Source organism: Pseudomonas sp. 18058, from assembly GCF_902706155.1.
In the GTDB taxonomy this organism is placed as follows: Bacteria; Pseudomonadota; Gammaproteobacteria; order Pseudomonadales; family Pseudomonadaceae; genus Aquipseudomonas; species Aquipseudomonas rustica.
In genome coordinates this window covers 1-49,002 of sequence record NZ_CACSJY010000043.1, presented here as the reverse complement: position 1 = coordinate 49,002, position 49,002 = coordinate 1, and the positions used below count along the sequence as shown (strand labels likewise).

Genomic DNA, 49,002 nt, shown 5'->3' with positions numbered 1-49,002 from the left:
GAGTATCTGGGCGTAACCGAGTGGGCAGATGAGGCGAGTGTGCGGCGTACTGGCAGCAAGCGCTGCAGCAATGCCCGGGCAAAGGCCCTCGGCTGGACGCCAACATACCCAAGCTACCGCGAAGGCTACGCCGCGATCCTCGAAGGTCGCTAAAAGCAAAAGATCGCAGCCTTCGGCAGCTCCTACATTGGAATACGTTTCCTGTAGGAGCTGCCGAAGGCTGCGATCTTTTCAGCGGTTTACTGTTTCTCGAGCAACCACTTGCGAGCACCCGGTGTGAACTGCGGCTGTTCATCCGCCAGCGCGGAGTTCACCGCTTGCAGGATTTCCAGCTCTTTGCCCTTGCGCACAAAGATCCAGTTATTGCCCTGACCGTTCTGCTGCAGCCACATGCTGTCGTTGCCGTTGCTCATCGACGCGCAATCGCCCGCCAGGCACAGCGCATATCGATCGGCACCCGGCAATCCGGACACCTGGCCATCGGCCTGGAATTGCACGGTGGCGCCTTCGCCCTCACCGCTGGTGATTTTCCAGCTGCCGCCCATGTAGGCGGAATACAGCGCACGCTCGAAACTCGCACCGATCGGCGCGCCTTCTGGTACCGGAATCGGTGCGCGATCGAACAGTTGCTCGGGTTCGTTATCGCCGGCGGCCTGTTGCAGTTGGCTGCCGTCGCGTTTCAACGCGCTGGCGGAGCTGCCGTAGAAGTCGACTTTCCAGGTGCCGGACTCTTCGCCCAGCAGCCGTCCTTCGACGTTCTCAAAACCATTGGTGTAGCGGGCCTGACTGGCCTTGGTGTTGACGTCCCACTCAAGGTTCGGGCCGTAAGCCTGAAGTGCTTCGCGCAGGGGGCCGCCCTTGGCTGCAGCATTGATCGCCACCTGATTGATCCAGGTGCCGCTGATGTCACGGTCGGCAGGGTTGCTGGCGCAGCCGCCGAGGAGGAGGGCGAGCAGCGGAAGAGCTAGCGCTTTGCGCATGGTGGAATCCTTTCAAAACCTTTTCTTGCAGAGCAGTCGGCGCGGCGTTTGAAGGCCGCGCCGTGCGCATCACTCGATGACCAGAATGGCATCCATTTCAACCTGCGAACCCTTTGGCAGGGCAGCAACGCCGATGGCGGCGCGGGCCGGGTACGGCTGGTCGAAGTATTTGCCCATGATCTCGTTGACCTTGGCGAAGTGGCTCAGGTCGGTGAGGAAGATGTTCAGTTTGACGATGTCCTTGAACGAACCACCAGCGGCTTCGGCCACGGCTTTGAGGTTCTCGAACACCTGGACGGTCTGGGCTTCGAAGCCTTCAACCAGTTCCATGGTTTTTGGATCCAGAGGAATCTGACCCGACATGTAAACAGTGTTGCCTGCCTTGATCGCCTGGGAGTAAGTACCGATGGCGGCCGGGGCCTTGTCGCTGGTGATAACAGTCTTGGTCATGTAGGACTCCTTGTTAGGGTTGCGTTATGCACGCATGCGGGTGATGCGGATCACCCCGGTCAAGGCGCGCAGTTTCTTGATCACGCGGGCCAGGTGCACTCGGTCGTGGACGCTGACCACCAACTGGACAACGCTGATGCGACCATCGCGTTCGTCCATGCTGATTTTCTCGATATTGCCGTCGGCTGCGTTGACGCTGCTGGCCAGCAGAGCGATCAGGCCGCGCTGGTGTTCCAGCTCGACGCGCAGTTCGACGTTGAATTCGCCGGTGACATCCTTGGCCCACGAGAGCTGGATGCATTTTTCCGGGTTGTGCCGGATTTCGCTGATGTTGCGGCAGTTGTCCAGGTGCACGACCATGCCTTTGCCCGCCGACAGGTGCCCGACAATCGGGTCGCCCGGGATCGGCGTGCAGCACTTGGCGTAGCTGAGTACCAGACCTTCGGTACCGCGAATCGCCAGCGGGCCTTCCGGGCTTGGCAATTGTTCGCCTTCGCCGAGCAGGCGGCGGGCGACGACGTAGGCCATGCGGTTGCCCAGGCCAATGTCTTCAAGCAAATCTTCGATCAGTTCGAGGCGGTACTCGGTGAGCATCGCTTTGACGCGTTCGGCCTGGACTTTCTCCAGCGAACTGTCGAAACCGTTGAGCACCTTGTTCAGCAGGCGTTCGCCGAGGCTGATGGACTCGGAACGACGCTGCAATTTAAGCGCATGGCGGATGTGCGTGCGCGCCTTGCCGGTCACCACAAAATTCAGCCATGCCGGATTTGGACGAGCGCCGGGTGCGCTGACGATCTCGACCGTGGAGCCGCTTTGCAGCGGTTCGGACAGCGGTGCGAGACGACGGTTGATCCGGCAGGCGATGCAGCTGTTGCCGACGTCGGTGTGTACCGCGTAAGCAAAGTCGACCGCCGTGGAGCCTTTCGGCAGCTCCATGATCCGGCCTTTCGGCGTGAACACGTAGACCTCGTCCGGGAACAGGTCGATCTTCACGCTCTCGATGAATTCCAGCGAGTTGCCGGCCCGTTGCTGCATTTCCAGCACGCCTTTGACCCACTGACGGGCGCGGGCGTGAGTGCCTTTCGGCTGCTCGTCACCACTGGATTTGTACAGCCAATGGGCGGCGATGCCGTTGTTGGCCATTTCTTCCATTTCGCGGGTACGGATCTGAATCTCGATCGGTACACCGTGCATGCCGAACAGCGTGGTATGCAGCGACTGATAGCCGTTGGCCTTGGGGATCGCGATGTAATCCTTGAAGCGCCCCGGCAACGGTTTGTACAAATTATGTACAGCGCCTAGCACGCGGTAGCAGGTATCGACCTTGTCGACGATGATCCGGAACGCGTAGACGTCCATGATCTCGTTGAAGGCCCGACGCTTGCCGCGCATTTTCTTGTAGATGCCGTAGAGGTGTTTCTGACGACCGCTGACTTCGCCCTGGATGCCGTCGATGGCGAGGCAATGGCCAAGGGATTCTTCGATCTTGTTGACGATTTCCTTGCGGTTGCCCCGGGCGCGTTTGACCGCCTGGTAGATCCGCGCGGAACGCATCGGGTGCATGGCCTTGAAGCCGAGGTCTTCGAATTCGATGCGGATCGCATGCATGCCCAGCCGGTTGGCGATGGGCGCGTAGATTTCGAGGGTTTCCTTGGCTATCCGCCGGCGTTTTTCGCCGGACAGCACTTCCAGCGTGCGCATGTTGTGCAGGCGGTCGGCGAGTTTGACCAGGATCACGCGAATGTCGCGCGCCATGGCCATGGCCATTTTCTGGAAGTTTTCGGCTTGGGCTTCGGCCTTGGTCTCGAAATTCATCTGGGTCAGTTTGCTGACCCCGTCGACCAGTTCGGCGACGGTTTCACCGAACTGCGCTTGCAGCGCTTCTTTGGCGATACCGGTGTCTTCGATCACGTCATGCAGCATCGCGGCCATCAGGCTCTGATGATCCATGTGCATGTCGGCAAGAATATTGGCCACGGCAAGAGGATGCGTGACGTACGCCTCGCCGCTGCGACGGCGTTGACCGTCATGGGCTTGTTCGGCGTAGAAATACGCTCGGCGGACCAGGTTGACCTGGTCGTTGCCGAGGTAGGTCGATAAGCGATCGGCGAGGGCGTCTATGCTCGGCATGATGATTCCTGCCGTAAGCTGTGATCCCGCGCCGTGCTACGTCGACCAGGCATAGGCTTAGACGGCCTCGTTGGACTCGTCCTCGAACGCTGCGAACAGCGGCTCATCCTGGACGATTTCTTGCTCGGCGATGAACTCGTAGCTCATCAGGCCTTCAGCGATTTCACGCAGCGCTACAACGGTAGGCTTGTCGTTTTCCCACTGAACCAGTGGCTCTTTGCCGCCGGTGGCCAGTTGACGGGCACGTTTGGTAGAGAGCATGACCAGCTCAAAACGGTTTTCCACGTGGTTCAGGCAGTCTTCAACGGTTACGCGGGCCATGGTATTCCTCGGAGCGAATGCAATATGCGCGCTGCCCGGTTGGGCGAGCGGACTCAACAGTTTAAAAAATCACCAGCGATTAGGGAAGCGCTGATTTTTTAACCAAGCCCTTCAACGCGCTGCAAGTGCCAATGTAAAGCGCTTGCAGGCCTTTTGGGAAGTGCTGATTAACCGAGCAATTCGGCCAGCAATTTGCCGTGAAGCTGTTGCTGACGCTTCTGAATGAGCTGATTGGCGCGGAAAATCGCTTTCAGATCGTCCAGCGCGTGGGCGAAATCGTCGTTGATGATCAGGTAGTCGTAGTCGACGTAGTGGCTCATTTCGCTGACCGCTTCACGCATGCGGCCGTCGATGATTTCGTCGCTGTCCTGACCACGGTTGGTCAAACGCGAATGCAATGCTTGCAGCGACGGCGGCAGAATGAAGATCGAGCGTGCCTGCGGCATCAGCTTGCGCACTTGCTCGGCGCCTTGCCAGTCGATCTCCAGAATCAGGTCGTGACCTGCGTCGAGGGTTTGCTGCAGATGGCTTTGCGAGGTGCCGTAGAGGTTGCCGAAAACTTCGGCGCGCTCAAGGAAATCGCCGTGTTCGCCCATCTTCACAAACGCTTCGCGCGTCACGAAGTGATAGTTCACGCCGTCGACTTCGCCCGGACGCATGGCGCGGGTGGTGTGCGAAACCGAAACGCGGATCTCCGCGTTGGCGTCGGTCAAAGCCTTGACCAGACTGCTCTTGCCCGCGCCCGAAGGGGCGGAAATGATGTACAGGGTGCCGGTGCTGTGGGTCATGTCGGGGTTGCCTTACTCAATATTCTGCACTTGTTCGCGCATCTGCTCGATCAACACCTTGAGGTTGACGGCGGCTTGGGTGCTGCGCGGATCAAAGGCCTTGGAGCCCAATGTGTTGGCTTCGCGGTTGAGCTCCTGCATCAGGAAGTCCAGGCGACGCCCGGCTGCACCGCCGGACTTGAGCACCCGGCGCACTTCGATGATGTGGGTGCTCAGGCGATCCAGTTCTTCGGCCACGTCGCTCTTTTGCGCGAGGATGACCATTTCCTGTTCCAGACGCTGCGGATCCAGCTCGGCCTTCATGTCGGCGAAGCGGTCGAGGACTTTCTGGCGTTGGGTCGCGAGCATCTGCGGCACCAGTTCACGCAGGGTCACGACGTCTGCTTCGATCGATGTCAGGCGCTCGTTGATCAACCGGGCCAGCTCCGCGCCTTCGCGCTCGCGGCCAGCCTTCAACTCTTTCAGACCTTGATTGAACAGGGCCAGCGCTTCGGCGTTCAGCGCCTGCGGATCGGTTGCATCGCCGACCAGCACGCCAGGCCAGGCCAGGACTTCCAGCGGGTTCAGCGCTGCAGGGTTTTTGATCAGGCCCGCGATGGTTTCAGCGGCAGCGACCAGTTGCGCGGCGCGCTCGCGGTCGATTTGCAGCGCTTTGCCGGTGCTTTCTTCGGTGAAACGCAGGGTGCATTCCAGTTTGCCCCGCGACAGGCCCTGACGCAGCGCTTCACGCACCGCGCCTTCGAGGTCGCGAAAGGTTTCCGGCAAGCGCAGGTGCGGTTCCAGATAGCGACTGTTGACCGAGCGCAGTTCCCAGCTCAGGGTGCCCTGTACGCCGGCTTTCTCGACGCGGGCGAAGGCGGTCATGCTGTGCACCATGGCGGTAACCTCGCAATGCAGATCGGCGCGAAACCTGGGTTCCGCAAGCGCGATATCAATGAATTTATGCCGACTGGCAGCAAAGGCGCAGGATTGTAGCGCAGTGCGGCGAATGCGCCCAAACACACGGTGTGACAAAGGGCTGCAGCCCGTCGGTAATGCGTGTTTCAGGGCCTTCGGTCGTCGGCTCGAATTTTTAACCCGTGCCCAGTCGCGGTGCACCGCTCTATAATGCTCGGCAGTTTTCCGTCCTCAGTACAGGTATCTCCTATGAAACGTCCAAGTGGTCGCGCTGCCGATCAGCTCCGCTCGATCCGCATTACCCGCAACTACACCAAACACGCCGAAGGATCGGTGCTGGTCGAATTCGGTGATACCAAAGTCATCTGCACCGTCAGCGTCGAAAACGGCGTGCCGCGTTTCCTCAAAGGTCAGGGCCAGGGTTGGTTGACCGCCGAGTACGGCATGCTGCCGCGCGCCACTGGCGAGCGTAACCAGCGTGAAGCGAGCCGTGGCAAGCAAGGCGGTCGCACCCTGGAAATCCAGCGCCTGATCGGCCGTTCCCTGCGCGCTGCGCTGGACATGTCCAAGCTGGGCGACGTCACCTTGTACGTCGACTGCGACGTGATCCAGGCTGACGGCGGCACCCGCACTGCATCCATCACCGGCGCCATGGTTGCTCTGGTTGATGCACTGAAAGTGATCAAGAAGCGCGGCGGCCTGAAAGGCGGCGACCCGCTCAAGCAAATGATCGGCGCGGTGTCGGTCGGCATGTATCAGGGCGAAGCGGTACTGGATCTGGACTATCTTGAAGATTCCGCTGCCGAGACCGACCTCAACGTCGTGATGACTAGCACCGGTGGTTTCATCGAAGTGCAGGGCACCGCTGAAGGCGCGCCGTTCCAGCCGGAAGACCTCAACGCCATGCTGGAACTGGCCAAGCAAGGCATGAACGAGATTTTCGAACTGCAGAAGGCCGCACTGGCTGACTGAGCAGGTTCATAACCGCAAGGAGAGTGCGATGAGTGACGAGCAAGCGCTGCTGCCCAAACCGAGCCAAGAGGTTCGTCAATGGGCGATGTTTTGTCACTTGTCCGCTTTGCTGGGAATCTGGATTCCGTTCGGCAACCTGATCGGGCCGTTGATTCTCTGGCAGATGAAGCGTGAAAAGGATCCGTTTATCGATGCCCAGGGCAAAGAGGCGCTGAATTTTCAGATCACTGTCGCGATTGCGTCGTTGATCTGCTTCCTGCTGATGCTGTTGCTCATTGGCTTCGTCCTGATCGTGATACTGGGCATCGGCGCACTGGTGCTGACGATCATTGCCGGGGTGAAGGCCAACGAAGGCTATCCGTACCGGTATCCGTTTACCTGGCGGTTGATCAAGTAGGCTCGCGGGCCTGACGGGCGGAGTGCGCAATGGCTCAGCCGGTCTTTCCTTCTATCGAGCAGCAGACCGAGGAATGGCGGATGAAACCCGCCGCCGTGCTGACGGATCTGCAATCGACCGGCGCTGCGGTGTTCCGCTGGCAGCGTTCATCCACAGACAGCTATCACTTTGAACGTACTGAACCGCGCGAGCATGTTTTGCTCAGCGTGATGCTTGCGCCCATGCAGTCGCGCGCCGCTGTTGGCGGCCGGCAGGTGTGGGATGGGCAGATTCACAGCGGTCAGGTGCGATTGCTGCAGCCCAGCCAATCCGCGAGCTGGGACACTCGTAGCGCCTTCAACATCCTCCATGTGCATTTGCCAATGCCGGCGTTGACCGCTGCGGCGCAGGAGCAAGGATTGAGCTTCGCCGGATTTCGCGGAACGCATCAGCCGCTGTATCAAAACGACAGAGTGGCTCATTTGCTGGCCCGGCAATTGGCGCTGTCCATCGGTGACAACAGTCGGGGCGCCCGTGAGCAGGCGGATCTAAGCGTTCAGGTATTAATTGCTCATTTATTGAACAGTTATGAACTTTCGAGCACCCAGCCAAGAGTTGCCAGCCAAGGCCTGATGGATGCCTTGCGCTACATCGAGCGTCACCCTTGCGAAAAACTCTGCATTGCCCGGTTGGCGGCGATTGCGGCGATGAGTGAATTCCACTTCGCCCGTGAATTCAAACGCGCCTTTGGCACTTCACCGCATGCCCACGTACTTGCCGTACGCCTGCAACGGGCGCGCAACGCTTTGGAAAACTCCGCCAAGACTGTTTTAGAGGTTGCCCTGGAAAGCGGATTTGCCGATTCCAGCCATTTCGCCCGAGTCTTTCGTAAAGCCTATGGCATCAGCTCGACGGATTTTCGCCAGTCCCGATAAAACTCGTGAGCAAGAAAGTACCGGCAATTGAGCAAGGATCGGCGCGACGTCAGCTCTGCCCTCGTTGAACACTGTCCGCACTTCAACGACACGGAGCCAGCCAATGGCACACCTCGGACACGCTGTGCGCGACTATCGCCTGCAACTCATGTACTCGCTGATGGATCGCGAAGGCTTTGATGCTTTGCTGTTCACCCAGGCCGACTTCTTCCAGTTCGCGACCAACTTCAATACCGACGTCGAGACGTGGGAGCGGCCGATTCTGTGCGTTGTACCGAGGAATGGCGCGCCGTTTGTGATCGCTCATGAGCTATCGACGCATCATTGGCGATTTACTAAAGAAGCCGGGCATCTATGGATCGAAGATGCGCGTTTGTATGCCGAGCATCCGCGTGTGCAAAATCGCCTGCCCTTGGTCAGTCAGTGGAGTGAGCTGGTCGCACAGTCGTTGCGCGATGCCGGGCTGCATCGGTCGCGCATTGGCGTCGACGCGATCACGGCGCCGTTGGCTCGCGTCGGTACTTTGCTGCCATCGTTGGTGCTGCAAAACGCGACCGAAGAGTGCCGCACGTTGCGGCTAGTCAAGCATGCCGAAGAGATCCAACTGATGCGCGAAGCCTGTGCGTTGACGGATTGGTTGCAGGATCGCTACCGGGAAAACATCCGCCCCGGACGGCTGGTTCAGGAGCTGGACATGAGCATGGCCGCACTGTTTGTCGAAGAAGCGGCTAATCGTTTCCCCGGTGAGGATGTGCAGTGCATCGAGTTTTTCACCCTGTCCGGCCCGGCGAGCTGTGCACCCCACGGCGATGGTCGGCAGTGCGGCGCGCGGATCGAGAAGGGTCATGGTCTGGTGAACATCATCATTCCGCGCATCAACGGTCTGATCATCGAGAACGAGCGCACCTGGTTTTGCGGCAAGCCTTCGCCGCGGCAAATTCAGTTGTATGAGGCGGCGCGGGAAGCCAATGAAGCGGCGTGCGAAGCGGCGGTGACGGGCAATCCGGTTTGCGCGATAGATGCGGCGGCTCAAGGGGTTTTCGAACGGCATGGAGTGGCGGACTTGATCATCCATCGCACGGGCCATGGTCTTGGGCTGGTCGGCCATGAGTTTCCCCACGACATGGCGTTCAATACGCGACCGCTGATGAGTGGCGAAGTGTATTCGGCTGAGCCGGGGATTTTTCAATGGGGGCTGGGTGGCTTTCGGATCGACGACACGGTGGTGATTGGCGACACGCCAGACATCCTGACGCGCGCGCCCCGAGACATCTCCAGTCAGACAATTCTCTGATTGATAAAAATGCCCGTGTTTCACCTACGGGCATTTACATGAATGCAACGGGATTAGTTTCTTTGGGATGTAGGATTAATCTATTGCCGATGAATGGTAGTCATCTAGTTATATAATTTTCGCTCTTACATGTTTAGTCACAACTGCGCTGCCTTGGTGCTGGCTCCGTCCTTGGCATCGGCAATCGACGATTGTTAAAGTTGCCCGGCGTTATGTTTCTCTTGAAATATTTCGATATATTCAAGCCATCGAAGGTTCTTGAATTCCACAGCAATCAGTGTTGAGACAATCAGCCGATTCGCGGCGCGCGCTCAGGAAAAGAGCTCGTCCCTGAATATAGCCAAGAATAATCAAAATGATTCAGCTCGATTTTTACGGAACACTCGTGGCCGCTTCCTTAGTACTTTTGCTGGGGCGTGGTTTAGTTACTCGCGTTGGATTTCTGCGCAATTACAATATTCCCGAACCGGTTGCCGGGGGTCTGGTAGTCGCATTGGTTCTGTTGTTAATGCGAACGCTGGATATTGAAGTGCGCTTCGATACTTCGCTGCAAACGCCTTTGATGTTGGCGTTCTTTGCCACCATTGGTTTGAGTGCAGACTTCGCCAGCCTGAGAAAGGGCGGGCGCGTTGTTGGGATCTTTTTGGTGGCAGTCGCCGGGCTGCTGGTGGTGCAGAACGCGATGGGCGTTGGCCTCGCCACTCTGCTCGGACTTGACCCGCTGATGGGCCTGTTGACCGGTTCGATCACTCTGGCGGGCGGTCACGGTACCGGCGCGGCGTGGGGCACGGTGTTCAGTGAGAAATACGGTTTGGCTTCTGCCTCTGAACTGGCGATCGCCTCGGCGACTTTTGGTCTGGTGCTGGGCGGTTTGATTGGTGGGCCGGTGGCTCGCCTGTTGATCAAACGGGTTGAGGTGCCCGGTTGCCAGAATCAGCAAGCGCCACGGCTCCCCAAGGGTTTTGAACAGCCGAACAAAGAGCGCTCGATAACGCCGTTTTCATTTATCGAAACACTCGCCCTGATCGCGGTTAGCCTGCTGGTCGGCAATCTGCTGAACGGTTGGCTGCAAGGCAGTGCGCTCGAGTTGCCGACCTTTGTTTGTGTGCTGTTTGTCGGTGTGTTGCTGCGCAACGGCCTCTCGGCGCTGGGCCTGTATCAGGTGTTCGAGCGGGAAGTGTCGGTGCTGGGCAATGTCAGCCTGTCGCTGTTCTTGGCGATTGCCTTGATGTCGCTGAAGCTGTGGGATCTGGCGGCGCTGGCGTTACCGATCTTCATCATTCTGGCGGTGCAGACATTGGTCATGGCGCTGTTTGCGATTTTCGTGACGTTCCGCATGATGGGCCGCAACTACGATGCGGCGGTGCTGGCCGCAGGGCATTGCGGTTTTGGTCTCGGTGCCACGCCGACGGCGATCGCCAACATGCAGGCGGTGACGCAGCGTTACGGGCCTTCGCAGATTGCGTTTCTGGTGGTGCCGATGGTTGGTGCGTTCTTCATCGACATCATTAACGTCATCGTGATCAAGCTGTATCTGGCCCTGCCGATGTTTGTCGCGCTCTGAGGTTCAGCCCGCTTTAGGCTAGCGCACAAAAAATGCCCGTATCTCGCGATACGGGCATTTTTTTGACTGCGATTCGACGCTTAGATGGTCAGCGTCCAGTCGTAGTCGACGATCAGCGGCGCGTGCTGCGAGAACCGTGGCTGACGCGGCAGACGTGCGCTGCGTACAAAGCGGCGCAAGCCCGGTGTCAGGATCTGGTAGTCGAAGCGCCAGCCCAGATTGAGCATCTCGGCCTGTTCGTTATCCGGCCACCAGCTGTACTGGTCGCCTTCACGGCTGACTTCGCGCAGGGCATCGACATAACCCATGTTGCCGACAATCTCGTCCATCCAGGCGCGTTCCGGCGCCAGGAAGCCCGGGGATTGCTGGCTGTCGCGCCAGTTCTTGATGTCGAGCTTCTGCTGCGCCACGTACAGCGAGCCACAATAAATGTACTCGCGGCGTTTGCGTCGCTGTTTGTCCAGGTACTTGCCGAAGTCGTCCATGAGCTTGAACTTCTGGTTCAAGTCCTCATCGCCGTTCATCCCCGAAGGGAGCAGCAAGGTGGCAATACTGACTTTGTCGAAATCTGCTTGCAGGTAGCGCCCGTAGCGGTCGGCCGTCTCGAAACCGAGACCGCTGATGACAGCCTTCGGTTGCAACCGCGAATACAAAGCCACGCCGCCTTGGGCAGGGACTTCAGCATCGCAGGCATAAAGGAAGTAGCCATCCAGTTGGAAGGCTGGGTCATCCAGTTCAAAGGCGGAGGCACGGGTGTCCTGCAGGCAGATGACGTCGGCATTCTGAGCTTGCAGCCAACTGAGCAAACCGCGCTCGACTGCCGCCTGAATACCATTGACGTTCACACTGATGATCCGCATAAATGGCCCCAAAAATCGCGTGCGTGTATGATACACGGCGTCAAGCTAATTAGCTAAATCCGTGGTATTTGGGGTTTTTTTCATGCAAGCGTATCAGCGCGATTTCATTCGTTTTGCCATCGATCGCGGCGTTTTGCGCTTCGGTGAGTTCACCCTGAAGTCCGGGCGCACCAGTCCTTACTTCTTCAACGCCGGCCTGTTCAACTCGGGCTCGGCCCTGGCGCAGCTGGGGCGTTTCTACGCTGCAGCCATCGCCGAAAGCGGCATTCCCTTCGACGTTTTGTTCGGCCCGGCCTACAAAGGCATCCCGCTGGCGGCAACCACCGCCGTCGCGCTGGCCGAGCATCACGACCGTGATCTGCCTTGGTGCTTCAATCGCAAGGAAGCCAAGGCCCACGGCGAAGGCGGCAGCCTCGTTGGCGCGCCGCTGACCGGCGACGTGCTGATCATCGACGACGTGATCACTGCGGGCACCGCGATCCGTGAAGTGATGCAAATCATTGCTTCGCAGGACGGCGCCAAGGCTGCCGGCGTGCTGATCGCGCTGAACCGTCAGGAACGTGGCAACGGCGAGTTGTCGGCGATTCAGGAGGTCGAGCGTGATTTTGGTATTCCGGTGATCAGCATTGTTTCGCTGAATCAGGTGCTGGAGTTCCTCGCGGATGATCCACAGCTCAAGCAACATCTGCCAGCCGTGGAAGCGTACCGCGCCCAGTTTGGCGTCTGATACGACATCATTCTGTAGGAGCTGCCGGAGGCTGCGATCTTTTGATCTTAAAAACAGAATCAAAAGATCGCAGCCTTCGGCAGCTCCTACAGGGGTTTCGATTCAGCGCAGGTTTCTCCATTTTTTCAGCAGTTTCAGGGTCAATCCTGCGTTGATCAGTGCAAACGCCAGCAACGCCGCAACCACCATCACGTACAACGTGCGATCCACATCAAAATCCCACAGATCCAGCGTGCTGCTGCGAATAATCCCCACCGCAGCCGGCAAGTTGACGTAGAACAGCGCCGCAAATGCGCACGTCAACGGCAGCGCCCGCCCGAAAAAAGCTTCGCGAACCTTGTCCCTGCTGCGTTTTCGGTTCAGCGGCCCCGACTGGTATTCATCCAGTGCCAACGCTTCACTGAGCGCCGGCCATGCCAGGTTGAACAGGAAGGTGGTCAGGGTCAGCAGCAAGCCACTGACCGCGACGATGTCACTGAACGGCATTCAGGCCCAGCGTTGCGCAGAGCAAGGCGTGGCTGTCCTCGCTGATCTCGAACTGCTCGGCGCTGCCCTTGCGCTTGGTGATGGGTTTGAAAGTCGGCTCGTTCTGGGTGATCAGCATGTTCAGCTCATCGCGGATCACGTCCGAACTGATGACCACCAGAAACACGGTTTGCGCGTATTCAGCCGTCTCGATCACCGCACGCATGCTGTGCTGGAGGATGTCGTCGAGCTGATTGCGAAAGCGCGACACCGTGTTTTTCAGCAGGGTTTTGCTTTGGCTTTGAGTCAGCTGAAAGATCGTCGAGATCTGCGATTCAGTCGGCAAGGTCTGCCCGAAATAGCTCTGAATGAGGTAGAGCAGACGATCCTGCTTGGCCTCGTCAGCGCGGCTGGGCATGCCGCCCTCGACCAGCATTTTCAGGTATTCGGTCAGGCTGGCCTTGGCGATGCGCTGCAAAGCGTGGGTGATTTCCGCGTCACCAATGCGCAAGGTTTTCTTGACCGGTTCCTTTTGTTCCAGCTCAAAAGCGTCGGCGTCGATCGTGAACGAGATCTGCATGGCTCAGGCGCTCCGAGTTATTTCCCGCTGGTTTCCGGGTATGGATCCTGAGGCGCATCGCCTTGGCCACTGAGGACTTTCCAGCCCTTGAGCGGGTGCGAGGCTTCCGTGAAGTCAGGGCAGGGCGGCATCGATGATTGCGACGGGCCCGAATACTCTCGGCCGCAGTCCACGCAGGCGTAGGTGCCAGCCGAAATGTCACTGCCGTAAGGAACGCTGTCTTTTTGCATGGGTAAATCTCCGGTGGATGAAGGGAAGATCCTAGGGAGATTTGTTCGGTTGGAATGTCGGACGTTTCGCTGAGTTGTGTCAGACATTTCTTGCGCGCATAAAAAAGATCGCAGACTTCGTCAGCTCCTACAGGGATTTCGCACAAACGAAATCCGCTTTTGTAGGAGCTGCCGCAGGCTGCGATCTTTAGCCTTTCAGCAATCAGTGACGCTTGCGATTACTGATCAGCGTACCCACACCGGTATCAGTGAAGATTTCCAGCAGGATCGCGTTCGGTACACGACCGTCGATGATCAACGAGCTACCGACGCCGCCCTGAACCGCTTCCAGCGCGCAACGGATCTTCGGCAGCATGCCGCCGTAGATGGTGCCGTCAGCAATCAGATCGTCGACCTGCTGCGTGCTCAGGCCGGTCAGCACGGTGCCCGACTTGTCCATCAGGCCGGCGATGTTGGTCAGCAGCATCAGCTTTTCAGCTTTCAGCGCTTCGGCGACTTTGCCAGCCACCAAGTCAGCATTGATGTTGTACGACTCACCGTTGGCGCCGACGCCGATTGGCGCGATCACCGGGATGAAATCACCTTTGACCAACAGGTTGAGCAAGTCGGTGTTGATCCCGATGACTTCGCCCACGTGGCCGATGTCGATGATTTCCGGCTGGGTCATCTCCGGGGTCTGGCGGGTAACGGTGAGCTTTTTCGCACGAATCAGCTCGGCGTCTTTACCGGTCAGGCCGATGGCGCTGCCGCCGTGGCGGTTGATCAGGTTGACGATGCTTTTGTTGACCTGACCGCCCAAGACCATTTCCACAACGTCCATGGTCGCCGCGTCGGTGACGCGCATGCCATCGACGAAGTGGCTTTCGATCGACAGGCGCTTGAGCAGATCACCGATCTGCGGGCCGCCACCGTGCACGACCACCGGGTTGATGCCCACGGCTTTCATCAGCACGATGTCGCGGGCGAAGCCGGTTTTCAGCTCCTCGCTTTCCATCGCGTTGCCGCCGTATTTGATCACCAGGGTCTTGCCGACATAACGTCGGATATAAGGCAGCGCTTCGGACAGGACCTTGGCAGTGTTGGCGGCGGCATCGCGTTCGAGGGTCATTCAGGGCTCCGGGTGGATCAGAACGGTAGTTGGAGATCAGGTGCAACACGTTTCAATTGGGCGTGGAACACGTCCTTGATGCGCTGCAATTCAGCCTCGTCATCGGCCTCGAAGCGCAGCACCAGCACCGGTGTGGTGTTGGACGCGCGCACCAGGCCCCAGCCTTTGGCGTAATCGACTCGCACGCCGTCGATGGTGGTCAGGTCAGCGCCTGCGCCCCACTGTGCGTCGTGCAGTGCATCAATGATGCTGAATTTGCTCTCTTCGGTCACATGGATATTGATTTCCGGCGTAGAAATATCGTTCGGGAAGGTCGCAAACAGCTCTTCCGCAGTGGATTTTTCCTTGCTGAGGATCTCCAGCAGCCGCGCGGCGCTGTAGATGCCATCGTCGAAACCGAACCAGCGCTCCTTGAAGAAGATGTGCCCGCTCATTTCACCGGCCAGTAGCGCACCGGATTGTTTCATTTTCTTTTTGATCAACGAATGACCGGTCTTCCACATTAGCGGACGGCCGCCGTATTCCTTGATCAGCGGTACCAGTCGACGGGTGCATTTGACGTCGAAAATGATCTCGGCGTCCGGGTTGCGCGCAACCACGTCACGGGCGAACAGCATCAGCAGACGATCCGGGTAGACGATGCTGCCGGTGTTGGTCACCACGCCGACACGGTCGCCATCGCCGTCGAACGCCAGGCCGATGTCGGCGTTGGTTTCCTTGACCTTGGCGATCAGGTCGACGAGGTTTTCAGGCTTGCCCGGATCCGGGTGATGGTTCGGGAAGTTGCCGTCGACTTCGCAGAACAGCGGGATGACTTCGCAGTTCAGCGCTTCGATCAGTTGCGGGGCGATCACGCCGGCCGCGCCGTTGCCGCAGTCGACCACTACTTTCATGCGCCGCGCCAGTTTGATGTCCTGGACGATTTCGGTGTTGTAGCGGTCGAGGATTTCGACTTGGGTAACGCTGCCGGTGCCGCTGCTCAGATTGTTGGTCTTGATGCGCTCATGCAGCACCTGAATCTGTTCGTTGGCGAGGGTGTCGCCGGCGATGACGATCTTGAAACCGTTGTAGTTCGACGGGTTGTGGCTGCCGGTGAGCATCACACCCGACTTGCCGGCCAGCACGTTGGCGGCGTAGTACAGCGCTGGCGTCGGCACCAGGCCGACATCGCTGACATGGCAGCCGCTTTCGGCGATGCCGCGAATCAGCTCGGCAACCAGCTCCGGGCCGGACAGGCGACCGTCGCGACCGACGGATACATTCGGCTCACCTTGAGCGAGGCTCTGCGAACCGATGGCGCGGCCGATCCAATAAGCGGTTTCGGCATTGAGGAATTCCGGCACGGTGCCGCGAATGTCATAGGCGCGGAAAATGCTGTCGGGCAGCTTCGGGGCGATCTTGGCTGGGGTGCTCATCTACGGAAATGCTCCATCTCGAAAGTGGCGGGACAGACCGACGAATCGTTCGACGGCAGGCACAAACTGAAGGGTATGACGGCGTTTTCCACAGAGAGTTCGTGGTATGAAAGGGCCATGACGCCTCGGCTGGCGTGGCTTTCGGCCGGCAAAACCTTGATTTACGGTGTTAAAACCTGTCGCACAAATTGCACAAATTTCTCTTCTGTAGGAGCTGCCGAAGGCTGCGATCTTTTGACTTTGTTTTTTAAGATCAAGATCAAAAGATCGCAGCCTGCGGCAGCTCCTACAGGAGATGTGTTCGGTTATTTTGTGCCGGTATGGCCAAAACCGCCGGTGCCGCGCTCGGTTTCGACGAACTCTTCAACCATTTCGAAGTGCGCCTGTACCACCGGTACCAGCACCAGTTGCGCCAGACGTTCGCCGACGGTCATGGTGAAATCGCTCTGGCCACGGTTCCAGCAGGACACCATCAGCGGGCCCTGGTAGTCGGAGTCGATCAGGCCGACGAGGTTGCCCAGCACGATGCCGTGCTTATGGCCCATGCCCGAGCGCGGCAGGATCAGCGCGGCGAGGTTCGGGTCGCCGATGTAAACCGACAGACCGGTGGGGATCAGCACGGTTTCACCCGGCTTGATCACGATGTCCTGATCCAGCATGGCGCGCAGGTCGAGGCCGGCGGAGCCCGGGGTGGCGTATTGCGGCAGCGGGAAATCGGTGCCGATGCGTGGGTCGAGGATCTTGGCTTGCAAAGCGTGCATGTAAATTAAACCTGGTTCAGACGTTCGGCGATAAAAGTGACCAGTTGGCGAGCGATCTTGCTCTTGCTGGTCTGGGCGAAAACCGTGGCGTGCAGCTCACGGTCAATCACGCTGCAGGCGTTTTCTTCGCTGTTGAAACCGATGCTCGGGTTGGCGACGTCGTTGGCGACGATCAAATCGAGATTCTTGTCCTTCAGCTTGCGTGCAGCGTAGTCGAGCAGGTGTTCGGTCTCGGCGGCAAAGCCGACACTGAACGGACGGTCGGGACGGGTCGCGATGGTGGCCAGAATGTCTGGATTGCGCACCATTTGCAGGACGAAGCCATCACCGCTCGTGGGATCTTTCTTGAGTTTTTGCGGGGCGATGACTTCCGGGCGGTAGTCCGCAACCGCTGCCGAGGAAATAAACACGTCGCACGGGATCGCCGATTCACACGCCGCGAGCATGTCGCGGGCGCTGACCACGTCGATACGCGTGACGCGATCTGGGGTCGGCAAGTGCACCGGGCCGCTGATCAGCGTGACGCGGGCGCCGGCTTCAACCGCTGCTTCGGCGAGGGCAAAGCCCATTTTGCCGGAGCTGTGGTTAGTGATGTAGCGCACCGGATCGATGTTTTCCTGAGTCGGGCCGGCAGTGATCACCACATGTTTGCCGGTCAGTGCCTGGCGCTGGAAGCAGTCTGCCGCGCACTGTGCGAGGTCGGTGGCTTCCATCATCCGGCCCATGCCGACGTCGCCGCAGGCTTGACTGCCCGAGGCCGGGCCGAAGGTCTTCAGGCCACGGCTTTCCAGGAGTTGCAGGTTGGCCTGGGTCGCCGGATCGCGCCACATCGCCTGATTCATGGCCGGCGCGACAGCGACGACAGCGTCAGTGGCGAGTACCAGCGTGGTCAGCAAATCGTTGGCAATGCCTTGCGCCAGACGCGCGAGCAGGTCGGCGGTGGCCGGGGCGATCAGCACCAGATCGGCCCACTTGGCCAGCTCGATGTGGCCCATCGCGGCTTCGGCGGCCGGGTCGAGCAAGTCGAGGTGCACCGGGTGGCCGGACAGCGCCTGCATGGTCAGCGGGGTGATGAATTCGGCGCCGCCGTGGGTCATGACCACGCGCACTTCGGCGCCCTGATCGATCAGGCGACGAACCAGATCGGCGCTCTTGTAGGCCGCGATGCCGCCGCCGACGCCCAGAACGATGCGTTTCCGATACAGCCGCTGCATAGGTCTGCCTTTCATTTCGTGGGTGACATACGTGACGAAACCCCCTCCCCAGGGTGAATCCGCCCGCAAAAAAGATGGGCTAAGATATCACAGCGACCGCTACGGAACAGCGGCGCCCACAGACAGGGAAGTGCTATGAGTATTCGTGATTGGCCCGCGGCTGAACGCCCGCGGGAAAGGTTGTTGGAACAAGGTGCGGCGAGTCTTTCGGATGCGGAACTGCTGGCGATTTTCCTTCGTACCGGCGTGCCGGGGAAAAGTGCGGTGGATCTGGCGCGGCATTTGTTGAGTCAGTTCGGCAGCCTGCGTTTGTTGCTTGAGGCCGATCAGGACGCATTCAGCAAACAATTGGGTTTGGGCCCCGCAAAGTACGCGCAGCTGCAAGCGGCGCAAGAAATGGGCAAGCGGCATCTGGCCGAACGCTCGCGCGAGAAACCTGCGCTGGAAAATCCACAGGTCGTTCGTGATTATCTCAAAGCCATGCTGAGGCATGAGCCGCATGAGGTGTTCGGCTGTCTGTTTCTCGATTCAAAACATCAGGTGCTGAATTTCGAGGCCTTGTTTCGCGGCTCGATCGACAACACCAGTGTGCATCCCCGGGAAGTGGTGAAGCGTGCGTTGGCTAACAACGCGGCGGCGGTGATCCTCTGCCATAACCATCCGTCGGGGAACACGGATCCGAGTCAGTCAGATCGGTTGCTGACCAAGCGACTGCAGAAAGCTTTGGATTTGATTGATGTGCGGGTGCTCGATCACTTCATCATCGGTGACGGCGAGCCACTGTCGATGGCGGAGTGTGGCTGGATGTAACTTCCACTCCCTGTAGGAGCTGCCGCAGACTGCGATCTTTTGATCTTAAAAAACAAAATCAAAAGATCGCAGCCTGCGGTAGCTCCTACAGGGGGATCGGTTATTTGAGGTTGACCTTGGAGTAGTCCTGGCGGCCGAACGGGCTCACCGAATACCCCTGCACGTCTTTGCGCGTCAGCGCGTAAGCGGTCGGGTGCGCCAGCGGCAACCACAACGCCTGCTGCTGAATCTGCGCCTGCGCCTGCTCGTACAGCTTGGTGCGTACACCTTGTTCGCTGGTGGTCTTGCCGGCGCTGATCAGCTTGTCCAGATCGGCGTTGCAGTAGCGCGCGAAGTTAGTCCCCGACTTGACCGCAGCGCAGGAAAATTGCGGCGTCAGGAAGTTATCCGGGTCGCCGTTATCGCCCGCCCAGCCCATGAACAACAGATCATGCTCGCCAGCCTTGGCGCGACGAATCAGCTCGCCCCACTCGATCACGCGGATTTCCGCCTGAATACCGATCTCTGCCAGATCCGACTGCAGCATCTGTGCGCCGAGGCTTGGATTCGGATTGAGCAGGCTGCCCGACGGACGTGTCCAGATAGTGGTCTGGAAACCATCCTTCAAACCAGCCTTGGCCATCAGCGCCTTGGCTTTGGCGATGTCGTGCGGATAGCCCGGCAGGTTCTTGGCGTAGCTCCAGGTGTTCGGCGGGTAAGGGCCGTTGGCTGCTTCGGCGGTGTCTTCAAACACAGCCTTGATGTAGTTGGCCTTGTCGAACGCGAGGTTGATCGCCTGACGCACTTCCGGCTTGTCCAGCGGCGGATGCTGGCTGTTGATGCCAACGAAAGCGGTCATGAACGCGTCAGTCTTTTCGACTTTTAATGTCGGTTCTTTCAGCGCGGCTTGTACGTCGAGTGGCTTCGGCGACAGGGCGATCTGGCATTCATTGCGTCGCAGCTTTTGCAGGCGCACGTTGGCGTCCGGGGTGATGGCGAAGATCAGCGGATCGACCGCAGGCTTGCCACCGAAGTAGTCCGGGTTGGCCTTGTAGCGGATCGCCGCGTCTTTCTGGAAACGGTTGAATACGAACGGGCCGGTGCCGATTGGCTGGCTGTTGAGCTTGTCCGTCGCGCCGGCCTTCATCAGTTTGTCGGCGTATTCGGCGGAGTAGATAGAGGCGAAGCCCATGCTCAGGGTCGCCAGGAACGTCGAGTCCGGGTGATCAAGGGTGAAGCGCACGGTTAGCGGATCGAGGGCGTCGATCTTCTTGATCAGTGCTGGCAGTTGCATCGACTGCGCGTGCGGGAAACCGCTCTGGGCGACTTTGTGCCACGGGTTCGCCGGGTCGAGCATGCGGTCGAAGCTGAATTTAACGTCTTCAGCGGTCAGCTCGCGGCTCGGCTTGAAGTAATCCGTCGTGTGAAATTTCACCTGCGGATGCAGTTTGAACACGTACGTCAGGCCATCGGTGCTGACTTCCCAACTGTCGGCCAGGCTCGGCACGACTTTGCCGCTGGCGGTGTCGAAGTCCACCAGACGGTTCATCAGCACGTCGGCCGAGGCGTTGGTGGTGGTCAGCGAGTTGTATTGCACCACGTCGAACCCTTCCGGGCTGGCCTCGGTGCAGACGCTCAGCGCGGCGGCCTGGGCCAGAGGGCTCAGCAGGAGCGGGGCGAGCAACAGGGGTAGGGCAGCGAGGCGCATGGTCGGTTTCCTTTTACAGATCGAAGGCCCATCTGCAAGTGCAGTCTGGAAAAGGCCTACCCTAGAGGGCTGGATTACAAATGACTATCCCCTTTTTGCATTTTAAGGGCACAGTGATGGCGGTTTTTCAGACCACGGCGCTGCGCAAAAAGTCTGAAAGCCGTGTGCAGACGATTTTCTTCGACGAGTGGTAAAAACCGGTGCCGGCCTTTATCCAAAGCGTTCTCAGGTCGAAAAAGCGCCTTTTTGTGGATTGATTGCACACGGAAAGTTGTTGCACCCCGGTCTTTCTGGTATAAAGCAGCGCTCTTTTCTAGGGGCCCGGTTCCTTCACTGTAGGTGTAGCCGGTAAGACCTCTAAAGAAACGCGGCGCCTGGCGCCAAATGACTGAGAGATTAAGCGGCCAACCCATGCCGGGTTGGGCATGTGGTTTTAGAGGGCTGAGGCATGTCGAGAGTATGTCAAGTTACCGGTAAGGGTCCGGTGACTGGGAATAACATTTCCCACGCAAACAACAAAACCCGTCGTCGTTTCCTGCCGAACCTGCAGCATCACCGCTTCTGGGTTGAAGAAGAGAAACGTTTTGTGCGTCTGCGCGTATCTGCCAAAGGCATGCGTATCATCGACAAGCGTGGCATCACTGTCGTGCTCGCCGAACTTCGCCGCGATGGCAAGATTTAAGGGAGCTAATCATGCGTGAATTGATTCGTTTGATCTCGAGCGCCGGTACTGGTCACTTCTACACTACCGACAAGAACAAGCGTACTACCCCGGACAAAATCGAGATCAAGAAATATGATCCGGTTGTTCGCAAGCACGTGATCTACAAGGAAGGCAAAATCAAGTAATTGATTTTTCCCGACTTACAAAAAAGGCCCGTATCTCACGATGCGGGCCTTTTTTGTTGCCTCGAATATTTGCAGGCTGTCTGTGTAGGAGCTGCCGAAGGCTGCGATCTTTTGACCTTGATCCTTAAAAACAAGATCAAAAGATCGCAGCCTTCGGCAGCTCCTACAGGGGAGGGGTATGGATCAAGCCTTCTGTTCGAAAATCACATAAATCTTGCGGCAAGCCTCCAGCACTTCCCAGGTGCCTCGAAACCCCGCCGGAATCACAAATCGGTCACCCACACGCAACGTCTTGGCATTGCCCTCGCTGTCACGCAGCACCGACACGCCCTGCAAAATCTCGCAGTATTCGTGCTCGGTGTAGTTCACCGTCCACTGCCCAACCGCGCCTTCCCACACGCCAACGCCCATCTGCGCACAAGGGCTGTCGTATTGATGGAACACAGCTTGTTCAGGATCACCCTTGAGCACTTTCGCCGGATCCGGGCGATAGCGTTCGGCTTCGCTGCTGGTCAGGCTGATGTCGACGACGTTCTGGATGTTCATTGTTGTTATCCCCTGTGAATACGGCGCGATTGGCTGGAAAGGGCCAAAGTCTATGTTGATTAAAATCAACACCGCAAGGCCGTATGGCCACCTTATGTCAAATATATTGAAACAACCCCGGCCGCTGGTTTAGGGTGGCGGGTGCCTCTGGCCGAAAAACCGGCTGGCCGGGCAGAATTCTTGAGGACGCTGGCGAAGATCGCGCGGCGCTCGTATTCAACAAGCGGAGGACACTCGAAATGACCACCCTGACTCGTGCCGACTGGGAACAACGCGCCCGCGACCTGAAAATCGAAGGCCGCGCCTATCTCAACGGCGAATACACCGACGCCGTCTCCGGCGAGACCTTCGAGTGCATCAGCCCGGTCGATGGCCGTCTGCTCGGCAAGATTGCCAGCTGTGACACCGCCGACGCGCAGCGCGCCGTGGAAAACGCCCGCGCCACCTTCAATTCCGGCGTGTGGTCGCGTCTGGCACCGACCAAACGCAAAGCCACCATGATCCGTTTCGCCGGCCTGCTCAAGCAGCATGCCGAAGAACTGGCCCTGCTCGAAACCCTCGACATGGGCAAGCCGATCAGCGATTCGCTGTACATCGACGTTCCGGGCGCGGCGCAAGCGCTGAGCTGGAGCGGTGAAGCGATCGACAAGATTTACGACGAAGTGGCAGCGACGCCGCACGATCAGCTCGGTCTGGTAACCCGCGAGCCCGTCGGTGTGGTCGGCGCCATCGTGCCGTGGAACTTCCCGCTGATGATGGCCTGCTGGAAGCTCGGCCCGGCGCTGTCGACCGGTAACTCGGTGATCCTCAAGCCGTCGGAAAAATCCCCGCTGACCGCCATCCGCATCGCCGCGCTGGCCGTTGAAGCCGGCATTCCGAAAGGCGTGCTCAACGTGCTGCCGGGCTACGGTCACACCGTTGGCAAGGCGCTGGCCCTGCACAACGATGTCGACACGCTGGTGTTCACCGGTTCGACCAAGATCGCCAAGCAACTGATGATCTACTCCGGCGAATCGAACATGAAACGCGTCTGGCTCGAAGCCGGCGGCAAGAGCCCGAACATCGTCTTTGCCGATGCGCCGGATCTGCAAGCTGCAGCTGAATCCGCTGCCAGTGCCATCGCCTTCAACCAGGGCGAAGTCTGCACTGCCGGTTCGCGTCTGCTGGTCGAGCGTTCGATCAAGGACACATTCCTGCCGATGGTGATCGAGGCGCTGAAAGCCTGGAAGCCGGGCAACCCGCTGGATCCGGCCACCAACGTTGGTGCGCTGGTCGACACGCAGCAGATGAACACCGTGCTGTCGTACATCGAATCCGGTCATACCGATGGCGCCAAACTGGTCGCCGGCGGCAAGCGCATTCTTCAGGAAACCGGCGGTACTTACGTTGAGCCGACGATTTTCGACGGCGTGAGCAACGCGATGAAGATCGCTCAGGAAGAGATCTTCGGGCCAGTGCTGTCGGTTATCGCTTTCGATACCGCTGAAGAAGCCATCCAGATCGCCAACGACACGCCGTATGGCCTGGCCGCTGCGGTGTGGACGCAAGACATCTCCAAGGCGCACCTGACCGCCAAAGCGCTGCGCGCCGGTAGCGTGTGGGTCAATCAGTACGACGGCGGCGACATGACCGCACCGTTTGGTGGCTTCAAGCAATCGGGCAATGGCCGTGATAAATCGCTGCACGCGTTCGATAAATACACCGAGCTGAAAGCGACGTGGATCAAGCTGTAAGCCGCTAAAGGGAGCCTGATTCAATCAGGCTCCCGAACCATACAGAGATCCCTGTGGGAGCAAGTCTCTGTGGTGAGGGGATTTATCCCCGATGGGCAGCGCAGCGGCCCCAGAACCGGACAATGCGGATTTGCAGATACACCGCATACACAGGTTTTGCGACTGCTGCGCAGCCGATCGGGGATAAATCCCCTCACCACAAAGGCTCGCTCCCACAGTGGTTTTGTGGTGCACATAAAAATAATCCACAGGAGCGTGGAACATGCGTTGGGCGACGTATTTCGCCGTGTTGGCGTCTGTCTTGAGTGTCGGCCTGGCCCTGGGGGTCAGCATGCCGTTGGTGTCGTTGCGTCTGGAGGGTTGGGGCTACGGTTCCTTCGCCATCGGTGTGATGGCGGCGATGCCGGCGATTGGCGTGTTGCTCGGCGCGAAGATTTCCAGTCATCTGGCGGCGCGCTTCGGCACGGCGAACCTGATGCGCCTGTGCCTGTGGGCGGGCGCGTTGTCGATCGGCTTGCTGGCGTTATTGCCGAGCTATCCGATCTGGTTGGTGCTGCGCCTGATGATTGGCGTGATCCTGACCATCGTGTTCATCCTCGGCGAAAGCTGGATCAACCAACTGGTGGTCGAGAACTGGCGTGGTCGTCTGGTGGCGCTGTATGGCAGCAGCTATGCGTTGAGCCAGTTGTCTGGCCCGTTACTGCTGGGCGCGCTCGGCACCGAAGATGATTACGGTTTCTGGGTCGGCGTCGGCCTGCTGCTGGTTTCGCCGCTGCTGTTGTTGGGTCGCAGCGGTGCGCCAAGCAGTGAAGCGAGCAGCGTGACGTTCCGCGACCTATGGAGATTTGCGCGCGATCTGCCGGCGATTGCCTGGGCGGTGTCATTGTTTGCCGCGTTTGAGGCGATGATCCTGACGCTGCTGCCGGTGTATTGCCTGCAACAAGGCTTCACCGCCGAGATCGCTTTGGCGATGGTCAGCACCGTGGTGGTCGGTGATGCGTTGCTGCAACTGCCGATTGGCGCGTTGGCCGATTACCTGTCGCGGCGCACGCTGTTCGCGGGTTGCGCGGTGGTGTTGATGTTGTCGAGTCTGGCGATTCCGCTGTTGCTCGATACGCTGCTGATCTGGCCGTTGTGGGTGCTGTTTGGTGCCAGTGCTGGCGGGTTGTTTACGCTGTCGCTGATCTTGATTGGCGAGCGTTATCGCGACGATGCGCTGGTGCGGGCGAATGCGCATATCGCGCAGCTGTGGGGCGTGGGTTGTTTGATCGGGCCTTTGGCGGCGGGGGCGGGGAGCCAGTGGATCAGCGGGCATGCGTTGCCGCTGTTGATGGCGATCGGGGCGTTTGGGTTGGTGATTTTGCTATTGCGCCAAGGTGCATTCGGCCCGGTGACCGAGCCTGCGTAGAGCAAAAGATCGCAGCCTTCGGCAGCTCCTACAGGGGAATGCATTTCAAACTGTAGGAGCTGCCGAAGGCTGCGATCTTTTGCTTTTTAAAGCATGCGTTCCAGGCCGACGCTGGTGCTGAACCACGCATTAAACCGTCGCCACCAACTCCCCGGCTCCTTGGTCAGCGTATGCATCTGGCCATTGTCTTCAGTGACCCAGACAATCTGACCATCCTGCAATTTCGCCTGATAACTCAACGCCGGCGCCATACCCTGCAACGCCAACTCACGCACATGCTCAGCCAGCTCTGGACTGTCCACCAACACCCCGACCTCGGTATTCCACAACACCGAGCGCGGATCAAAGTTGAACGAGCCGATAAACGATTTCTGTCGATCAAAAATCATCGCCTTGCTGTGCAAACTCGAATCCGAGCCGCGAAACGACTTGCTGTAAAACACATGCGGGCCGCTGCCATCGTTATCCCCAGGCTGGCGCCGCAACTCATATAGCTTCACACCGTGTTCCAGCAGCGCCTTGCGATACGGCGCGTACCCACCATGCACCGCCGGCACGTCGGTGGCTTCCAGTGAGTTGGTCAGCAGGCTCACGGAAACACCCGCATCAGCACGCCCGGTCAGATAGACCAGCCCCGGTTGCCCCGGCACAAAGTACGCCGAAATCATGATCAGCTCTTTGCTGACGTTCTTCAGTTCCGGCGCCAGTTGCGTAGTCAGCAGCAAGTGCGGATCCGGCTCATCCTTGGCCAGTACCTTGCTCGGCGCGTCCCACAGCGCCTGATTCCACGCCCAGATCAGTTCGTTGCGCCAGATGTCCATACGCGGCTCGGTGGTGAAGGTCATCAACTGCTGATACAGCGCGTGATTCTGTTGGCGGGTTTCTTCCAGCGATTCTTCCAGGCGCGTGCGGGTGTTCTGCAAGTCCTTGGCCGACGGTTTGCTGGAGAGAAATTCATCGATCGGCTTGCTCAGCGCGCTGTTCCAGTACTGGTCGAAACTGTGCCCGAGCTGCTCGGCCACCGGCCCCATGCTGAGCATGTCGATGTCGGTGAAATTCAGGTTCGGCTCGGCATCGAAATACTCATCGCCCAGATTGCGCCCGCCGACGATGGCCGCGCTGTTGTCCGCCAGCCACAATTTGTTGTGCATGCGCCGGTGCTGCAACGACAGGTTGAACAGTCGCCCGGCCGCACGGGTGACGCCGGTGCTGCGGCCCAGATGCAGCGGGTTGAACAGACGTATCTGAATCTGCGGATGCGCCGCCAGCGTGGCGATGATCTGGTCGAGACCATCGCTGGTGGTGTCGTCGAGCAGGATGCGTACGCGCACGCCACGGTCGGCAGCCTTGAGCAGTTCCTCGACGAGCATTCGTGTGCTGACGCCGTCGTGGACGATGTAGTACTGCAAATCGAGGCTGACCTGCGCGTGGCGGATCAGCTCGGCGCGGGCAGTGAAAGATTCGGTGCTGTTGGACAGCAGGCGGAAGCCGGAGCGGCCTTCATACGGCGCGGCCTGAGCCTGAATCGAACGGCCAAACGCCGAGCTGCTGGCCGGCAAGGCCTGGCTGGGCTCGCGTTGCACATCGACACTGGCGCAGCCGGCGAGCGACAACACGAAGATCAGAAGCAGGAGAGGGCTGGATCGCAAGTCGGATCATTCCGCGTGTGAGTAGGGATCGGAGTATGGCACGGGTTATGACCGTCATCGGCGGCGTTTGATTCAGGAAAAATCTGCCGTGAGGAACCGCCCGGTTTGAGCGCTGTGTAGGCAATGGCCGACGGGCAGGAAAAGAGAATTTTTGAAGTAGGGCATTTCTCCTACTCCTGTCAGCTACGGCCTCAGGCGAATTTTCTCTGCGTGCTTTGTAACTTCGTCTTACATCGGAAACGGGGGCAAATCGCAATAATGGCCGGGCGTTGTCAGGCAGGAAATTTCGCTATTTTCCGCCAGACAAAGCGCTACTTGCTGTCGTCCTTTTAATTCTTACGGAACGAGAATTTCTCATGAAAAAGCTTTTCATCAGCGCCACGGTGGTGGCTTCGTTGTTGCCTGCTCTTGCCCTCGCAGAAAGTGCCAGCCTCACGGTTAGCGGCACGATTATTCCGACGGCGTGTACGCCGAGTTTTGCTGGCGGCAGCATTGTCGATCTGGGCAAGATTTCGGCGGCGGATCTGAACGCCGATGTACAAACAGAGCTGGGACTGAAAAACATCACCCTGAGCATGACCTGCAATGGGCAGGTGCCGGTCGCCGTGAAAGTGCACGACAACCAGGCAGCGACGCAGTTACAGGGCATTACCATCGATGGTCGTGCAGAAGATATGTACATCTACGGCATGGGCGCCGCCAGCGGGGTCAAGATTGGTGGTTACGGCTTGCGTCATGGCACACCCACGGTGGACAGCGCAGCCATGGCGCTGATGTATCAGCAAGGTGGTGGAATCGGCGGGCCGACCTGGAATCAACCGACCACGACGCTGGTGGCTAAAGACGCATCCAGCGGTGGTTATTTGCATTATTCCTGGGGACGTAGCATTGCTGAAGGCCCAAGCAACGGCCGCATCCACACCCTTCCAATGACACTGGTTCCAGTCGTCGGCCCGGCGAATGCGCTGCCTACAGGCTCGGACATCACTCTGGACGGCTCCGCGACGTTCGAGCTGGTTTACCTCTGAGTCCAGGGATGTCGTGAGCACACTCTCGACCTGATCAAACACGCGCCGCAGTCCTTGCGGTGCGTCGTTTTTCTGCGCCACAGGCGCACCTTTTTACGTTTGTGTTTCAACGATGGGCCCTTGCGCCGACGGTGCGAAAAATGGGGCGCCAGGGAATCGTCATGCCTCAAATTCAACGTTTTTCAACCACCGCCCTGATGGCGGTGCTGCTTCTATCGAGCGCAACATCCGTGGCCGACGCCGCCGGCATGGTGCCGCAAACGCCGATCCTGATTCTCGAAGAGTCCACTGGTGAAGCCAGTATCAACATCACCAACACTGAACCGCTCCCGGCTCTCTTGCACACGAGCATTGAAAATGTCCCGGAAGACACCGAGCTGCTGTTGCTGCTGACCCCGCCAGTAGCTCGGGTAGAAAGCGGTGGCACGCAACTGGTGCGATTCATTCTGCGCAGCGCTGAGCCGCTGCAAACCGAGCGCCTGAAACGGGTGATTTTCGAAGGCATTCAGCCGCTGGAAAAGGGCAGCAATGCGCGGGTCAGTCTGACCGTAAAACAGAACATTCCCGCGATTCTGCGCCCGAAGAATCTGCCCATCGAACGCCAGCCGTGGGCGCTGCTTAAGTGGTCAGTGCAGGACGCTCAACTGCAGGTCAGCAATCCCAGCCCCTACGTGGTGCGGCTGGCCAATACCGTCAATCTGCTCCCCGGCGAGGCCCCGGTGGATCTGGGCCGCAGCTACATTTTGCCCGGCGAAAAACTGCGTCTGACGTCCGCATCGCCGCTGCCCGCGACGGCGACTCAAGTGCGTCTGTACCCGGCGACGATGTACGGTTTCGCTGCCGGCAATTTCGATGCGCCGCTGGTGACCGGTGAATGAGTTACCGTCACAGCCTTGCGCTGCTCAGCCTGTTGTCGTCGGCGAACAGCTTGGCCGATTCGGTCACCTTCGACCCGAACGTGTTGCGCGCCCGTGGGCTTGATCTGCAACTGGCGGAATACTTTCAGGACGCGCCGCGCTTTCAGCAGGGAACGCATTCGGTGCTGCTCAGCGTCAACGGTGTGCCGAAAGGACGAGTGCTGGCGACGTTCGACGAGCAGGGCGAATTGTGCACCACCGAAACGTTGCTCGAACAGGCAAACATGCGCGTCGAGGCGTTGCCGAACCTTGATTGCACGCGCTTCGTCGACAGCTTCGACGGCGTGATCGCGCGGCTTGATCCGGGCAAGGAACAGATCGAACTGCTGCTGCCCACCGGGCTCGTGGCGCCGACGGCTGTGGCGCGTCGCAACTACGCGCACGGTGGTAGCGCTGCGCTGTTCAACTACGACGCGCTGGTGCTGGGTAACGAATACGTCGGCCAGACCACACACTACCGCAGCCTCAACACCGAGCTGGGTTTGAACATCAACGACTGGGCGCTGCGCAGCCGTCAGTCTTACGCGGCGTTCGATGGCAGCAGCCAGACCGAGCATCTGTATGCCTACGCTTCGCGCACCTTCGAGTCGCTGCAAACCAACCTGCAACTCGGTCAGCTCAACATGGCCTCGCCATTGTTTGCCGGCGAGGCTTTCACCGGTGTGCAATTGCAGCCTGAAGCCGCGTTGGGGGAGCTGGAAGCGGACAGTGAAGGCGCCCACGTCGAGGGCATGGCTTATTCCGCTGCCCGGGTCGAGGTGCGGCAGAACGGCGCGTTGATCTACACCACGCTGGTGCCGCCAGGGCCGTTTTCGCTGGTGGGGTTGCCGCTGCTCAGCCAGAGCCTGGATCTGGAAGTCACCGTGTACGAAGAGGATGGCCAGCAACGCAGTTTTATCGTTCCCGGCGACAGCCTTGGTGGTTTGGCGCCGGGCCGCCAGCCGGGTTTCGCGGTGACGGCGGGACGTGTTCGTCGCTATGCCCGCGATGATCGCGACGCGCCTGATTTCGTCGCGGCGAGCAAGGATTGGCGTTTGGCCGCCGGCAAGCAACTGACGGCGGGCGCGATGCTCGGCAGTGACTATCAATCGGCCGGGATGGCGCTGCAAATTCCGTTGTTGCCGCGCACAGCGCTGGGGTTGCGACAGGTGGTGTCCCGCGCCCGTCGTGAAGATAAGTTGGGCGCGCAGTTTCAGCTCAGCCTGAGCACGGCGCTGACCGAGCGCGTTTCGGCGAACCTGTCGGTCACTCAGCAAGTGCAGGGTTTTCGCACGTTGTCCGATACCACGTGGAATCGCGACACCGATCAACCGGATCAACGCATTCGCAACCAGATGACGCTCGGGCTCAGCGGTGCGAGCCTGTTGTTGGGCTCGTTTTCCGGTGGATTTTCACGCTTCACCGATTTTGAAGACGACACCAGTTCGCGCCTCAGCGCCTCGTGGTCACGGATGTTTCAGCGCACCAGCGTGTCGTTGAGTCTTGAGCGTGACATGGGCGGTTCGGCGCATGACAGCCGTGGTTTTGCGACCTATCTGACGGTCAGCGTGCCGATGGGTCGCAGCGGCGCGCTGCGCAGTTTTGTCCGCAAGGACGACCTCAGCGGCACCCGCAGCGGCTTGCGTCTGAATCAGCAGATCAACGACGCCGTGGCCTACAGCGCCACGGTCGAGCGCCCGGAAAACGGCGAGGCGGATGTCAGTGGCCGGCTCAACTTGCTGCCGCGTTACACCCAGGTCGATCTGGGTTATTCGCAGCGCGGCTCCGGTTCGACCGGTTACGACTTCGGCGCGCGCGGCGGCGTCGCGTTGCACAGCGAAGGCCTGACCTTATCGCCCTACACCGTGCGCGAGACCTTTGCCCTGCTCAAGGCCGGGGATGCCGCCGGGGTCAAGTTGCGCACGCCTTACGGGCCGGTGTGGACGGACGCCGCCGGGCGCGCGGTGGTGGCCAGCGTGCCGGCCTATCGCAACACGCGGGTGGAGATCGACACCGCGAGCCTGGCGCGCAATGTCGACGTGCTCAACGGCTACCGCGAGATCGCAGCGGCGCGCGGTTCTGTGCAGCGGCTGGAGTTTCAGATGGCCACGTCCCGGCGCGTTTTACTGCACGCACACACGGCCGATGATCAAGTCGTCGGCAAGGGTTTCGGGGTGTTTGATGAGCAGGGCCGCTACGTCACCAGCGTGCTCGATGACGGACGGATTTTTCTTTCCGACATTCAGGCGGACGCTGCGCTACATGTGCAAAAGGCCGATGGCTCGCGCTGTCATCTGACCTTCGAACTGGCTGAAGAAGCCGATCCCGATGAGCTTTACGAATCTGCGTCCGCGCGTTGCAGTGACGCGTGATGAGGAATTATCCGATGACTGTTTTCAACGTTTCGAGCGTGGCAATGCTGTGGCTGTGCTGCACGGCGGCGTGGGCGCAGGGCCAAGTATGCGAGGTGCGAGTCAGTCCGCCTGCGTTTGATTTTGGCCTGACCGACCGGGGCGCGTTGTTGCAGCAAAGTGCCGGTGCCAATGAACTGAGTTTTGGCAGTCGCCGGGTGCAAGTGCAGGTTGTCTGCGATCAGGCGTCACCGCTGACATTGCGCTTCGATGCGCCGGGGGCTGACGCCGAGCGTTATCGCTTCGGCATTGGCACGTTGCGGCTGAAGGTGATGGCGGTGCGCGTCGACGGTGTTGTAACGCAAAGGGCAGGGGAGCACGACGTGTTGCGGCCCAGCGAGCGTCTTCTGCCGCTGCTGGCGAGCGGCAGACGCCTGGATGTCGAGTTCGAGGTTGAGGGGCAAATCAGCAACGAGGCCAGCCGGGTCGCGGATCTGACCCGACTCGACGGCGAAGGCGTGTTCAGACTGGACTGAGCTCGGACTCGGCAAGCAGTTTGATCGCCGCCGCACCGACCTTGCGCACCGCCTCTTCAATCAGCGCTGTCGGTTTGGCCGCGTAGTTCATGCGCAGGCAATTACGGTACTTGCCCGAGGCGGAAAAGATGCTGCCGACGGCAATCTGTACGCCTTGGTCGAGTAGCGCACGATTCAGTTTCAGTGTGTCGAAACCTTCCGGCAATTCGACCCACAACATGAAGCTGCCCTGTGGACGGCTGGCGCGAGTGCCGGCGGGGAAATAGCGCGTCACCCAATCGATCATCACGTCGCGATTGCGCTGGTATTGCGAGCGCATCCGCCGCAAATGCGGTTCGAAATGGCCGGATTTGAGAAATTCGGCGATGGCGATCTGCGGCTGCGGCGCGGTCGATCCGGTGCTGATGTATTTCATGTGCAGCACGCGCTCGAGGTATCGCCCCGGCGCGACCCAACCGATGCGCAGCCCCGGCGCCAGGGTTTTGGAAAATGAACTGCAGAGCAGCACGCGGCCATCTTCGTCGAAGGATTTGATCGTGCGCGGACGTGGGTAGGTGTAGGCCAGTTCGCCATAGACATCGTCTTCGATGATCGCCACGTCAAAGCGTTGGGCGAGGGTGAGCAGCGCGCGTTTGCGCGACTCCGGCATGATGTAGCCGAGCGGGTTGTTGCAGTTCGGGGTGAGCTGAATGGCTTTGATCGGCCATTGTTCGAGCGCCAGTTCCAGAGCTTCGAGGCTGATGCCGGTGAGCGGGTCGGTGGGGATTTCCAGGGCTTTCATGCCCAGACCTTTGAGGGTCTGCATGGCGCCGTGGAAGCTCGGCGAATCCACCGCGACGATGTCGCCCGGCTCGCAGATCGCGTGAATGCTGGTGGACAAAGCTTCGTGGCAACCGGTGGTTACGACCAGATCGCTGGCGCTCAACTGGCAGCCGGAATCGAGCATCAACCGGGCAATCTGTTCGCGCAGTTCGAGGGTGCCGTGGATGTTGTCGTAATACAGACCGGGCATGTCCTGGCGACGGCTGATGCGGGCGAGGCCGCGCAACAACGGTTTCATGGTCGGCGTGCTGATGTCGGGCATGCCGCGACCGAGTTGCACGACGTCCTTGCGCGGTACCGCGCGAATCAATTCCAGCACCTGATCCCACTGCGAAATTTCCACTGGCCGCTGCGCCGGACGGCCGACGGCGGGCAACTCCGGCAGCTCGCGACCGACCGGCACAAAGTAGCCGGACTTGGGCTTCGGCGTGGCCAGTCCGCTGTCTTCGAGCATGCGATAGGCCTGCTGCACCGTGCTCAGACTGACCCCGTGTTCGACGCTCAAGGCGCGCACCGACGGCAAGCGGTCGCCGGGGCGATAGAAGCCTTGTTCGATGCGCGTGCCGAGCAATTCGGCGAGGTTTACGTAGAGGGTCATGGCGCTGCCTCGGTGCAGAAGATTCGGAAGACCAGTACAGATGCGAGAAAAATCGTCAATTCAGTCTGCAAAGCGGTAAATCTGTATGGAGTTAATACAGCTGCTTTGAATCTGTAGTGGTTTTGCTCGCCCGCGCATCATGGAATCTCTGGCTACCCAAGTAAACAGGAGCGACAAAAATGAACGGCTTGAGCGATGTGCGGCTGACGTTACACAGTCAGGAACTGGCGGCAGGGCAGAAGGATCGTGCGCGCAATGAGATCATGCGTAACGCACCGTCCGGCCTGAGCCGCTGGGGTTTGATGTGGCATCGTCTGCACACGCGCAGGGCGTTGCTTAACCTGACGGCGGATCAGCTCAAGGACATCGGGCTGACGCGTGAGCAGGCGCAGGAGGAGGGGTTGAAGCCGTTCTGGCAGAACTGAACGACACCGATCGTTCCCACGCTCTGCGTGGGAACGCCGCCCCGGACGCTCTGCGTCCGCTGTGACGCAGAGCGTCACTGGATGCATTCCCACGCAGAGCGTGGGAACGATCAACACGATCAACAGAGGGGGGGCTCAGACCAACTCTTTGAGGCGATGCCACAACATCCCCAACGCCAACAACGGCGAGCGCAAATGCTTACCACCCGGGAATGTGATGTGCGGCACCTTGGCAAACAGATCAAAGCCACCACCGTGCTGCCCGCTGATCGCCTCAGCCAGCAACTTGCCCGCCAAGTGCGTGGCATTCACCCCGTGCCCGGAATAGGCCTGGGCGTAATACACGTTCGGCTGGTCATTGAGCCGGCCAATCTGCGGCAGACGATTCGCGCCGATGCCGATCATCCCGCCCCACTGATAATCAATCTTCACGCCCGCCAGTTGCGGGAACACTTCCAGCATCTTCGGCTGCATATACGCCGCGATGTCTTTCGGATCACGCCCCGAATAATGGCAGGCACCGCCGAACAGCAAGCGACGATCCGCCGAGAGTCGGTAGTAATCCAGCGCCACCCGCTGATCACAGACCGCCATGTTTTGCGGCAGCAGGTTGTGTGCCTGCTCTTCGCTCAACGGTTCGGTGGCAATGATGTAGCTGCCGGCGGGCAGAACCTTGCCGCTGAGTTGCGGATTCAGATCATTCAGATAAGCGTTGCAACCAAGCACCAGCGTCTTCGCCCGCACCGAACCTTGGGCGGTGTGGACTTTGACTTCCGGGCCGTAATCGATACGGGTCACTGCCGAGTGTTCAAACAGTTTCACACCCAATTGCTGCGCCGCCGCCGCTTCGCCCAACGCCAGGTTGAGTGGATGCAGATGCCCTGAACCCATGTCGATCAAACCACCGACATAGCGCTTGGAGCCGACCACCGTGTGCATCTCGTTGGCTTGCAGCAAACGGGTTTCGTAGCGATAGCCGAGGCTGCGCAACTCTTCGGCGTCTTCGGCAAAACCTTCGAGGTCGGATGGTTTGTTGGCGAGGTCGCAGTAGCCCCAGGTCAGGTCGCAGGCGATCTGAAAACGCTCGACGCGCTGGCGGACGATTTCCACCGCTTCCAGGCCCATCAGTTTCATTTCGCGTACGCCGTCGCTGCCGACGACGTTGGCGAACTGATCGAGACCGTGGCCGACGCCGCGAATCAACTGCCCGCCGTTACGACCGCTGGCGCCCCAGCCGATCTTGTGCGCTTCCAGCAACACCACGCTGAGTCCGCGTTCAGCCAGTTCCAGCGCCGTGTTCAACCCGGAAAAACCGCCGCCGACCACGCAGACGTCGGCCACCACGTCGCCTTGCAGCAGCGGATGATCCGGCTGCGGCAAGCTGCTGGCGGCGTAGTAAGAGGCAACGTGAGGTTGGCTCGCGGAGGTGTGGGCGCGGGCGGTCATGGGCGTCATCCTGAGGCGGGGGTGTCGAGAAAATTTGACGGAGCATAAGCCGCACGCCCGAACGGGGGCAACACTGGTCGGCCTGCGGTGTCTGGATCACGGCTTTTGCGGCACAATTGCCGCCTATTTCACCTTGGTTACCGTTCGATGAGCTGCAACAGCCAGACAGTCCGCACCTTGCGCCAGCAGATCCCCTCGTTCGAGTGCGTGCCCGGCTGCCACGATTGCTGTGGGCCGGTGACCACCTCGCCGGAAGAAATGGCCCGTCTGCCGCGCAAGACCCGCGCCGAGCAGGATGCCGCGATGGAAGAGTTGAACTGCGTGCACCTGGGGCCGAATGGCTGCACGGTGTATGAAGAGCGGCCGTTGATCTGCCGGTTATTCGGCACGACCAAGACTTTGCCTTGCCCGAATGAGCGGCGGCCGGTGGAGCTGATTCATCCACGGGTGGAGAAGCAGATTTTCGAGTACATGGCGGCGAATCGGCAGGTGCTGGTTTAAAAGATCGCAGCCTTCGGCAGCTCCTACAGAGAAATGCATCATGATCGTTCCCACGCTCTGCGTGGGAATGCAGCCCGGGACGCTCTGCGTCCCAAATGCCGAACGCGGAGCGTCCGAAGAGGCATTCCCACGCAGAGCGTGGGAACGATCGTCGCGGTGCTCAATCAGGAATCGGCAGGCTCAAGCTCTCCTTAACCTCTTCCATCACGATATAACTCTTCGACTCCCGCACATGCGGCAGCTTCAACAGAATGTCGCCCAGCAACTTGCGGTACGAGGCCATCTCGGAAATCCGCGCCTTCACCAGATAGTCGAAATCCCCTGACACCAAATGGCATTCCAGCACGTGTGGCAACTTCAGCACCGCGCGGCGGAACTCCTCGAACGTGTCGCCGGATTTGTAGTCGAGGCTGATCTCGACGAACACCAGCAAGCTACCCTTCAAGTGCTGCGGATTGAGCCGGGCGTTGTAGCCCATGATGATCCCTTCGCGCTCCAGACGCCGCACGCGCTCGGTGCACGGCGTGGTCGAGAGCCCGACCTTTTCGCCCAGTTCGGTAAAGGAAATCCGCCCGTCCGCCTGCAGGATCCGCAAGATGTTGCGGTCGATCTTGTCCAGCTCACGTTTGGTCTGAGTGTTGGTACGCATAGGGGATGCGCCTCCGTGAAAAGGGTTTTTGCCGAGAATTGTCGCCAAATATAGGCGCTTATATAGTGAAAAGCACTGGCATTTCTTTTTTACACTGCGCGCATCATTGCTCTAACAACAGACGTACGCGGCCCCGCCGCGATGAGGGATACAAAAATGCGCGTAATGGTCTTGGGTAGCGGCGTCATCGGTACCGCCAGTGCTTACTATCTGGCCCGTGCCGGGTTCGAAGTAGTGGTGGTCGACCGGCAGCCGGCTGCGGCCATGGAGACCAGCTTCGCCAACGCCGGCCAGGTCTCGCCGGGCTACGCCTCGCCGTGGGCCGCGCCGGGCGTACCGCTCAAAGCGATCAAGTGGCTGCTGCAACGCCACGCCCCTCTCGCGATCAAAGCCACCGCCGACATCGACCAGTACCTGTGGATGGCGCAGATGCTGCGCAACTGCACCGCCAACCGTTACGCGGTGAACAAGGAGCGCATGGTGCGTCTGTCCGAGTACAGCCGCGACTGCCTCGACGAATTGCGCGCCGAAACCGGCATCGCCTACGAAGGCCGCAGCCTCGGTACGACTCAGTTGTTCCGCACTCAGGCGCAGCTTGATGGCGCCGCGAAAGACATCGCCGTGCTGAAAGAATCCGGCGTGCCGTTTGAAGTCCTCGACCGCGCCGGCATTGCCCGCGTCGAGCCGGCGCTGGCGGGTGTCACTGACATCCTCGCCGGTGCTCTGCGCCTGCCGAACGATCAGACTGGCGACTGCCAGATGTTCACCACGCGCCTCGCCGAAATGGCGGTGAAACTGGGTGTGGAATTCCGCTTCGGCCAAGACATTCAGAAACTCGACTACGCCGGTGATCGCATCAACGGCGTGTGGATCGACGGCAAGCTGGAAACCGCCGACCGCTACGTGCTGGCGCTCGGCAGCTACTCGCCGCAACTGCTCAAGCCGCTGGGCATCAAAGCCCCGGTGTATCCGCTCAAGGGTTACTCGCTGACCGTGCCGATCACCAACCCGGCAATGGCGCCGACGTCGACTATTCTCGACGAGACCTACAAGGTCGCGATCACCCGTTTCGACAACCGCATCCGCGTCGGCGGCATGGCCGAGATCGCCGGTTTTGACCTGTCGCTGAACCCGCGTCGCCGCGAAACCCTGGAGATGATCGTCAACGACCTTTATCCTCAGGGCGGTAATCTGGCCGAAGCGAGTTTCTGGACCGGTCTGCGTCCGACCACGCCGGATGGCACGCCGATCGTTGGCGCCACGCCGTTCAAGAATCTGTTCCTCAACACCGGTCACGGCACGCTCGGTTGGACCATGGCATGCGGTTCCGGTCGTCTGCTAGCCGACCTGATGGCGAAGAAAAAGCCGCAGATCAGCGCCGAAGGCCTCGATATTTCCCGTTACGGCAACAAAATTCAGGAGTCCGCAAAACATGTCAATCCAGCGCCAGCTCACCAATGAGCGCATGAGTCAGATCGTCAGCCACAACGGCACCGTGTACTTGGCCGGGCAGGTCGGCGACGACTTCAATGCCGGGATTGAACAGCAGACCCGCGACGTTCTGGCCAATATCGAGCGATTGCTGGATCTGGCCGGCACCGATAAGCAACACCTGTTGTCGGCAACGATCTACCTGAACGGCATCGATGAGCACTTCGCCGGGATGAACTCGGTGTGGGATCAGTGGCTGCCAAAAGGCGCCGCCCCAGCCCGCGCGACCGTTGAGGCGAAAATGGCCAAGCCGAGCATTCTGGTAGAGATCTCTATCGTCGCCGCGCTGCCGTAACTGTTGTAAAGATCCCTCTCCCGGCGCTGTTGGCGGTTCACGTCGTCAGTCGGCGCCGGTTTTTATTCCCATGACCGCCTAGAAGTCTGCCGCCATGCGTCCTGCCCGTGCCCTGATCGACCTAGAAGCCCTGCGCCACAACTACCGAATTGCCCGCGAAGTCACCGGCGCCAAGGCGCTGGCGGTGATCAAGGCCGATGCGTACGGACATGGCGCGGTGCGCTGCGCCCAGGCGCTGGAAGCCGAGGCCGACGGTTTTGCCGTGGCTTGCATCGAAGAGGCTTTGGAGCTGCGCGCCGCTGGCATTCGTGCGCCGGTGTTGTTGCTTGAAGGCTTTTTTGAAGCTGATGAGCTGGCGCTGATCGTCGAGCATGATTTCTGGACGGTGGTGCACTCGCTCTGGCAGCTCGAAGCGATCGAGCAGGCAGCGCTGAGCAAACCGATCACCGTGTGGCTGAAGCTCGATTCGGGCATGCACCGCGTCGGGTTGCATCCAAAGGATTATCCGGCGGCTTATCAGCGTCTGCTGGCCAGCGGCAAAGTGGCGAAAATTGTGTTGATGAGCCACTTCGCCCGCGCCGATGAACTGCACGCGCAGAGCAGCACCGAGCAAGTGGCGGTGTTTGAAGCGGCGCGTCAGGGGCTGGCGGCCGAAGTCAGTCTGCGCAACTCGCCCGCTGTGCTCGGTTGGCCGCAGATTCATAGTGATTGGGTGCGTCCGGGCATCATGCTCTACGGCGCGACCCCGTTCGAAGAAGCCAATGCTGTTGCCGATCGTTTGCAACCGGTGATGACCCTGGAATCGAAAGTCATCAGCGTGCGCGAATTGCCGGCCGGTGAGCCGGTGGGCTACGGCGCCAAATTCATCACCGACAAACCGATGCGCATCGGCGTGGTCGCCATGGGTTACGCCGACGGCTACCCGCGTCAGGCGCCGACCGGCACCCCGGTTTTGGTGGCCGGTAAACGCAGTCGCATTATCGGTCGCGTGTCGATGGACATGCTTTGCATCGATCTTACCGATGTGCCGGAAGCCGGTCTCGGTTCGACCGTTGAGCTCTGGGGGAAAAATATCCTCGCCAGTGAAGTGGCGAAGTGGGCCGACACCATCCCGTACCAGATCTTCTGCAACCTGCGTCGAGTGCCAAGGCTCTATTCCGAGGGTTGACGCCGCTGCGGGGGCCAAGTGTTGTAAATACTGAACGCTGTCGCCATGATAACGCTCAATATTCTTACAACATCAGGAGGCTCGCGCCTTGGACGTCGGTGAACGACTGCAATCGATCCGCAAGCTCAAAGGGCTTTCCCAGCGTGAACTCGCCAAACGCGCGGGCGTCACCAACAGCACCATTTCGATGATCGAAAAGAACAGCGTCAGCCCTTCGATCAGTTCGCTGAGAAAGGTGCTGGGCGGCATTCCCATGTCCATGGTCGAGTTCTTTTCCGAAGAAATCCTGCAGGAAGTCCCGACCCAGATCGTCTACAAGGCCAACGAGCTGATCGACATTTCCGACGGCGCCGTGACCATGAAACTGGTCGGCCGCGCGCACCCCAGCCGCGCCATCGCCTTCCTCAACGAAATCTACCCGCCGGGCGCTGATACCGGCGAAGAAATGCTCACCCATGAAGGCGAGGAAACCGGGATTCTGGTGGAAGGTCGTCTGGAATTGGTGGTGGGCCTTGAAACTTTTATTCTCGAAGCCGGCGACAGCTACTACTTTGAAAGTACCAAGCCGCATCGTTTCCGTAATCCGTTCGACTTGCCTGCGCGACTAATCAGCGCAGCCACGCCGGCAAACTTTTAAACAAAGAGGCGCCAGGCCATTACGGCGAAGGCACCCAAGCTGTTTTACCGATGCGCAACAAGACCCCTTTAATCATGGGGTTGTTTCAGTGTGGCGGGCTACCCGCTATACTTGCGCCCGCCTGCGAACCGTGGCCGCAGGCGTGAATAGCCACCATTGAGGGTGAACGCGTGAATCTAATTATGAAAATGCTGGCTGCACCAGCAACCGTACTGGCCCTCTGGGCTGTCAGCGCTCAAGCTGCGACGAATGACGACATTGCCAAACGCCTCGAGCCGGTCGGCCAGGTGTGCGTTCAAGGTCAGGAATGCAAAGGGATGGAAGTGGCTGCGACTGCCGGCGGCGGTGGCGGCGCGAAGACTCCGGATGAAGTGATTGCCAAACATTGCAATGCTTGCCACGGTACAGGCCTGTTGGGTGCGCCGAAAATTGGTGACACGGCCGCGTGGAAAGAACGTGCGGATCACCAGGGCGGCCTTGATGGCATCCTTGCCAAAGCCATCACCGGTATCAATTCGATGCCGCCGAAAGGCACCTGCGCCGATTGCTCGGATGAAGAGCTGAAGGGCGCGATCGAGAAGATGTCCGGTCTGAAATAAGGTGTGCATCTGATGAAAAAACCGTCTTCGGACGGTTTTTTTGTGCCTGCGATTCAAGAGCCCCTCACCCCAGCCCTCTCCCGGAGGGAGAGGGGGCCGACCGAGGTGTCTTGCGTCCGACATCGACCTGAAAGACCTTAGCGACTATGGATTCGGTACATCACGTTCAAGTCGGCGTACCTCCCAAATATCCCCCATTCAGTCCCCTCTCCCTCCGGGAGAGGGAACGACCGCGGTTTCTCGCGTCCGACATCGACCTGAAAGACCTTAGCGACTATGGATTCGGTACATCACGTTCAAGTCGGCGTATCTCCCAAATATCCCCCATTCAGTCCCCTCTCCCCCCGGGAGAGGGCTAGGGTGAGGGCAAGCAAGCTCCAGCCATAAACACCTCCTGTGGCCGACAATCGTCCAGGACTTTGGGCTGTTCTTTGCAGCAAACTCAAGGCAATCTCGGTCTACCCCTATTCACGGAACGGGCAGGAGGCTTCAGATGGTGCAGTTGTGTTCGATCGAACAAGCAGTGGACGACGTGCTGGCGCGCTTGCCGGCGCATATCCACATGGGCATGCCGCTGGGCCTTGGCAAACCCAATCACTTCGTCAACGCGCTGTACCGGCGGATCAAAGGCCTGCCCCAGCGGCAGCTGACGATCTACACCGCGCTGTGCCTCGGTCGCCCGGCGTTGGGCGATGGCTTGCAAAAGCGCTTCATCGAACCCTTCGTCGAGCGCGTCTTCGGTGACTACGCGGAATTCGATTTCCTCGCCGACCTGCACCGCGACAGCCTGCCCGCCAACATCCGCATCGAACAGTTCTTCATGCAGCCCGGCAGCCTGCTCAACAGCGCGCCGGCCCAACAGGATTACGTCAGCAGCAACTACAGCCACGCCGCCCGCGACATCAACGCTGCCGGCCTGAATCTGGTGGCGCAGTTATTGGCCAGCAGCAGCGAACACCCGGATCGCCTGAGCCTGAGCTGCAACCCCGACATCACCCTCGACCTGTTGCCTATGATCGCCAAGCGCCGCGAGGCCGGGGAGACCATTTTGCTGGTCGGCCAAGTGCACACCGATCTGCCGTACATGCCCGGCGACGCCGAAGTCGACATCGACACCTTCGACCTGCTGATCGACGAGAAGGACAGCAGCACGCTGTTTTCCACGCCGAACATGCCGGTGGGGTTTCAGGATCATTTCATTGGTTTGCACGCGAGTACGCTGGTGCGCGACGGCGGTACGCTGCAGATCGGCATCGGTTCGATGGGTGATGCGCTGACTGCCGCGTTGCTCGCACGTCAGGCGGATAACGCCGGTTATCAGGCGTTGCTCGATGACATCAACCTCAGTCAGTGGGCGCAATTGATCAACCGCGAGGGCGGCACCGGGCCATTCGCCAAAGGCCTGTACGGTTGCAGCGAAATGTTCGTCAACGGCCTGCTGGTGCTGGCGGACGCGGGGATCATTCGACGCAAGGTCTACCCCGATGTGCCGACGCAGGAGCAGGCGAACGCTGGCACCCTCGACGAAGCGGCGCAAACCGACGGCATTTCCGTGCACGGCGGATTCTTCCTCGGCCCGCGCAGTTTCTACGAGCGATTGCGCGAGTTGCCGCTGAGCAAACGCCTCGAATTCAACATGACCCGCATCAGCTACATCAACGAGCTCTACGGGCAGGAAGAACTCAAGCGCTTGCAGCGCCTCGACGCGCGATTCATCAACACGGTGTTTACCATGACCGTGCTCGGCGCTGGCGTGGCAGATCAACTGGAGGATGGGCGAGTACTCAGCGGCGTTGGCGGACAGTACAACTTCGTCGCGCAGGGCCACGCGTTGCACGACGCGCGCTCGATCCTGATCCTGCGCAGCTGGCGCGAATCCGGCGGCGACGTCAGCTCCAACATCGTCTGGGAATACGGCCACTGCACGATCCCGCGGCATCTGCGCGACATCGTCGTGACCGAATACGGCATTGCTGATCTGCGCGGTAAAACCGATGCCGTAGTGATCGAATCGCTGCTGAACATCAGCGATTCACGCTTCCAGCCCGGCCTGATCGAACAAGCGCAAAAGGTCGGCAAACTGCCAAAGGATTTCCGCCTCGATCCCCGCTTCACTGACAACACACCGCAGCGTTTGCAAGCCATCGCCGCACGGCACAAAAACCTGTTTCCGGAGTACCCGCTGGGCTGTGATTTCTCCCCGATCGAACGGGATCTACTGCGGGCGCTGAACTGGCTAAAAAGCAAATTCAAACTCACCGAAATCCTCGAACTCGGCAAAGCCGCCCTCGACGCCCCCGAGGCATCGCTCTACCCCGAACACCTCGAACGCATGCAACTCACAAACCCGGAAGGCCTGAAAGAAGACCTCTTCCAACGCCTGCTCCTCACCGGCCTAAAAGCCACCACCCAAACCCCGTAGGAGCTGCGGCACGCTGCGATCTTTTGATCCTGATCTTTAAAAGATCAGAAGATCGCAGCCTCGTTTCACTCGACAGCTCCTACACGGGGATTGCGGAGTACCCGAACAACTGTAGGAGCCGAGCTTACTCGCGAAAGCGGTGGATCAGTCAAAAAATGTATCGACTGACACGACGCCTTCGCGAGCAAGCTCGGCTCCTACACGAGTTACGCCTGAATCTGAATGAATACGGAATGCCATGCGTAGTCCCGTTCTGAAAATCATCAATCACTGAGTTTTTGGATTGTCGTCGGCATTCGCCTGTCGATAGGTTTGTCTGTGGTCTATCCAGCAGCAAATCCGGAGGGTACAGAGTGTCAGCATCGAAGAAATACTTGCCACAAGAGTCTGTCGAGCAGGCCTTACTCCTCACTGACTTAACCGAAAAGAACCAACCCGACCACGCAGTCCGACTACTGCTCAATGAAGTCCTTCAAGGACTCGCAGCAAGAGGCTGGCCCCGAGCGCAGTTGCTGGTTGGGCCAAGGATTGTGTCCGCCGAAGAGAACTACGGTTTGCTGGGTTACGACCCGGCAGAAATTACCCTTGGCAGCGAGCACACACGTTGGGTCGATGAGCATTCGCTTTTGCGAACGCAGACCACCAGCCAGATTCCTGCGGCGCTTCAGCAGGCCGCCGAGGTTCGTCAGCCGGGACAAACCATCTTGCTGGCAGCGCCAGGCATTACCTTCAGGCGTGATAGCCGAGATCGTTGGCATTGCGCCGAGCCGCACCAAATGGATATCTGGGTATTGGGTGACCCGGAGCTGGCATCCCATGAGCATTTACTGCGTTTGGTCGGTGATATTTTGCAGTCGGCCGTCCCGGAAAAGTCCTGGGTTTATAGCGACAGTCCACATCACTACACCGAGGGCGGGATTGAAGTGAATGTGTTGAATGATGGCGTGCCGGTCGAGGTTCTTGAGTGCGGGCGTATCGCGAAGTCGCTGTTGCAGCGTTTGCAGATTGATCCGCTGCGCCATGGCGGACTCGCTCTTGGGATGGGGCTGGATCGCCTGACGATGTTGCGCAAAGGCATTCCTGATATTCGTTTGTTGCGTGATCAGAATGTGCGCGTGCAGGCGCAGATGCATGATCTGGATCCGTGGACTGCGGTATCCCGTTTGCCGTCGATTGCCCGCGATATCTCGTTGGCAGTAACGCCGGGATTGAGTGAAGAAGTATTGACCGAGAGGATGTTGCAGGCGGCAGGGGATTGCTCTGGATGGATCGAGGAGATGCGAATCAAGGGGCGTTGGCAGCGTTCGGATTTACCAGCGCAAGCCATTGAGCGACTCGGGATGTTACCGGGTCAGGAGAACGTGCTTTTGCATGTGGTGCTGCGTGATTGTTCGCGCTCGATTACCACCGGCGAGGCGAATGCCTTGTACGCGGATATTCAAGCTGCGATGCATGAAGGGGTACCGGGGGCGGGGTACAGAATGGATTAAGTGAAATCTGTAGGAGCTGCGGCACGCTGCGATCTTTTGATGTTGATCCTGAAAATCAGATCAAAAGATCGCAGCCTCGTTGCACTCGACAGCTCCTACACGGGGATTGCGGAGTACCCGAACAACTGTAGGAGCAAAGCTTGCTCGCGAAAGCGGTGGATCAGTCAAAGAATATTCGACTGACACGACGCCTTCGCGAGCAAGCTCGGCTCCTACAAGGGTATTGCGGTGTAGCTTTATTCGATGAAGGTGACAACGCCACCTGTCAGCGATTTAACGCGGGCCAGCGATTCGACGCGGTAGCCTTGCGAGTCCAGTTCGGCGCGGCCGCCCTGGAACGACTTCTCGATGACGATGCCCAGGCCGGCCACGGTGGCGCCGGCCTGTTTGATGATCGAGATCAGCGCTTGCGAGGCCTTACCGTTGGCCAGGAAGTCGTCGATGATCAGCACGCGGTCGCTGCTGGTCAGGTGACGCGGCGAGATGGCCACGGTGCTTTCGGTCTTTTTGGTGAACGAGTAAACGGTCGCCGACAGCAGGTTTTCCGTCAGGGTCAGGGACTGTTGCTTGCGGGCGAAGATCACCGGCACGCCGAGGTTCAGACCGGTCATGATCGCCGGGGCGATGCCCGAGGCTTCGATGGTGACGATCTTGGTGATGCCCGAATCCTTGAACAGCGCGGCGAATTCGTCGCCGATCAGCTTCATCAGGGCCGGGTCGATCTGGTGGTTCAGGAAGGCGTCGACCTTCAGGACCTGGTCGGAAAGCACAATGCCTTGTTCGCGGATTTTCTGGTGCAATGCTTCCATGAAGCTGTCCTCTTTTGGCGCTTTGTGCGCCGAAGGTCTAGTAAAAAAAGTGGTCAATTCTAGCGCTTTAACATCGCGCGTATATCAGCCAATGCGCTGTTGCCGCGCACGACTTTGACTTCGGTCGGTGTGTCGTCGTTGCCTTCCCACGCCAGATCGTCCGGCGGCAGCTCATCGAGGAAGCGGCTCGGCGCGCAGTCGATGATCTCGCCGTACTGCTTGCGCTTGGCGGCGAAGGTGAACGCCAGGGTCTGACGCGCGCGGGTGATGCCCACGTAGGCCAGGCGGCGTTCTTCTTCGATGGTGTCGGCTTCGATGCTGGAGCGGTGCGGGAGGATTTCCTCTTCCATGCCCATGATGAACACGTAAGGGAATTCCAGACCCTTGGACGCATGCAGCGTCATCATCTGCACGCCTTCGGCACCGTCTTCCTCTTCCTGCTGACGTTCGAGCATGTCGCGCAGGACGAGTTTGCCGATCGCATCCTCGACGGTCATTTCGCCTTCTTCGTCCTTCTCAAGAGTGTTTTTCAACGCCTCGATCAGGAACCAGACGTTGCTCATACGGTAGTCGGCGGCCTTGTCGCTGGAGCTGTTGGTGCGCAGCCAGTTCTCGTAGTCGATGTCCATGACCATGCTGCGCAGGGCGGAGATCGGATCTTCGCCGGCGCACTGCTCGCGCACCTTGTCCATGAAACGCTTGAAGCGCGACAGGCGATCGGTGAAGCGGTTGTCCAGATGCTCGCCCAAACCGATTTCGTCGGTGGCGGCGTACATCGAGATTTTGCGTTCGGTGGCGTAGTTGCCGAGTTTTTCCAAAGTAGTCGAGCCGATTTCGCGGCGCGGCACGTTGATCACGCGCAGGAAGGCGTTGTCGTCATCCGGGTTCACGATCAGGCGGAAGTAGGCCATCAGGTCTTTCACTTCCTGGCGGCCGAAGAAGCTGTTGCCGCCGCTCAGGCGATACGGCACCTGGTGGTGCTGCAGCTTCAGTTCGATCAGCTTGGCCTGATAGTTACCGCGATAGAGGATCGCGAAATCGCTGTACGGGCGGTCGGTACGCAGGTGCAGGCTGAGGATTTCCATGGCCACGCGCTCGGCTTCGGCGTCTTCGTTGCGGCAGCGGATCACGCGGATCTCGTCACCGTGGCCCATTTCACTCCACAGCTGCTTTTCGAATTCGTGCGGGTTGTTCGAGATCAGCACGTTGGCGCAACGCAAAATGCGACTCGTCGAGCGGTAGTTTTGTTCGAGCATCACCACTTTCAAGGACGGATAGTCGTCCTTCAGCAGCATCAGGTTTTCCGGCCGCGCGCCACGCCAGGCGTAGATCGACTGGTCGTCGTCGCCGACCACGGTGAACTGGTTGCGCTTGCCGATGAGCATTTTTACCAGCAGGTACTGGCTGGCGTTGGTGTCCTGGTATTCATCGACGAGCAGGTAACGCACCTTGTTCTGCCACTTTTCGAGGATGTCGGCGTGTTCTTCGAAAAGTTTTACCGGCAGCAGGATCAGGTCGTCGAAGTCCACCGCGTTGAACGCTTTCAGCGTGCGCTGATAGTGGGTGTAGACGATGGCGGCAGTCTGTTCCTTGGGATTACGCGCGTTCTCCAGCGCCTGAGGCGGCAGGATCAGGTCGTTTTTCCAGGCGCCGATCATGTTCTTGATCTCGTCGACGCCGTCTTCGCCTGCGTATTCCTTCTGCATGATGTCGGTCATCAGGGACTTGACGTCGGTCTCGTCGAAGATCGAGAAACCGGGTTTGTAGCCCAGCCGCGCGTGTTCCTTGCGGATGATGTTCAAGCCCAGGTTGTGGAAGGTGCAGACCGTCAGACCGCGACCTTCGCCGGCGCGCAACAGGGTACCGACCCGCTCTTTCATTTCGCGCGCGGCCTTGTTGGTAAAGGTCATGGCGACGATGTACTGGGCGCGGATGCCGCAGTTCTGGATCAGGTGCGCGATTTTGCGCGTGATCACGCTGGTCTTGCCGGAGCCAGCGCCGGCGAGCACCAATAGAGGGCCGCCGACGTAGTTCACGGCTTCTTGCTGCCGGGGATTGAGTCGGGACATACGAAAATTCGGGAGTCGTTGACGAAATGGGCCGGCATTTTAACAGGCTCAGAGATTTGTGCTGCTCTGTCCGACTTGTGACGTACCACGCGATTCATATTTGCCGGTTTTGTTACTTTCACGCAGGATGCGCGGTGATTTTGCGGCTAATGTTCTCATTCGTGACACAAAATAACGTTTTGATAACCGTTGTCATTTGGTCATTGGTCAGCGCAACGGCATAATGCCCGCCGCCCACATCATTGCAGAGTCTAGGGAGCTAGCTTGTCTACGCCTGTCGAACCCTTGCGTTTGCTGCTACTGGCCGAAGAGCCAGCGTGGACAGCGTTATTGCGTGAGTGTCTGGCTCCGATGGGGAGCGCGGCGGTGCTGATCAGCGCGCCGAGCTGGGAGTCGGTCAGCAGTTTGTTCGAAGACAACCGCCATGCGGTGTTGTTGACCCTTCCTGCGTTGCAACCGGCACCCGGCCGCTGCAGCCTGCCGACGGTATTGTTGCTCGAACACGAGCCGGACACTGCGCCGGTTGGCGTCAGTGACTGGCTGGTGTTCGACGCCCTCGACCCCGGCATGCTGCGCCGTTGCCTGCGCCATGTGCGCGAACGCGGCGTTCTCGAAAACACCCTGCAACGCCTCGCCGAACAGGATCCTTTGACCGGCATCGCCAACCGCCAGGGTTTTCAGACCTTGCTGACAGCGCGTCTTGCTGAAGGCGATGGTCGCGGCTTGGCACTCGGGCATCTCGATCTCGACAACTTTCGCCACGCCAACGACGCCCTCGGCCATCAGGCTGGCGATCGGCTGATCCTGCAGGTCGTGGCGCGGCTGAAAAGTCAGTTGGAAGCCGGCGATCAATTGGCGCGTCTCGGCAGCGATGAATTCGCCTTGCTGATCGACACCCGCCGCGCGCCGCAACGCGCCGAGTGGATGGCCGAACGCATCACCGAAGCACTCGCCGAACCGTATTGGGTGGATGGCGAAAGCCTGCTCATCGGCTCGAGCCTCGGCATCGCCCACGCCCGCGCGCAGGCTGGCGCTGACCCGCTGATGTGGCATGCGCACATCGCCATGCAGCAGGCCAAGAGCACGCAGGGCTGCACCTTTCATATCTTCAACGAACGTATCAACCGCAACGCGCGGAGCATGGCTGACCTCGAAAGTGAGCTGCGCCGGGCATTGCGTCGTGATGAGCTGGAACTGCATTACCAGCCACGCCTGAATCTTGAGGACGGCCAGATTGTCGGCCTCGAAGCCTTGGTGCGCTGGCGCCATGGCGAACGTGGTTTGCTGCCGCCGAGTGAGTTTGTTCCTTTGGCCGAGCAGAGTGGGTTGATCGTGCCGCTGGGTTACTGGGTGATTTCCCGGGCGTTGCGCGATATGCAGGCACTGCGCGAACGCGGATTGCCGGCGCTGCACATGGCGATCAACTTGTCGTTCCGCCAATTTCAGGACAGTCAGTTGTTGCCGACGCTGAGCCGCTTGATCGCTGAGCGCGGTGTGGAGGCGCAGTGGCTTGAATTTGAACTGACGGAAACGGCGGTGATGCGTCGTAGTGATCTGGTCAAGCAGACCATGGATGCGTTGGGCCGCCTCGGTGTACGTTTTTCGCTGGATGACTTTGGCACCGGGTTCTCATCGTTCGTGCACCTCAACAGCTTGCCGATCACTTTGCTGAAGATCGACAAGAGCTTTGTCGGTGGCATGGAACAGCGTGAAGAGAACCGCAAACTGGTGCACGCGATGATCAACCTTGCGCACAACCTGCATCTGGAAGTGGTGGCGGAAGGGGTTGAGACGCCGGAACAACTGGAATTGCTGCGCGGGTTTGGTTGCGATCAGGTGCAGGGTTATCTGATCAGCCGGCCGTTGCCGTTGGCGGAACTGGTTGAGTACCTGACGTTTGGCTCAAGCCAACAGCCCGCCCTCGAAATCGTGAGCTGATCCAAGTCTTCGGGTCAGGCACAAATCCCTGTGGGAGCGGGCTTGCTCGCGAAGGCGCCGGGTCAGTCAATGCACATATCGAC

Annotated in this window: 46 protein-coding genes and 2 pseudogenes; 26 read left to right on the top strand and 22 right to left on the bottom strand. The window is 59.5% G+C overall.

The genetic code is table 11. The features are described from left to right. Positions 1–153, top strand: a pseudogene (locus tag GVL50_RS21065) (SDR family NAD(P)-dependent oxidoreductase); the annotation flags it as partial. A gap of 86 nt (positions 154–239) precedes the next feature. Here GVL50_RS21065 and GVL50_RS21060 read toward each other — a convergent pair. The 6 genes from GVL50_RS21060 to GVL50_RS21035 form a co-directional block, all read right to left on the bottom strand. Next, positions 240–980 carry a hypothetical protein gene (locus GVL50_RS21060; RefSeq protein ID WP_159814951.1) on the bottom strand — a complete coding sequence of 247 codons (741 nt, stop codon included), beginning with the start codon at positions 978–980 and terminating at the stop codon, positions 240–242. 69 nt (positions 981–1,049) lie between these two features. After that, positions 1,050–1,430: a RidA family protein gene (locus GVL50_RS21055; RefSeq protein ID WP_003229509.1), complete on the bottom strand. Its 381-nt coding sequence runs from the start codon at positions 1,428–1,430 to the stop codon at positions 1,050–1,052. Between the two features lie 24 nt (positions 1,431–1,454). Continuing rightward, positions 1,455–3,560 (bottom strand): bifunctional GTP diphosphokinase/guanosine-3',5'-bis pyrophosphate 3'-pyrophosphohydrolase, encoded by a 2,106-nt coding sequence (gene spoT, locus GVL50_RS21050; protein ID WP_016985811.1) that lies wholly within the window; start codon positions 3,558–3,560, stop codon positions 1,455–1,457. Positions 3,561–3,617: 57 nt separating this feature from the next. After that, entirely contained in the window at positions 3,618–3,881 is a 264-nt protein-coding gene (gene rpoZ, locus GVL50_RS21045) for a DNA-directed RNA polymerase subunit omega (protein ID WP_016985812.1), read from the bottom strand. Positions 3,882–4,048: 167 nt separating this feature from the next. Next, positions 4,049–4,669, bottom strand: a complete 621-nt coding sequence (gmk, locus tag GVL50_RS21040; protein ID WP_053125052.1) for a guanylate kinase — start codon at positions 4,667–4,669, stop codon at positions 4,049–4,051. A 12-nt stretch (positions 4,670–4,681) separates the two neighbouring features. Then, complete coding sequence (locus tag GVL50_RS21035; protein ID WP_053125050.1) at positions 4,682–5,545, bottom strand: YicC/YloC family endoribonuclease; 864 nt, start codon at positions 5,543–5,545, stop codon at positions 4,682–4,684. A gap of 270 nt (positions 5,546–5,815) precedes the next feature. Here GVL50_RS21035 and rph point away from each other — a divergent pair, with 270 nt between their 5' ends. The 5 genes from rph to gltS all read left to right on the top strand — a co-directional run bounded on the left by rph (position 5,816) and on the right by gltS (position 10,707). After that, entirely contained in the window at positions 5,816–6,538 is a 723-nt protein-coding gene (gene rph / locus GVL50_RS21030; RefSeq protein ID WP_016985814.1) for a ribonuclease PH, read from the top strand. A gap of 28 nt (positions 6,539–6,566) precedes the next feature. Further along, entirely contained in the window at positions 6,567–6,935 is a 369-nt protein-coding gene (locus GVL50_RS21025) for a DUF4870 domain-containing protein (protein ID WP_053125048.1), read from the top strand. Between the two features lie 29 nt (positions 6,936–6,964). Then, the gene (locus GVL50_RS21020; protein WP_159814950.1) at positions 6,965–7,849 is read left to right on the top strand and encodes a helix-turn-helix domain-containing protein; all 885 of its coding nucleotides are present in this window, start codon (positions 6,965–6,967) and stop codon (positions 7,847–7,849) included. A gap of 103 nt (positions 7,850–7,952) precedes the next feature. Beyond that, positions 7,953–9,143, top strand: coding sequence for a Xaa-Pro peptidase family protein (locus GVL50_RS21015; RefSeq protein WP_159814949.1), 1,191 nt, complete (start codon positions 7,953–7,955; stop codon positions 9,141–9,143). Positions 9,144–9,498: 355 nt separating this feature from the next. Further along, entirely contained in the window at positions 9,499–10,707 is a 1,209-nt protein-coding gene (gene gltS / locus GVL50_RS21010) for a sodium/glutamate symporter (protein ID WP_159814948.1), read from the top strand. Positions 10,708–10,787: 80 nt separating this feature from the next. Here the strand turns inward: gltS and GVL50_RS21005 are convergent, their stop codons facing one another. Continuing rightward, positions 10,788–11,567, bottom strand: coding sequence for an exodeoxyribonuclease III (locus GVL50_RS21005; RefSeq protein ID WP_007920349.1), 780 nt, complete (start codon positions 11,565–11,567; stop codon positions 10,788–10,790). An 82-nt stretch (positions 11,568–11,649) separates the two neighbouring features. On the opposite strand from GVL50_RS21005, the gene pyrE reads away from it, so the two are divergent. After that, positions 11,650–12,294: an orotate phosphoribosyltransferase gene (gene pyrE, locus GVL50_RS21000; RefSeq protein WP_008078597.1), complete on the top strand. Its 645-nt coding sequence runs from the start codon at positions 11,650–11,652 to the stop codon at positions 12,292–12,294. Positions 12,295–12,396: 102 nt separating this feature from the next. Here pyrE and GVL50_RS20995 read toward each other — a convergent pair whose 3' ends face one another. The 7 genes and pseudogenes from GVL50_RS20995 to coaBC form a co-directional block, all read right to left on the bottom strand. After that, positions 12,397–12,780: a hypothetical protein gene (locus tag GVL50_RS20995; RefSeq protein WP_159814947.1), complete on the bottom strand. Its 384-nt coding sequence runs from the start codon at positions 12,778–12,780 to the stop codon at positions 12,397–12,399. Next, entirely contained in the window at positions 12,767–13,339 is a 573-nt protein-coding gene (locus GVL50_RS20990; protein ID WP_159814946.1) for a hypothetical protein, read from the bottom strand. The genes GVL50_RS20995 and GVL50_RS20990 overlap by 14 nt, the downstream gene beginning before the upstream one ends. Positions 13,340–13,356: 17 nt before the next feature. Continuing rightward, on the bottom strand, positions 13,357–13,569 hold the full coding sequence (locus GVL50_RS20985; protein WP_159814945.1) for a hypothetical protein: 213 nt from the start codon (positions 13,567–13,569) through the stop codon (positions 13,357–13,359). Positions 13,570–13,771: 202 nt separating this feature from the next. Continuing rightward, positions 13,772–14,677 carry an acetylglutamate kinase gene (gene argB / locus GVL50_RS20980; RefSeq protein ID WP_053125034.1) on the bottom strand — a complete coding sequence of 302 codons (906 nt, stop codon included), beginning with the start codon at positions 14,675–14,677 and terminating at the stop codon, positions 13,772–13,774. Between the two features lie 17 nt (positions 14,678–14,694). Then, a pseudogene (locus GVL50_RS20975) lies at positions 14,695–16,071 on the bottom strand (phosphomannomutase/phosphoglucomutase); the annotation flags it as partial. Between the two features lie 326 nt (positions 16,072–16,397). After that, positions 16,398–16,853 (bottom strand): dUTP diphosphatase, encoded by a 456-nt coding sequence (gene dut, locus GVL50_RS20970; protein WP_034152055.1) that lies wholly within the window; start codon positions 16,851–16,853, stop codon positions 16,398–16,400. Positions 16,854–16,858: 5 nt separating this feature from the next. Next, positions 16,859–18,067: a bifunctional phosphopantothenoylcysteine decarboxylase/phosphopantothenate--cysteine ligase CoaBC gene (gene coaBC / locus GVL50_RS20965; protein WP_053125030.1), complete on the bottom strand. Its 1,209-nt coding sequence runs from the start codon at positions 18,065–18,067 to the stop codon at positions 16,859–16,861. Positions 18,068–18,202: 135 nt separating this feature from the next. On the opposite strand from coaBC, the gene radC reads away from it, so the two are divergent. Next, positions 18,203–18,877: a DNA repair protein RadC gene (gene radC / locus GVL50_RS20960; protein ID WP_053125027.1), complete on the top strand. Its 675-nt coding sequence runs from the start codon at positions 18,203–18,205 to the stop codon at positions 18,875–18,877. 100 nt (positions 18,878–18,977) lie between these two features. On the opposite strand, the gene GVL50_RS20955 is transcribed toward radC, so the two are convergent. Next, entirely contained in the window at positions 18,978–20,564 is a 1,587-nt protein-coding gene (locus GVL50_RS20955) for an ABC transporter substrate-binding protein (RefSeq protein WP_053125025.1), read from the bottom strand. Positions 20,565–21,012: 448 nt separating this feature from the next. On the opposite strand from GVL50_RS20955, the gene rpmB reads away from it, so the two are divergent. Both rpmB and rpmG read left to right on the top strand, forming a co-directional pair. Then, complete coding sequence (rpmB, locus tag GVL50_RS20950; RefSeq protein WP_007920377.1) at positions 21,013–21,246, top strand: 50S ribosomal protein L28; 234 nt, start codon at positions 21,013–21,015, stop codon at positions 21,244–21,246. Positions 21,247–21,257: 11 nt separating this feature from the next. Continuing rightward, positions 21,258–21,413 carry a 50S ribosomal protein L33 gene (rpmG, locus tag GVL50_RS20945; RefSeq protein ID WP_003177274.1) on the top strand — a complete coding sequence of 52 codons (156 nt, stop codon included), beginning with the start codon at positions 21,258–21,260 and terminating at the stop codon, positions 21,411–21,413. Positions 21,414–21,596: 183 nt separating this feature from the next. Here the strand turns inward: rpmG and GVL50_RS20940 are convergent, their stop codons facing one another. Next, positions 21,597–21,959 (bottom strand): cupin domain-containing protein, encoded by a 363-nt coding sequence (locus tag GVL50_RS20940; protein ID WP_159814944.1) that lies wholly within the window; start codon positions 21,957–21,959, stop codon positions 21,597–21,599. Between the two features lie 239 nt (positions 21,960–22,198). Here GVL50_RS20940 and GVL50_RS20935 point away from each other — a divergent pair, with 239 nt between their 5' ends. Continuing rightward, positions 22,199–23,692, top strand: a complete 1,494-nt coding sequence (locus GVL50_RS20935) for an aldehyde dehydrogenase (protein WP_159814943.1) — start codon at positions 22,199–22,201, stop codon at positions 23,690–23,692. A 262-nt stretch (positions 23,693–23,954) separates the two neighbouring features. Then, positions 23,955–25,100 carry an MFS transporter gene (locus tag GVL50_RS20930; protein WP_159814942.1) on the top strand — a complete coding sequence of 382 codons (1,146 nt, stop codon included), beginning with the start codon at positions 23,955–23,957 and terminating at the stop codon, positions 25,098–25,100. An 86-nt stretch (positions 25,101–25,186) separates the two neighbouring features. Here GVL50_RS20930 and GVL50_RS20925 read toward each other — a convergent pair whose 3' ends face one another. Then, positions 25,187–26,749, bottom strand: coding sequence for a phospholipase D family protein (locus GVL50_RS20925; protein ID WP_159814941.1), 1,563 nt, complete (start codon positions 26,747–26,749; stop codon positions 25,187–25,189). Positions 26,750–27,105: 356 nt separating this feature from the next. On the opposite strand from GVL50_RS20925, the gene GVL50_RS20920 reads away from it, so the two are divergent. The 4 genes from GVL50_RS20920 to GVL50_RS20905 all read left to right on the top strand — a co-directional run bounded on the left by GVL50_RS20920 (position 27,106) and on the right by GVL50_RS20905 (position 31,560). Continuing rightward, entirely contained in the window at positions 27,106–27,777 is a 672-nt protein-coding gene (locus tag GVL50_RS20920; RefSeq protein WP_159814940.1) for a DUF1120 domain-containing protein, read from the top strand. Positions 27,778–27,938: 161 nt separating this feature from the next. Next, positions 27,939–28,655 (top strand): fimbria/pilus chaperone family protein, encoded by a 717-nt coding sequence (locus GVL50_RS20915; protein WP_159814939.1) that lies wholly within the window; start codon positions 27,939–27,941, stop codon positions 28,653–28,655. Continuing rightward, positions 28,652–31,045, top strand: a complete 2,394-nt coding sequence (locus GVL50_RS20910) for a fimbria/pilus outer membrane usher protein (protein ID WP_159814938.1) — start codon at positions 28,652–28,654, stop codon at positions 31,043–31,045. The genes GVL50_RS20915 and GVL50_RS20910 overlap by 4 nt, the downstream gene beginning before the upstream one ends. A gap of 14 nt (positions 31,046–31,059) precedes the next feature. Continuing rightward, positions 31,060–31,560 (top strand): hypothetical protein, encoded by a 501-nt coding sequence (locus GVL50_RS20905; RefSeq protein WP_159814937.1) that lies wholly within the window; start codon positions 31,060–31,062, stop codon positions 31,558–31,560. Here GVL50_RS20905 and GVL50_RS20900 read toward each other — a convergent pair. Beyond that, complete coding sequence (locus tag GVL50_RS20900) at positions 31,547–32,980, bottom strand: PLP-dependent aminotransferase family protein (RefSeq protein ID WP_053125012.1); 1,434 nt, start codon at positions 32,978–32,980, stop codon at positions 31,547–31,549. The two genes, GVL50_RS20905 and GVL50_RS20900, sit on opposite strands and share 14 nt — an antisense overlap. Positions 32,981–33,159: 179 nt before the next feature. Here GVL50_RS20900 and GVL50_RS20895 point away from each other — a divergent pair, with 179 nt between their 5' ends. Beyond that, a complete protein-coding gene (locus GVL50_RS20895; RefSeq protein ID WP_159814936.1) occupies positions 33,160–33,405 on the top strand; it encodes a DUF1127 domain-containing protein in 246 nt (81 codons plus the stop codon). 135 nt (positions 33,406–33,540) lie between these two features. On the opposite strand, the gene GVL50_RS20890 is transcribed toward GVL50_RS20895, so the two are convergent. Continuing rightward, on the bottom strand, positions 33,541–34,851 hold the full coding sequence (locus GVL50_RS20890) for an FAD-binding oxidoreductase (RefSeq protein WP_159814935.1): 1,311 nt from the start codon (positions 34,849–34,851) through the stop codon (positions 33,541–33,543). 147 nt (positions 34,852–34,998) lie between these two features. Between GVL50_RS20890 and GVL50_RS20885 the strand changes: the two genes are divergently transcribed. Next, the gene (locus GVL50_RS20885; RefSeq protein WP_038359217.1) at positions 34,999–35,352 is read left to right on the top strand and encodes a YkgJ family cysteine cluster protein; all 354 of its coding nucleotides are present in this window, start codon (positions 34,999–35,001) and stop codon (positions 35,350–35,352) included. Between the two features lie 160 nt (positions 35,353–35,512). On the opposite strand, the gene GVL50_RS20880 is transcribed toward GVL50_RS20885, so the two are convergent. Beyond that, positions 35,513–36,001, bottom strand: a complete 489-nt coding sequence (locus tag GVL50_RS20880) for an Lrp/AsnC ligand binding domain-containing protein (RefSeq protein WP_003177284.1) — start codon at positions 35,999–36,001, stop codon at positions 35,513–35,515. 156 nt (positions 36,002–36,157) lie between these two features. Between GVL50_RS20880 and dadA the strand changes: the two genes are divergently transcribed. The 7 genes from dadA to GVL50_RS20845 all read left to right on the top strand — a co-directional run bounded on the left by dadA (position 36,158) and on the right by GVL50_RS20845 (position 44,103). Beyond that, positions 36,158–37,462, top strand: coding sequence for a D-amino acid dehydrogenase (gene dadA / locus GVL50_RS20875; RefSeq protein WP_064389549.1), 1,305 nt, complete (start codon positions 36,158–36,160; stop codon positions 37,460–37,462). Continuing rightward, on the top strand, positions 37,434–37,787 hold the full coding sequence (locus GVL50_RS20870; RefSeq protein WP_053125004.1) for a RidA family protein: 354 nt from the start codon (positions 37,434–37,436) through the stop codon (positions 37,785–37,787). Before dadA ends, GVL50_RS20870 begins: the two co-directional genes overlap by 29 nt. Positions 37,788–37,881: 94 nt before the next feature. Further along, positions 37,882–38,955 carry an alanine racemase gene (alr, locus tag GVL50_RS20865; protein ID WP_159814934.1) on the top strand — a complete coding sequence of 358 codons (1,074 nt, stop codon included), beginning with the start codon at positions 37,882–37,884 and terminating at the stop codon, positions 38,953–38,955. 88 nt (positions 38,956–39,043) lie between these two features. Further along, entirely contained in the window at positions 39,044–39,592 is a 549-nt protein-coding gene (locus tag GVL50_RS20860; RefSeq protein WP_008086779.1) for a cupin domain-containing protein, read from the top strand. Positions 39,593–39,774: 182 nt separating this feature from the next. After that, on the top strand, positions 39,775–40,191 hold the full coding sequence (locus GVL50_RS20855; RefSeq protein WP_159814952.1) for a cytochrome c5 family protein: 417 nt from the start codon (positions 39,775–39,777) through the stop codon (positions 40,189–40,191). A 493-nt stretch (positions 40,192–40,684) separates the two neighbouring features. Further along, the gene (locus tag GVL50_RS20850) at positions 40,685–42,613 is read left to right on the top strand and encodes an acetyl-CoA hydrolase/transferase C-terminal domain-containing protein (protein ID WP_159814933.1); all 1,929 of its coding nucleotides are present in this window, start codon (positions 40,685–40,687) and stop codon (positions 42,611–42,613) included. Between the two features lie 353 nt (positions 42,614–42,966). Further along, positions 42,967–44,103 (top strand): hypothetical protein, encoded by a 1,137-nt coding sequence (locus GVL50_RS20845; protein ID WP_159814932.1) that lies wholly within the window; start codon positions 42,967–42,969, stop codon positions 44,101–44,103. 236 nt (positions 44,104–44,339) lie between these two features. Here GVL50_RS20845 and GVL50_RS20840 read toward each other — a convergent pair whose 3' ends face one another. Both GVL50_RS20840 and rep read right to left on the bottom strand, forming a co-directional pair. Then, positions 44,340–44,912, bottom strand: a complete 573-nt coding sequence (locus GVL50_RS20840) for a xanthine phosphoribosyltransferase (protein WP_016985833.1) — start codon at positions 44,910–44,912, stop codon at positions 44,340–44,342. Between the two features lie 59 nt (positions 44,913–44,971). Next, the gene (rep, locus tag GVL50_RS20835) at positions 44,972–46,981 is read right to left on the bottom strand and encodes a DNA helicase Rep (protein WP_159814931.1); all 2,010 of its coding nucleotides are present in this window, start codon (positions 46,979–46,981) and stop codon (positions 44,972–44,974) included. Positions 46,982–47,245: 264 nt separating this feature from the next. Between rep and GVL50_RS20830 the strand changes: the two genes are divergently transcribed. Further along, positions 47,246–48,919 (top strand): bifunctional diguanylate cyclase/phosphodiesterase, encoded by a 1,674-nt coding sequence (locus tag GVL50_RS20830; RefSeq protein ID WP_159814930.1) that lies wholly within the window; start codon positions 47,246–47,248, stop codon positions 48,917–48,919. The last annotated feature ends 83 nt before the right edge of the window (positions 48,920–49,002 follow it).

Bases quoted from the DNA above. Each gene is read 5' to 3' on its own strand.
- rph (WP_016985814.1), top strand. From the start codon at position 5,816: ATGAAACGTCCAAGTGGTCGCGCTGCCGATCAGCTCCGCTCGATCCGC.
- pyrE (WP_008078597.1), top strand. From the start codon at position 11,650: ATGCAAGCGTATCAGCGCGATTTCATTCGTTTTGCCATCGATCGCGGC.
- GVL50_RS20890 (WP_159814935.1), bottom strand. From the start codon at position 34,851: ATGACCGCCCGCGCCCACACCTCCGCGAGCCAACCTCACGTTGCCTCT.
- GVL50_RS20910 (WP_159814938.1), top strand. From the start codon at position 28,652: ATGAGTTACCGTCACAGCCTTGCGCTGCTCAGCCTGTTGTCGTCGGCG.
- GVL50_RS21005 (WP_007920349.1), bottom strand. From the start codon at position 11,567: ATGCGGATCATCAGTGTGAACGTCAATGGTATTCAGGCGGCAGTCGAG.
- argB (WP_053125034.1), bottom strand. From the start codon at position 14,677: ATGACCCTCGAACGCGATGCCGCCGCCAACACTGCCAAGGTCCTGTCC.
- rpoZ (WP_016985812.1), bottom strand. From the start codon at position 3,881: ATGGCCCGCGTAACCGTTGAAGACTGCCTGAACCACGTGGAAAACCGT.
- GVL50_RS20915 (WP_159814939.1), top strand. From the start codon at position 27,939: ATGCCTCAAATTCAACGTTTTTCAACCACCGCCCTGATGGCGGTGCTG.
- GVL50_RS20940 (WP_159814944.1), bottom strand. From the start codon at position 21,959: ATGAACATCCAGAACGTCGTCGACATCAGCCTGACCAGCAGCGAAGCC.
- rpmB (WP_007920377.1), top strand. From the start codon at position 21,013: ATGTCGAGAGTATGTCAAGTTACCGGTAAGGGTCCGGTGACTGGGAAT.
- GVL50_RS20870 (WP_053125004.1), top strand. From the start codon at position 37,434: ATGTCAATCCAGCGCCAGCTCACCAATGAGCGCATGAGTCAGATCGTC.
- GVL50_RS20895 (WP_159814936.1), top strand. From the start codon at position 33,160: ATGAACGGCTTGAGCGATGTGCGGCTGACGTTACACAGTCAGGAACTG.
- GVL50_RS21020 (WP_159814950.1), top strand. From the start codon at position 6,965: ATGGCTCAGCCGGTCTTTCCTTCTATCGAGCAGCAGACCGAGGAATGG.
- GVL50_RS21025 (WP_053125048.1), top strand. From the start codon at position 6,567: ATGAGTGACGAGCAAGCGCTGCTGCCCAAACCGAGCCAAGAGGTTCGT.
- dadA (WP_064389549.1), top strand. From the start codon at position 36,158: ATGCGCGTAATGGTCTTGGGTAGCGGCGTCATCGGTACCGCCAGTGCT.
- GVL50_RS20920 (WP_159814940.1), top strand. From the start codon at position 27,106: ATGAAAAAGCTTTTCATCAGCGCCACGGTGGTGGCTTCGTTGTTGCCT.
- GVL50_RS20995 (WP_159814947.1), bottom strand. From the start codon at position 12,780: ATGCCGTTCAGTGACATCGTCGCGGTCAGTGGCTTGCTGCTGACCCTG.
- GVL50_RS20930 (WP_159814942.1), top strand. From the start codon at position 23,955: ATGCGTTGGGCGACGTATTTCGCCGTGTTGGCGTCTGTCTTGAGTGTC.
- radC (WP_053125027.1), top strand. From the start codon at position 18,203: ATGAGTATTCGTGATTGGCCCGCGGCTGAACGCCCGCGGGAAAGGTTG.
- GVL50_RS20905 (WP_159814937.1), top strand. From the start codon at position 31,060: ATGACTGTTTTCAACGTTTCGAGCGTGGCAATGCTGTGGCTGTGCTGC.
- GVL50_RS20985 (WP_159814945.1), bottom strand. From the start codon at position 13,569: ATGCAAAAAGACAGCGTTCCTTACGGCAGTGACATTTCGGCTGGCACC.
- coaBC (WP_053125030.1), bottom strand. From the start codon at position 18,067: ATGCAGCGGCTGTATCGGAAACGCATCGTTCTGGGCGTCGGCGGCGGC.
- gltS (WP_159814948.1), top strand. From the start codon at position 9,499: ATGATTCAGCTCGATTTTTACGGAACACTCGTGGCCGCTTCCTTAGTA.
- GVL50_RS20990 (WP_159814946.1), bottom strand. From the start codon at position 13,339: ATGCAGATCTCGTTCACGATCGACGCCGACGCTTTTGAGCTGGAACAA.
- dut (WP_034152055.1), bottom strand. From the start codon at position 16,853: ATGCACGCTTTGCAAGCCAAGATCCTCGACCCACGCATCGGCACCGAT.
- spoT (WP_016985811.1), bottom strand. From the start codon at position 3,560: ATGCCGAGCATAGACGCCCTCGCCGATCGCTTATCGACCTACCTCGGC.
- rpmG (WP_003177274.1), top strand. From the start codon at position 21,258: ATGCGTGAATTGATTCGTTTGATCTCGAGCGCCGGTACTGGTCACTTC.
- GVL50_RS20855 (WP_159814952.1), top strand. From the start codon at position 39,775: ATGAAAATGCTGGCTGCACCAGCAACCGTACTGGCCCTCTGGGCTGTC.
- GVL50_RS20885 (WP_038359217.1), top strand. From the start codon at position 34,999: ATGAGCTGCAACAGCCAGACAGTCCGCACCTTGCGCCAGCAGATCCCC.
- alr (WP_159814934.1), top strand. From the start codon at position 37,882: ATGCGTCCTGCCCGTGCCCTGATCGACCTAGAAGCCCTGCGCCACAAC.
- rep (WP_159814931.1), bottom strand. From the start codon at position 46,981: ATGTCCCGACTCAATCCCCGGCAGCAAGAAGCCGTGAACTACGTCGGC.
- GVL50_RS21015 (WP_159814949.1), top strand. From the start codon at position 7,953: ATGGCACACCTCGGACACGCTGTGCGCGACTATCGCCTGCAACTCATG.
- GVL50_RS21055 (WP_003229509.1), bottom strand. From the start codon at position 1,430: ATGACCAAGACTGTTATCACCAGCGACAAGGCCCCGGCCGCCATCGGT.
- GVL50_RS20955 (WP_053125025.1), bottom strand. From the start codon at position 20,564: ATGCGCCTCGCTGCCCTACCCCTGTTGCTCGCCCCGCTCCTGCTGAGC.
- GVL50_RS20850 (WP_159814933.1), top strand. From the start codon at position 40,685: ATGGTGCAGTTGTGTTCGATCGAACAAGCAGTGGACGACGTGCTGGCG.
- gmk (WP_053125052.1), bottom strand. From the start codon at position 4,669: ATGACCCACAGCACCGGCACCCTGTACATCATTTCCGCCCCTTCGGGC.
- GVL50_RS20840 (WP_016985833.1), bottom strand. From the start codon at position 44,912: ATGGAAGCATTGCACCAGAAAATCCGCGAACAAGGCATTGTGCTTTCC.
- GVL50_RS20900 (WP_053125012.1), bottom strand. From the start codon at position 32,980: ATGACCCTCTACGTAAACCTCGCCGAATTGCTCGGCACGCGCATCGAA.
- GVL50_RS21035 (WP_053125050.1), bottom strand. From the start codon at position 5,545: ATGGTGCACAGCATGACCGCCTTCGCCCGCGTCGAGAAAGCCGGCGTA.
- GVL50_RS20880 (WP_003177284.1), bottom strand. From the start codon at position 36,001: ATGCGTACCAACACTCAGACCAAACGTGAGCTGGACAAGATCGACCGC.
- GVL50_RS20935 (WP_159814943.1), top strand. From the start codon at position 22,199: ATGACCACCCTGACTCGTGCCGACTGGGAACAACGCGCCCGCGACCTG.
- GVL50_RS21060 (WP_159814951.1), bottom strand. From the start codon at position 980: ATGCGCAAAGCGCTAGCTCTTCCGCTGCTCGCCCTCCTCCTCGGCGGC.